Raw genomic sequence first — 57,135 nt, 5'->3', positions numbered from 1 at the left:
ACAGAGACTCCCGCCGCCCTGCCCTCGGTGGCCTTCATCGGCCTGGGGAACATGGGCGCGCCGATGTCCGCGCGCCTGGTCCGCGCCGGATACTCCGTGACCGCGTTCGACCTGAGCCCGGAGGCCCGTGCCGCGTCGGCCGCCGCCGGAGCCGCCACCGCCGAGACCGCGGCCGACGCGGCGCGGGGCGCCGACCTCGTCGTCCTCATGCTTCCCGGCAGTGCGGTGGTCGAGGCGGTGCTCGCTGATCCGGCGGTGTCGAAGGCGCTGGCCCCGGGCAGCACGGTCGTGGACATGAGTTCCTCCGACCCGCTGTCCACCAGGCGCCTGGCCGCCGCCCTCGGCAGCCGAGGGGTCACCCTCGTCGACGCCCCTGTCTCCGGCGGGGTCAAGGGCGCCGAGAACGGCAAGCTCACGATCATGGTGGGCGGCGCCGAGGGCGACGTCGAACGACTGTCACCGCTGCTGGCGACCATGGGCACCGCCCGCCGCGCCGGACCGGTGGGTGCGGGCCACGCGCTCAAGGCCATCAACAACCTGCTGTCCGCCACCCATCTGCTGGCCACGGCCGAGGGCGTCCTGGCGGGGGAGCGGTTCGGGCTCGACCCGGCCGTCATGGTCGAACTGATCAACTCCTCCAGCGGGCGCAGCGGTTCGACGGACAACAAGTTCCCCAACTTCGTGCTGCCCGGCACCTACGACTCCGGCTTCGGCATGAAGCTGATGGTCAAGGACATGCGCATCGCCGTCGACCTGGCCCACCAGCTCGGCGTCGAGAGCCCCCTCGCCGACCGCGCCGTCGCCCTGTGGGAACGCGCACTCGACGCCCTGCCCGGCACCGCGGACCACACCGAGATCGCCCGCTGGGCGTTCGACGCTTCCACGCACCGAGAGCCGGTGACCGGATGAGCGCGCCGCCCGAGAACGAACTGCGGGACGCCGTCGTCGAGTTGCACGGCGCCTGGGACGAGCAGTGGCAGGCGGTGCTCGAACTCGCGCCCGAACTGCTTGCCGCGTACGTACGGCTGGCCGGTGTGCCCCAGCGCAAGGGGCACCTGGACCCCAAGACCCGCGAACTGATCTACCTGGCCGTCGACGCGGCGGCGACCCACCTGTACGCCCCCGGCGTGCGCCGTCACATCCGCCGGGCTCTCGACCTCGGCGCCACGCCGGGTGAGATCACCGAGGTCATCGAGCTCACGACGACCCTGGGCATCCACGCGATGAACATCGGTGTGCCGCTGCTCGCCGAACTCCTCGAAGAACGCGGCCTGCGCGACGGCCCCGGCGAACTCGACGCGTACCAGAAGGAGCTGAAGCAGCGGTTCACCGAGAACCGGGGCTACTGGCACGAGTTCTGGGACGAGATCCTCGAACTCGACCCGGAGATGTTCGAGGCGTACACCGACTTCTCGTCGGTGTCGTGGCAGCACGGCTCCCTGGAACCGAAGGTGAAGGAGTTCGTCTACACCGCCTTCGACTGTGCCTCCACCCACCTGTACGTCAAGGGGTGGAAGGCGCACATGAACAACGCGCTGAGTCACGGCGCCACCGTCGGCGAACTCCTGGAGGTCATGGAGATCGCCTCGGTCATGGGCATGCAGAGCGCACTTGAGGCCCTGCCGGTGCTGCGCGAGGAACAAGCCCGACTCCTGCGACAGAAGTGAGGCGGAAAGACATGACACTGCGCGGACTGGACGGGAAGGTCGCCGTCGTCACCGGGGCCGCCGGTGGCCTCGGACGTGCCACGGTGGAGCGGCTCGTGGAGGAAGGCGTGAAGGTCGTCGCCGTCGACCTCGACGAGGCGGCCGCCAAGGAGGTAGCCGCGGCTGTCGGCGGCGAGTCCGTCGGCGTCGGTGCGGACGTGACGACCGAGGACGGCGTCGACGCCTACATGCGGGTGGCCGTGGATGCGTTCGGGCGGGTGGACCTGCACCATCTCAACGCCGGTATCGCCGGCTCCCTGGCCGACCTCGTCGACGTGAGCGTCGAGGAGTGGGAGAAGGTGATGGCGGTCAACCTGCGGGGCCCGTTCCTCGGCGTACGGGCCGCGTTCCGCCACTACCTCCAGCGCGGCAGCGTCGGCTCCGTCGTCGTCACCGCCTCGATCGCCGGCCTGCGCGGCAGCAACGACCTGCTGGCCTACACCACGTCCAAGCACGGCACGGTGGGTCTGGTCCACGGCGCCGCCGTCTACGGAGGCCCCATCGGCGTGCGGGTGAACGCCGTCGCTCCCGGAATCGTGCCCACCCCGATCTTCGGCGAGGCCGGGATGGCCGACATGCGCCGACGCGCGGGCACCTCGCCGCTGCGGCGCGCGGGCCGGCCCGAGGAAGTGGCCGCGACGGTGGCGTTCCTGCTCAGCGACGAGTCGAGCTACGTCACCGGCGAGATCTTCTCCGTCGACGGCGGCGCCAGTGTGCAGAACACCAACCGCCGGGGTGGGGGAGCGGGGCTCTGGGACGTGGCGGTGACCGACGAGGCGCTCCTCGCACGGCACGCGGCGGGAGCCGCCGGGACCCAGGAGGCCACCCGATGACGACGATGAGAGCAGCCCTGCTGCGAGGCTTCGAAAAGCCCCTGACTGTCGAGGAGGTCGAGCTGCTCGACCTCGCGCCCACCCGAGTGCTGGTCCGCACCAGGGCGACACCCTTCTGCTCCACCGACGTCACCAGCTTTCACGGCCGCCTCGGCAAGGTCCCGCCGACGATCCTCGGCCACGCCTCGGCCGGCGAGGTCGTCGAGGTCGGCAGCCAGGTCCGCGGCATCGAGGTGGGGCAGCGCGTCGTCGTCCCCGGCACACCCGAGTGCGGCCACTGCTTCTACTGCGGCATCGGCCGCCCCGACCAGTGCTCGGAGCTGTTCGACCTCGGCGGGGTCTATCCGGACGTCGCCCGGACCTCGGATGGTCTGGTGGTGAACGCCGCCGGATGCGTCGGCGGCTACGCCGAGATCATGAACGTCTCGCAGAACCAGGTCTTCCCCGTCGACACGGACCTGCCCTGGGAGGTGCTCTCGCTCCTCGGATGCGGGGTCACCACCGGGGTGGGGGCGGTCCTCAACGTCGCCCGCGTCCGGCCCGACGAGGTGGTCGCCGTCGTCGGAGCGGGACACCTGGGGCTGTGGGCCGTACAAGCGGCGCGGCTGGCCGGGGCCCGCGAGGTCGTCGTGATCGAACCCCGGGAGGAGCGCCGCCGCGTGGCGACCAAGGCAGGAGCCACGGCCGCCGTCGCACCCGAGGACGCGCTGGAGGCCGTACGGGGCGTGACCCGGGGACGAGGGGCCGACAAGGTCATCGAGGCCGCCGGGCCGCCCGCCGCACAGCGCCTGGCGCTGGAGATCTCCCGACGGGCCGGCACCGTCGTGCTCTCCGGCCTGAAGGACGTGGCCGGCGAGGTCACCTTCGGACAGATCCCCCTCGCCGTCCAGAGCCGGCAGGTGCTCAGCACCCAGAACGGCAACGTCCGCATGCGCCGCGACCTCCCCGCGTACATCCGTCTGCTCGAACGTGGCGCGCTCGACCCGTCGCCGGTCATCACCTCGACGTACCGGCTCGACGACATCAACACCGCTCTCGAGCGGTCCGAACGGCTCGAGGACCTCTCGGGCGTGTTCGTCTTCTGACGGGAGCCGAGATGAGAGCAGCGGTGCTGGAGGCGTTCGGCGCCCCCATGCCGGTCCGGGAGCTCACCCTGCGCGACCCGGCCGAGCACGAGGTACTGGTAAGGACGGTCGCCGCGCCGTTCTGCTCCACCGACTGGCTCGGCTGGCGGGCGATGCGCGGCAAGAAACCGCCGGTCGTGCTCGGCCATACCGGGCTGGGCGTGGTCGAGCACTGCGACGGCGGGGCCCATGCCCACGGTCGCGGTTACGGCGTCGGTGACCTCGTGGTGGTCGCCGGGACGCCGCAGTGCGACGCGTGTTTCTACTGCGGCATCGGCCGGCCGGACCAGTGCGCCCGTCTCTTCGAGAGCCCCGAGCCGGTCGTCGCCACCGACCCGGCGGACCGTCCGGTCCGCGCGGCTGGTCGCGTCGGAGCGTACGCCGAGTTCATCCTCGCGGACCGCAGCCAGGTGTGGCCCGTGCACAGTTCGCTGCCCGCCCCGCACCTGAGCCTGCTGGGCTGCGGCATCACCACCGGGCACGGCGCGATCGTGAACGTGGCCGAGGTCCCGCCGGGCGCGTCCGTCGCGGTCGTCGGTCTGGGACACCTGGGGTTGTGGTGCGTGCAGGCCGCCCGGGTCGCCGGCGCCGGCCGGATCATCGGTGTGGACCTGCTGGCGGACCGCCGGGCCACGGCTGCCGGGCTGGGGGCGACCGATGTCGTGGACCCCACGCAGGGCGATCCGGTCGAACAGGTGCGGTCCCTCACCGAGGGGCGGGGCGCGGACGTGGTCGTCGAGGCCGCGGGCCCCGAACAGGCGGTGCAGCAGGCGGTCGCCATGTCACGGCGGGCCGGGACGGTCGTGTTGACGGGCGTGCAGTGGGCGGACGGCCGGATCTCGCTGCCGCAGAACGCCGTCGCGATCCACGGCAGACGGATCCTGTCCTGCCAGAACGGCCAGAGTGTCATGTCCCGCGACCTGCCCCGCTGTGTGGAGCTCCTGGAGAGCGGTGAGTACGACGCCCGGCCGATCGTGACGGCGCGGTACACCCTCGACCGGATCAACGAGGCGCTGTTCGCCTCCGGAGAGCTCCGGGACCTCAGCGGGGTCATCACGTCCTTCCGCCGTCAACCACCTACGCAGGAGTGAGGGATCATGCCCCGGGCCCCGAAGTCCACGACCTCGACCTCGAACTCGACCCCTCTCGCCCCGGCCTGGACCACCAGCCCCGTCGGCCGTGTCGCCGCACCGCTGCGTGAGCAGGTCGTCACGGCTCTGCGCGAGGCGATTCTCGACTTCCGCCTGGAGCCGGGCCGCCGCCTCGTCGAGCGCGAGCTCGTCGAGCAGCTCGACGTCTCCCGCACCACGGTTCGGGAGGCACTGCGGGAGCTGACCTCCGAGGGGCTGATCAAGGTCGTGCCCCAGAAGGGTGCCGTGGTCGCGGTGCCCACCCTGGACGAGGCGCGCGACCTCTACGAGGTCCGGTGCGCGCTGGAGACCCTGCTGGTGCGACGGTTCATCGAGAAGGCGCCGCGTTCCAAGGTGTACGCCCTCGAAGCGGCCGCGGAGCACTTCGCCGAGGTCGCCTCGCGGGACGGCGCCGAGCCGCGTGACGTGCTCGACGCGCGGCGCGACTTCAACGCCGTCCTGCACGACGGTGCCGGCAGCGAGGTGCTGCGGCAGTTGGTGGAGGGCGTCCAGGCCAAGGTGCGCGTCCTGGTGGTCAAGGGCATGTCGACGAACCACGCCGAAGTGATCCAGGAACTGCGCGACATCGTCGCCGCCGTCAGGGAGCGGGACGCGGACACCGCGGTCGAGATCTACACCAAGCACATGCGGCGCGTGGCCGCCAACGTCCTTGAGGGCCTGAAGGGGATCCAGGAGCGGTAGAAACGCTCCTGGATCCCCTTCGCCGTCCCGTTCCCAGGATGCCGGGAAGGCCGGTGCCCGGTCGGCCCCTCGGCCCGCCCCGCCTCAGTCTCCCCGCTCGGAGGTCACCGCCGCGAACGACTGCGCGGTGTGCTGCGTGTCCATGTACTCGCGGACCGCGCTGACCCGGTCGGCGGAGATTTCGTACACGTTCGCGTACCGGTTGTCGTAGCGGCTTCCGTCGCGGAAGAAGCCGCTGCCCACGGCCTCGGCGACGACCCGGGTCCCTTCGCCGACGAGGCGGGTGATCTCGATCTGGGGGCCGGTCGCGTCGAAGAGCGCGAGCATCTGCGAGAGGACTCCGACCAGGGTCTCCCCGGTCATCGGCGTGCCGGCGCCCGGCAAATCGTAGGCCTGGATCGTGTAGGTGAAGTCCGGCGTGATCAGCTCGCCGAGACGGTCCCAGTCCTGGCGGTTGAGCGCGTCCACGAAGGCATGGACGACGTCCTTGGGGTCGATGGCCATGGAGGTTCTCTCTTCGGTGGGGATGGCGACGGAGGTGTCAGAAGGTCAGCGGCTGTCCGAAGTGGAAGCGTGAGACCGATCCGTAGGTGACGTCCCACTTGGCGGCGATGTGCGTCTTGAACATCGCGACGTCCCGGTAGTACTTCTCCATGGGCGACCCGAGCCGCGCCGAGCTGGATCCGGCGGTGGAGAACGCCAGGTCGACAGCCTGGTTCGCCAGCTGGGCGCCCTGCAGGATGACGCCGCGCAGCCGGGCGTCCTCCTCGGGCGTGAACTCCTGGCGGGTGCGTTCCCAGCGCCGTCCCAGCTCGGTGTACTGGCGCATCGCGCCGAGCAGCAGGGTCTCGCCGGCGTCGATCTGGGCGAGCATCTTGCCGTACCAGCGGTGGAACTCGGCGGAGTCGGTGCGCGGCATCATCGGAGGGAAGCTCGTCGGGCGGGTGGCCATGAGCTCGTCGAAGGCGTCGAAGGCCGCCCAGGCGGTGCCGATCTGGGTGGCGACGAGCTCACAGTTGAAGAAGGCCAGGGTGCGGCCCAGGTACATCGGGTTGCGGTGCAGCCGGTAGCCGACGGTGCCCGTGTCGCCCAGCGTGTGGTCCTTGAAGTCGTAGACCACGCTGAGGTGTTCGGGGACCAGCGCGTCCGTGACCTGCAGGGAGTTCGAGCTGGAGGCCCGCATGCCCAGGACGCCGGACCAGTCGTCGAGGATCTCGTAGTCGGATCGCGGGACGATGAACGCGCGCAGCCCGAGCGGCTCGTCCCGCTCGGTGAAGGTGGAGGCGACGAGCATCGCGTGGGTGCTCCACATCGAGCCCGAGCAGTAGTCCCAGGTGCCGGTCAGCCGGTAACCCTGCGCGGTGCGGACCGCCCGGCCACGCGGGATGGTGCGCCCCGGCGCGATGAGGTCTCCCGCGAACAGCTCCTCCTGGGCCTGTTCGGGAAAGAAGGAGGCCACGTGCCAGGCGTGTCCGGCGCCGAGGACGAAGGACCAGCCGACACCCGGGTCGCCGCGTGAGATCTCCACGGCCACCCGGAGGAAGTCCTCCAGCGGCAGTTCGAGGCCCCCGTACCGCTTCGGGTGGAGCATCCGGTAGAAGCCGGCGTCGAGCAGCTGTTTGTGGATCGCCTCCGAGTAACCACCGAGCGCCTCGTGCTCCGCCTGCGCGGCCCGCAGGACCGGGCGGAGCCTCGTCGCCACCTCGAGAAGGTGATCGACCGTGCCCTCCGCCGCAGGCTGAGGGGCGGAGTCCGCGGCATACAGGCTTGCGCTCATCGGGCTGTCCTCTCGACACGTAACTTTGTATGACGATATTATAGGCATGCAGAGAACGGCGCTAGATGGGACCGCCGACCAGTGCATCGAGTCTGGTAGTCGCCCCTCGCCTGCCTCTTTACGTCATTGTGCGATCGTCATACAGTCCCCCGCAGGCCCCATGCCCCCGGTCCGGGACTTCAGAGGAGTTGGTTGTGATGTCCACGCCGTCATCCGTCACCCGGTCCGGCTCCCGTCCGGTCACCGCGGGGGAGTTCCGCGACGTCATCGGACGGTTCGCCACCGGCGTCACCGTCATCACGACGGAGAGCGGCGGCATCCGGTACGGCAGTACCGCGAGCGCGGTCAGTTCGCTCACCGACGATCCCCCGATGCTGCTGATCTGCCTCAACCGGAACTCGGCCACCGCCGCCGCGGTGCGCGACAGCGGCGCCTTCGCCGTGAACGTCCTCGCCGAGGACCACGTGGAGCTGGCGACCCGCTTCGCCTCGCGCGTGCCGGACAAGTACGACGGCGTGCCCACCGAGACCGCGTCGAACGGCTCGCCCCTGCTGGTCGGAGCCATCGCCCACCTGATCTGCCGGGTCGCCGAACAGGTCGAGGCCGGCACCCACTACGTGTTCCTCGCCCATGTCGAGGAGGCGATGTCCTACCCCGGCCATCCGCTCGCCTACTTCCGCGGCCGCTTCGGCCGGATGCAGACGGCACCGGAGGCCGACGTCCTGCGCGAGGTCCGCGCCCGCGTCCTGAACGCCGGCAGCGACGTCGAGGAGGTCATCGACACCGGCCGCTGGGCCGAGCAGTTCGGCGTGGACGCGGGCCGGGTCCACCGCGCCCTGGTCGCCCTCGCCGACGAGGGGCTCATCCGACGCCAGGCGGGGGAGTACCTCATCGCGCCCGTCCCCGACTCGATCATCGACGACGTCTACAAGGCCAAGCTCGCCATCGAGACCGGCGTCGCGGAACTGACCGTCGGCAAGGTGACCGCCGGTCAACTGGCGCGGCTGCGCGAGCTGATGGAGGACACCCTCGGCTTCGTCAAGGACGGCCGGTTCACCGACCCCGAGGGCTGGGTGCGCGCCAACGAGCGCTTCCACGAGTACATGGTCGAACTCGCCGGATCCACGATCCTGCTCGACACCTACCGCCGCCTCTGCCTGCCGGGCCTCAACCTGCGCGCGCTCGACTCGGCGAGCTACGCCTCCAGCTCCCTCCTCGACGACCACCGTCGGCTCGTCGAGGGATACGAGGCCGGCGACCTGGCCCAGGTCTCCGGCGTACTCCGGCAGCACGCGCGGCGTCCGCTGGAGATGCGCCGCGAGGACCGACTGCGCCGCGCCACCGACGCGAGCCCCCTCGCCTGAACCCGGCTCTGCCCCCGCTTAGGAGATTCGATGACCACAGCACACGCCGCCGCACAGCCCGACCTGGCCGTGCCCTCGCCGGAGGAACTCGTCGGGCGGGCCCGGGCGATGCGCGAGGAACTGCTCGCCCGCCAGGAGGAGGCGGAGCGGCTGACCCACCTCCCCGACGACGTCCACGAGCAGTTCGTCGCGAACGGCTTCTACGACATGTTCGTCCCGAAGAAGTACGGCGGCCTGGAGGTCTCGCCCCGGACGTTCTTCGCGGTCTGCAAGGAACTCGCCCGCGGCGACATGGGCAGCGCGTGGTGCTTCGCACTGGCCGCGAACCACGCCCTCCACGTCGCCTCCTGGTACCCCGAGGAGGTCCAGGACCGGGCGTTCGGCAACCACGACTTCAGGGCCGCGTCGGTGTCCGCGCCGACGGTCAGGGCGAAGAAGACCGACGGCGGATACGTCCTCGACGGCGTCGTGGACTACTGCTCCGGCATCCCTCACTCCACCTGGTACCTCGGCCAGTGCATGGTCGAGCAGGAGGACGGCTCCGCCCCGGCGATGGGCATGTTCCTCGCGCCCGAGGAGAGCTTCGAGCGTCTGCACAACTGGGGCGAGTCGACCGGCCTGAAAGCCACCGGCTCGGAGAGCATCCGCTTCACCGACGCCTTCGTCGAGGCCGAACTGGTCATCGAGGACGCCAACATGATCGACATCCCGGTCAAGGACGGCACGGTCGGTTCCCAGCTGCACGGCAACCCCATGTACGCCGGGCGCGGGCTGCTCACCTTCACCGTGTCCCTGGCCAGCCTGGCGGTGGGCGGGCTGTACCACGCCCTCGACGAGTTCGAACGCCTCATGCGCACCCGCAAGACCCCGCTCCCGCCGGTCCAGCTCCGCCTGTACGACGTGGACTACCAGCGGCACTACGGCGCCGCCTGGACGAAGATCAGGACCGCCGAACTGGCGCTGGACGGCGTCATCGCGCAGCACGAGGAGTTCTGCCGCGCCACGGTCGACGGCAGCCGCGAGTACACCTTCGTCGACGACTGGAGCCTGGCCTGCGTGGTCCGGGAGATCATCATCCAGCTCTGGGAGACGCTCGAACACGACCTGCTGCGCGTCGTCGGCTCCGGCTCCATGCGCCAGGGCGAGCGGTTCGACCGGATCTTCCGCGACATGAGCTCGCTCCTCACCCACCGCAACCCGATGCTGCGCGAGCAGGCGTTCCGCAACACCGCCAACCTGCTCCTGGAGATCCCGCCGCCCGACGCCCGCTGAGCCTCGACTCCCTTCCCCCTCCTCCCTGTTGGGCCCTCGAGACAGGACGACCGAGCATGACCGACATCCCACCCCATCTCGACGACCGGGTCGAGCCGATCACCCTCCGCACCGGTTTCTTCTGGATACCGGGCGAGCAGATCCCCACCCCGCATGGCACCCTCCCGCGCGGACCGCTCTACGTCGAGTGGCTGGCCCCCGTGGAGGTCACCCGCCCGCACCCCCTCGTCCTCGTCCACGGTGGCGGCGGCCAGGGCACCGACTGGCTCGGCACCCCGGACGGCCGGCCGGGCTGGGCCTACGACCTCGTACGCGCCGGATACGCGGTGTACGTCGTCGACCGACCCGGCCACGGCCGTTCGCCGCACCACCCGGACGGACTGGGGCCGGTGGCCCCGCCGCTGCCGCTGGAGTTCGCGAGCTTCCTGTTCGCGCCCCCGGAAGCCGCCGGGTCCCACACCCAGTGGCCCTGGGACCGCACCTTCGACGGCCCCGAGTTCCAGCAGCTCACCTCGGCGATGGGCTTCTTCCTGGCCGACTTCGCCGAGGGCCAGCGACTGGACGGGGAGCGTGTCGCCGCCCTGCTGGGCCGGATCGGCCCGGCGGTGCTCATCACCCACTCCGCGGGCAGCCCGGCCGGCTGGCTCGCCGCGAACCGACGTCCCGACCTGGTCGAGGCCATCGTCGCCATCGAACCGATGGGACCGCCGTACGCCGACTTCCCCGGCCTCGGCGAGATCACCTACGGCCTGACGTACGCCGAGCTCACCACCGAGCCGGCCATCGACTCCCCCGACCGGCTGAAGGCCGACCCCGCGGGCCACCGCATCCCCGGCCTCAGCGGCACCCCGATCGCCGTCGTCACCGGCAGCGCGTCCGGCAGCGCCGCCCAGTCCCCGCCCCTGGTCGACTTCCTGCGCACGGTGGGCGCGGACGCCGAACTGCTCCCGCTGGCCGACGCCGGCATCGTCGGCAACGGCCACGGGCTGATCCTGGAGGCCAACTCCGCCGAGACGGTCAAGCCGGTCATCGCCTGGTTGGACGGACTGGAGAGCTCACGATGACGACGACCACGCGGGAGCACACGGACCTGCCGGACGAGGCGGTGCGCCTCCTGACCGAGGCGGTCGGTGCGGACGCCGTCCTGCTGACCGACGCCGAACGCGACACCTACCGCGACCCGTACTGGTTCCAGGGCGACCGCACCTACGACTCCTCCGCCGTCGTCTTCCCCACCTCCACCGACCAGGTGCGCGCGGTCGTACGGATCGCGAACGAGTACCGCATCCCCGTGTGGACCTCCTCCCAGGGCCGCAACAACGGCTACGGCGGCCCGTCGCCCCGCGTCCGGGGCTCCCTCCTGATCAGCTTCCGCCGGATGAACCGGGTCCTGGAGATCAACCGCGAACTGGCGTACGCCGTGGTCGAGCCGGGTGTGCGCTGGTTCGACCTGTACGAAGCACTGGAGGCGTCCGGCAACGGCGACCTGTGGTGCTCGATCCCCGACCTCGGCTGGGGCAGCGTCATCGGCAACTCCCTCGACAACGGCGTCACCTACGGCCCGAACGGCTCCGACTTCCAGAAACTGTGCGGGATGGAGGTGGTCCTCGCGGACGGGGAGGTGCTGCGCACCGGCATGGGAGCCATCCCCGACAACCCCTCCTGGCACGTCTACCAGCGTGGCCTCGGCCCGGTCCTCGACCCGCTGTTCATCCAGTCCAACTACGGCGTCGTCACGCGCGCGGGCGTCTGGCTCCAGCGCCGCCCGGAGGCGTACGCGCCGCTCTACCTCACCGTCCCCCGGGACGACCAGCTCGCCCAGGCCGTCGACATCGTCCGCGAACTCCGCCTCGACGGGGTGATCCGGGGGGTGCCGAACCTGCAGAACACCATCACCATGGCGGCCCAGTTCCCCGAGCTGCTGGGCGAGTTCATGGGCGCCGAGGGACCGGCGGGCGAGGAGGCCCTGGACGGCCTCGCCGCCCGCACCGGCATCGGACGCTGGGGGCTGCGCACCGCGCTGTGGGGCGACGGGCCCGTCGTCGAACATCATCTGCGCCGCATCCGTGAGGCGTGGTCGGCCATCGACGGCTCGCGCGTCGACCACCACCGCACCTATCTGCGCCACGAGTGGGGCGAGCTGAACACCTTCATGGAGAAGGTCCAGGCCGGCATCCCGAGCATGGACCTGATGGAGGTCGTCCCGGAGTTCGTCGGCCACATCGGCTTCTCGCCGGTGGTCCCGCTCACCGGCGGCGAGGTGCGCCGCGTCGTGGACGTGATCCATCGGCTGGTCACCGACCGGGCCCGAACGAACTTCGTCTGCGCGATCTTCCCGATCAACGACCGCAGCGCCATCGTCGTCAGCAGCATCAGCTTCGACACACGCGACGAGAAGCAGGTACGCGCGGCGGTGGACACCGCGAAGACGCTGGTGAGCGAGGTGGGGGCGCTCGGATACGGCGAGTACCGCGCCCACTTGGACTTCATGGACCTGGCGGCCGACCAGTACTCCTTCAACGACCACGCCTACCGGCGCTTCGTCGAGCGGATCAAGGACGCGGTGGACCCGAACGGGATCCTGTCCCCGGGCCGGCACGGCGTCTGGCCCGCCTCCTACCGAAAGGCCGTCGCGTGACCGTGATCGAGGAGGTGAGCGGCCTCGTCGCCGTCGTCACCGGCGGCGCGTCGGGCATCGGCAAGGGCATCGCTCAGCGGCTGGCGGAGCGCGGTGCCCAGGTGGTGATCGCCGACATCGAGGAGGGCCCGCTGGAGGCGGCCGCGAAGGAGATCGGGGCGGTGGGGATACGTACCGATGTCAGCGACGCGGCGAGCGTGCTGGCGCTGGCCGGTCAGGTCGTGGAGCGGTTCGGCAAGGTGCACCTGGTGTTCAACAACGCCGGGGTGGCCCCCGAGTCGCGCATCGCCGACATGACCCTCGGGGACTGGAAGTGGATCCTCGACGTCAACCTCGACGGTGTCATCCACGGCGTCCACGCCTTCCTGCCGCTGCTGAAACGGCACGGAGAGCCGGCGTACATCGTGAACACCTCCTCCATGGGCGGCTTCGTCGCCGACATGCCCGGACTGGGGGCGTACGCCACGACGAAGTTCGCCATCATGGGCCTCACCGAGGCGCTCGCGCACGAACTGGAGCGGGAGGGCTCGAACGTGGGCGCCGCCGTGCTCGCGCCGGGCACCGTCCGCAGCAACATCGCCCGCAGCCTGCGCACCAGGCCCACGAAGGCCCAGGGCGGCAGCAGCTTCGTGCAGAACGACATCTCCGACAACGAGGAGCTGGCCAAGCTGCGCTGGCTCGACCCGACCGAGGTGGGAGACGTCGTACTCGCTGCCCTGGCCCGCGGCGAGACCCACATCGTCACGCATCCCGAGTGGTACCCCATGGTCGCCGAGCGCGCGGCCGCGATCGACGCGGCGTTCCGACGCGGGGCTGCCGCACGGGAGGAGAACCGCTGAAGAGACGGACATGAAGTGGGGCCCCGACTCAGCCGGGGCCCCACGTGCATGTCCGTCTCCGTCTCAGCCGCGATCCGCCAGGTGGCGGAGGTTCTCCGGCCAGATCCCGTGCCGGCCCGGCGACAGGATCCCGTTCGGGTCGACCGCGTCCTTGATCGTCTCGCAGAACCGGCGGTAGGCGTGGTCGTTGAAGGAGTACTGCGCGGACGCCAGGTCCATGAAGTCCAGGTGCGCGCGGTATTCGCCGTACCCGCGCCGCCCCGCCTCCGCCACGAGCACCTTCAGCGCGTCGTAGGCCCGACGGCACTGCTCCGCGTCCCGGTAGTCGTAGTTGAGCCCGGTGACGTACAGCGCCGTCCGCTCATTGATGATCAGCAGCCCGCCGGCCACATTGACCCCGACCTCCTCCCGCACGATCCGGTCGAAGAGGTCGACGACCTCCCGCACATCACTGCCGACCAGCGGAATCGCGGGGGAGAAGCCGATATGGGCGACGCCCTCCGGAATGGCGTCGAGCAGATCGAGCCCGGGCAGACCCCCCTGGCACTTGTCGGGGATCGAACGGATCTCGTCGTACTCCTGCGGCCCGTACGTCCGCTCGAAGAGCATCTGGCCGCCGGGAACCTCGCTCCACGCCGCCCGGATCTTCGCCAACTGGTGCTCCACGACGGGGCCGTCCCCCCACAGTGCCCCGCGCAGCGCCCACCGGCCGAGCCCGGTGGCATCGGCCATCTCGTTCAGGGTCTCCTCGCTGAAGGCACCGTCGGCACCCGCGAAACGGCCCATCACATCGGGGAACTGGGCCGCCAGCGTCACGGTGTTGTACATGCTCGGCACACCGCGCAGCGTGCCGTCGAGGCGGAGCCGGCGGATGATGTCGATGGCCTGCTCCAGGTGCTCGTCCTGCGGCACCGTCAGGAAGAACGGGGCGTACGCCTCCGGGCGCGGCATCAGCCAGTAGCCCATCCGCGTCACGATGCCGAAGTTGGACTGCACGAACAGGCCGTCGAGCACCGGTCCGAGGCCGCGCTTGTAGGTGTGCCAGGACTTGTTGTCCGGGATGGCACCCATGCCCGTGCGCAGCAACTCGCCGTTGGCCAGCACGACTTCCATCCCGCACGGGGCCATGAAGTCGGCGCCGTAGGGCTGGTAGGTGATCCCGCAGTCGAGGGAGTTGCCGATGACGCTGCCCCAGCCGAGGTCGGGGACGGTCACCATCAGATCCTCGTTGCCGGACTCCTTCAGCGCGTCGTACAGGTCGATCCAGCGCACGCCCGGTTCCACCACCGCGTACGCCAGGTCGCGGTTGATCTCCAGGACGCGGTTCATCCGGGTCAGGCTGACCACGACGGTCGCCTTCAGGCGGGGCGAGGAGCCGCCGTAGCCATAGTTGCGGCCCTGGGAGGAGGTCCAGATCGGCACCCCGAACTCGTTCGCGATCCGGACGACCGCCTGTACCTCCTCGGCGCTGCGCGGCAGCAGGACGGCGGCGGGGTCGTAGGTGTCGTCGTCGCGGTGCCAGTACTTGTCGCGGTACTGCTCGTGGAAGCGGCCCTCACCGAGGACGACACCGTCCTCGCCGAGCGCGTCGACGAAGCGCCGCAGTGCCTTGTCGGTGAGGTAGGTGCCGTCGCCGACGGCGTCGGTGTTCGTGTCGGTGCTCATCGCGCGGCCTCCACCACGGTCTCGGTGGCGTCGGCGGGCGGGGCGGCCGGCGGCCAGGTGGCCGCGGCCTCCTCCAGCACCGAGCGTATGGAGCGAGGCGCCCGCCCGGCCAGGATCTGCACGGCGTCGCTGAGGGACGACATGTGTCCGAGGCGGATCGCCCGGCTGAAGGAGACCATGTCGTCGCTGTTCCACGGGATCGGGGAGGCGGCGATCGCCTCCTCGTCGTACTCCCGGGGCACGCCCATGGAGTCGAAGATGGCGTACTGCTCCTCGTCACTGATCGGAACGTAGGCGATGTCGGCGCCGCTGATCTCGGCGATCAGGGCGCACACCTGACGGTAGGACAGTTCCTCCGGGCCGGTGATCTCGTAGGCCCGGTCGTCCTCGCCGCGCCCGAGCAGCGCACCGACGGCCGACGCGGCGCAGTCCTCCCTGGAGACGAACCCGACCGTGCCCTCGCCCCAGGCGCCGACCATGCTGCCCATGGCGACGGCGCCCGGCGCGATGAAGTAGGCCACCGCCTGCGCGTACTGGGCGTCCCGCAGGGCGTTCCAGCGCAGTCCCGACTCGCGGAGTATCTCCTCGGTCGCGCGGTGCTCCAGACAGACGACGGCGTCGTTGTCCACGGTGCCGGCGCCGACGATCGAGGTGTAGGCGAGGTACCGCACCCCGGCGCGCCGGGCCGCGTCGATCGCGTTGCGGTGGAGACCGATTCTCGTACCGACCTGGGCGGTGGACACCAGCAGCATCCGCTCCGCCCCCTCGAAGGCCGCTTCGAGGCCGACCGGATCGGCGAAGTCGGCGTACCGCACGTGGACGCCACGGTCGGCGAAGGACTGGAGCTTGCCGGGCGCCCGCGTCGTCAGGATGACCTGGTCGGCGGGGACCGACTCCAGCAGCAGTTCCGCTGCGGTCTGGGCCAGCCCTCCGCTGGCACCGGTGATGAGGTACACGTGCACTCCTTTGGTGCTCGCCGACCCGGCCCGCCCGGGTGGTGCTCGCCAACCGTACTCTTTGTATGACGAGACGACAATCAGGCTGGGGTCCGGATATTCCTGCGGATCCACCCCGGTCCACACGTCGGGCATCGAGCAAATTCGAGGTGATTCGCCTCTGGACGCCGGTTTCGACGACGCGCTACCGTCTGCCTCGCTCCATACATTGTATGACCAGACGACAATCATTCGATCTGGGATACGTCTGGGTTCCGTCTGGAATCAGTCACCCAAGTCAGGAGGGGTCAGTGCCGACCCACCCGCTCACAGCTGAGCCGGAAGCCGTGCTGGCGGTCGACGGCCTACGGAAGCACTTCGGTCCGACGGTCGCCCTCCAGGACGCCGCACTCCGTCTGTTCCCGGGCGAGGTGCACGCCCTCGTGGGGGAGAACGGCTCGGGGAAGAGCACGCTGGTCAAGATCCTCAGCGGGGTGCACCACCCCGACACCGGCTCCATGACGGTCGGCGGTCGGCCCTTCGCCCCGCGCACCCCGGCTCAGTCACTGCGCGCGGGCATCGACACGGTGTTCCAGGAGGTGCTCGGCGTCGAGAACAGGTCCGTCCTGGACAATCTGTGGCTCGGCGCGGACCGCCTGCTGCGCCCCGTGACCCGTGATGCCGGCCGCCGTGCCAAGGCGGCGGAGGTCCTCGCCGCGCTGCTCGTCACGCCGCCCGAGCTGGACGCCCCCTTCGGCTCGCTCCAGCTCAGCGACCGCCAGGCCTGCGGCATCGCCCGGTCGCTGCTTCGCGACCCCAAGGTGCTGATCCTCGACGAGGCGACCTCCGCCCTCGACCACGACACCCGCACCCGCCTGTTCGCCCTGGTGAGGCAACGGGCGGCGCTGGGCATGAGCATCGTCCTCATCACCCACCGGATGGACGAGATCCGGGAGATCGGCGACCGCGTCACCGTGCTCCGGTCGGGCCGCACGGTGGGCACCCTCGGCGCGGACTGGGAGCACGACGAGATGATCCGGCTGATGACGGGTGGCGCGCACCTGGTGCAGGACACGGCCCGCACGGTCCCCGACGCCACCGCCACCGATTCGGCCACCGCCACCGGTTCCGCCACCGAGGCACGCCCGGTCGTCCTGAAGGTCACCGGCTCACGCCTGCGGCCCGGCGGCGAGCCGTGCCGGGCGCAGTTGCGCCGGGGCGAGATCATCGGGCTGGCCGGCCTGGAGGGCCACGGCCAGGACGACTTCCTCCGCCTCCTCGTCGGGCACGGCGACACCGACGGAGTCGTACGGATCGAGGGAGACCGGGAACACCGGGTGACCGACACCCGCAAGGCGCGGGACCTGGGCATCGCGTACGTGGCGCGGGACCGGCGCGGAGAGTCGATCCTGCCGTGGATGTCCATCCTGGACAACTTCGCCATCGCCACCGCCGAACAGGACGTCAGGAAAGGGCTGCTGTCCGAGCGCGCCGCCGAGACGCGGTTTCGCCACTACGTGGATCGGCTCGGCATCAGGTTCGGCCGTACGTCGGACGCGATCACCACGCTGAGCGGCGGCAACCAGCAGAAGGTCGTCATCGCCCGCTGGCTGGCCGCCGACCCCGATGTCCTGCTGCTCAACGACCCGACGAGAGGAATCGACGTGGGAGCCAAACGCGACCTCTACCGGCTGCTGCGCGAGTTGGCCGGACAGGGGCTGACCGTCGTCATGCTGTCCTCGGAGGTCGACGAGCACGTCGAGCTGATGGACCGCGTCCTGGTGTTCCGGGAGGGCTCCCTCGCCACGGAACTCATCCGGGAGGAGCTGAACAGGGAACGGCTCGTCGACGCCTTCTTCGGCGGAGCGGCGGTGGCCGCGTGAGCACCGTCGACCACGCCTCCCGCACCTCCGCCCACAAGCCCGGCCGGCCCGCCCGGCACACGGCCCCCGCGCCCCGGCGCACGCTCAGATCCCTGTTCGGACGCCACACCTACCTCTTCGCGGTCCTCCTGGCGGCCACGCTCCTCATCGCCAACCTCGCCCTGCAACCCCGCTTCGGCGCCACCTCCCAACTGGCCGCCCTGGCCCCGCTCGGTATCGCCGCCATGGCGAGCGTGCCCTCGATCATGAGCGGACGTGGCGGCATCGACCTGTCGGTCAGCCCGCTGATGACGCTGAGCGGTCTCCTCTACGCGACCCAGCTTCAGCCGGCCGGCCTCGGCGGGTACGTCGCCCTGCCCCTCCTCATGGCGGCGGGCGCGCTGGTCGGAACCCTCACCGGTCTGCTCATCGTCGTGGGCCGACTTCAGCCGATCGTCGTCACCCTCGCCATGTTCTTCGTCCTCACCGGCGTCGACCTCAAACTGTCGCCCAGCCCCACCACGATCTCCGGCTCCTGGATGGCGGGCTTCGCGGGGTCGATGGGACCGGTCCCGGGCGGCCTCGTCGCGCTGGCCGTCCCCGCCGCCCTCTGGCTGCTGGTCACCAGGCTGACGACGTACGGCAGCCTGCTGCGCTCCGTGGGCGGCAACGACGTCACGGCGTTCACCAGCGGAGTGCCCGTCGGCGCGGTGCGGGTCCTCGCCTACTCCCTGGGCGGCGCCATGGCGGCGGTGGGAGGCCTGGTCCTCATCGGGCTGGCGTCCACGGCCGAGGCCGGCACCAGCACCTCCTACACGCTCATCGCGATCGCCGCCGTCTCCCTCGGCGGCATCCCCCTGCAGGGCGGGGGCGGCGGAATCGCCAACGCGCTCGCCGGCGCCGCCGCCATCTACCTGCTGCAGAGCCTGCTCGGAGTGCTCCAGGTGCCGCAGACATGGCTCCAGGTGATCTACGGCGTCCTGCTCATCGGAGCGGTGCTCTTCGGGGCCGTCGCGGCACGAGAACTGAAGGAAAGGCGATGATGACCACGCAGCAAGGCTCGCTCGACAGGGCCCCCCTCGCCCCCGTCGGCGACATCCCGGCACCGGTGGCCGCCCACGGTCCCTCGGCCGGACAGCGACTCCTCTCCCTCCAGCGACGGTTCCCGCTCGTCCAGCTCCTGCTCACCATGGCCGTTCTCGCGTGGGGCGCGGCCGTCATGCCGGGGTTCCTTGAACCGACGAGCATGCGCTCGGTCCTGGTGCTCTGCGCACTCACCGGCCTCGCCTCGATCGGACAGACCCTCGTCGTACTGATCAGGGGGATCGACCTGTCCCTCGCCGGGTTCATCGTCGCCGGCGCGGTGACCGTCACCCAGTTCGGCGCGATCCCGGGAGTGCCGCTGCCCGTCATGCTTGCCGTCGCCGTCGCATGCGGCGCCGCCATGGGCGGTCTCGTCGGCTATCTGTGCCACCGCTTCGGCATCCACCCGATCATCGTCACCCTCGCGGCGGGCTCGATCGCCGTCGGCGTGACCTCCGTCCTCAGCGGCGGCGGCACCGGAGCGGGCGCCCCCGACTGGGTGAGCCGACTGAGCGCCCCCACGGCGTCGACCTTCGGAATCCCCGTGCCCCCCGTGGTGGTCGTCTGGGCACTCGCGATCGCCGTCGTCTCCGTGGTGCTGCACCGCACCCGCCCCGGTCGGCGACTGCTGGCCACCGGCGCGAGTCCGGTGGCCGCGGACCTCGCCCACATCAGCACCCGGAAGGTCTGGGTCACGGTGTACGCCGTCGCGGCGGCCCTCGCGATCCTCGCCGGCGTCGTCCTGGCGGGCTTCGCGGGGAACGTCGACAACCGGCTCGGGAACCCCTACCTGTTCCAGAGCATCGCCGCGGTCGTCCTCGGCGGTACGGCGTTCGGCGGACCCGGGAGCTACACCCGCACCACCGTCGGCGTCCTGCTGCTCACCGCGGTCTCCACCGTGCTCGTCGGGCTGGGCTTTCAGGAAGCCGACCAGCAGATCCTCAACGGCGTCGTGATCCTCGCCGCGATGGCGGTCTACGGCCGCGAGCGCAGGCTCCGCGACCAGGTCTGACGTCTCCCCTCCTTCTCCCTCTCTCCTCTTCTCCCTCCTTCTCCTCTGTTTCGGAAAGGCTCACCATGAACAGATCCAGCTACCGGCTCGCCCGCAGGAGCGTCGTGGCGTCGTCCACCGGGATCGTCCTCACGGCCCTGCTCGCCGGCTGTGGCGGGGCGGGCGGCACGGTCGCCTCCGACGCGACCGACACCCAGGGGAAGGCGTCCGCCGCCTGCGGCGAGGTGCCGACCATCGCGCCCAAGGACCCCGACGGCGCCATCGAGGCCCTGCCCGCGGAGCTTCAGAAGGCCTACAACGCCTACGGCGAGGACGTGTTCGCGAGCGCCTGGCGGGACAAGAAGAAGCTGAACCGCGCCGCGAAGGTCGGCTTCTCGTATCTGCCGGTCTCGAACGCGTTCGCCGCGTCCGTCGTCAAGCAGATGGACGCGAGCTTCGCCGCCGCCAAGGCCAAGGGCCTGGTCCAGGGCAAACTCGTCAAGCGCATCATGACCGATCCGGCAACCATGACCCCGGCCGAGCAGATCCGCGGCTACAACGAACTGGTCGACTCCGGTGTCGACATCATCTTCATCACGGCCCTCTCCGGCGACGCGATGGTCTCCGCGGTCGACGCGGCCGGCAAGAAGGGCGTGGTCACGGTCACGCTCTCCTCCACCATCCGTTCCAAGTACGCCGTGAACGTGGCGGAGAACTCCTACCTGAACGTCGCCCGGCCGGCCGCCCTCGTCGCGAAGCAACTCGACGGCAAGGGCAATGTCGTCGTCGTCCGCGGCTTCCAGGGACTGTCGACGGAGAAGATCGGCTACCAGGCCGTCAAGGACGTGCTGGCCGCATGCCCCGACATGAAGGTGCTCGGCGAGGTCAACGGCGCCTTCGTGCCGCCCGTGGCCAAGGCCGAGCTGCTGAAGTTCCTCTCCAGCCACCCGCAGAAGATCGACATGGTGGCGCAGCTCGGCGTCATGGGCTCCGGCGTCTACGCGGCCTTCGACTCGACCGGACGGAAGGTCCCCAAAGTGGTGGACGCCGGTGCGTCCGCCTCGTCGCTCGCCTCCTGGAAGAAGCTGGAGGCGGCCGACGGTTATGAGACCGCCGGTACGGGCGGCAACGGCACGCAGGAGACGAAGGCCTTGTTCTCCGTCGGGATGATGGTGATGGGAGGAGAGGGCCCGAAGGTCGGCACGATCACCCGCGAGCCGTCGTTGATCACCAAGGCGAACCTGGCCGACTACCTGCCCAAGGGCGCGAAGCCGAGCGATCTCGGAGAGGTCGCGGACGGCGAGGCGTGGATGCCGCAGGCGTACCTCGACAAGTTCTTCGACCACCCCGCCGGCCCCGCGACGAGCTGAGGACCGGGGCGTATGGGAGCGTCATCGAGTGGGAGCCGTCGGCCACCGGCCGGCGGCCGGCTCGCCGGCAGGACCGCCCTGGTCACCGGCGCCGCATCGGGCATCGGGCTGGCCACGGTGAGCCGTTTCGCCGACGAGGGGGCGCGGGTCCTGGCCGTGGACCTGGACGCCGAAGGGACGGCCCGGGCGGTGGCCGGGATCGCGGGGGCGATCCCGGTCGGTGCCGACGTACGGGACAGCGGTCAGGTGGACGCCGCGTACGAACGCGCTCTCACCGAGTTCGGACGGCTCGACATCGCGGTGAACGCGGCAGGCGTCTCCGGCGCCCAGGCCGACATCTGCGAGCTCACCGACGAGGACTTCGCGGAGGTCATAGCCGTCAACCTGACCGGTACGTTCTACTCCGTGCGAGCCGCCGTGCGGCTCATGCGTCGCAACTCCCCGTCGGGCGGGTCCGTCGTCAACGTCTCCAGCGTGGGAGCCCTCGCCAACTTCCCCCTGCCTGCCATGTACCCCGCGTCCAAGGCCGGCGTGCTGGGGCTGACCCGTGCGGTGGCCGCGCTCGTGGCGGACGACGGGATCCGGGTCAACGCGGTGGCGCCCGGGGCGACGGACACACCGATGCTGCCGACGGACCGGGAGATCCGCCGTGCCGTCGTCGGCCTGGGGGTGCTGCGCCGGGCCGCCTCCGCGGAGGAGATCGCGCATACGATCCTGTTCCTCGCCGGCGACGAATCGGCGTTCTACACGGGCCAGACGCTGTCACCGAACGGCGGATACGTCATGCACTGAACGGCAAGCGCGTGTTACCGCAAGCGCGTGTTCCGGACTGCGCGCCCTGGCTCCCGGCGGTGCGGCTCAGGCGGTGCGGCTCAGAGCGAGGCGGAGCTGAACGGCAGCCCGCTGGTGGCGGACAGCCCCTCCAGTCCCGCCCGCTTCGCCTGCTCGATGTGGTGGTTGCACGCACGCACGGCAGCCTCGGGATTGCGCGCCTCGATCGCCTCGACCATGGCGCGCAGCTCCTGCACACTGCGTGCGGTGCGCCCTGGCTGGGCCAGCGAGGTGGCCCGCAACAGGCTGAGGCGGGCCTGGACACCGCCGAGCGTGGAGTGGACCGAGCGGTTGCCGCAGCCGCGCAGCAGGACGTCGTAGAACTGGCCCTTCGCCTGGAGGATCCGCAGGGTGGCACCGTCGCCGTTCGCCACTTCGGCCAGTTGTTCGAACGCGGCGCGCAGCTCCGCCACCTGGTCGTCCGACGCGACCTCGGTGAACCGGCGCACGGCGAGTGCCTCCAGGGCGGCGCGCAGTTCGTAGAGCTCCAGCGCCTCCTGGAGTGAGGGCACCACGACGACGGCGCCCTTCTGCGGGATGGTCTTGACGAGGCCCTCGGCCGCCAGCTCGCGCAGAGCCTCGCGGATGGTGGTGCGCGAGACGCCGATCTCCTCGATCAGCTCGCGCTCGACCAGTCGCTGACCAGGCGCGTAGTGGAAACTGAGGATGGCCTGACGCAGCACATCGAGCACCTGCTGACGCAGAGGTGCGGCGACCCGGCCGACCTGGGCGGCTAGATCGACGGATTCTCCGGGGCTACGGGGCGCTGAGTTGCCTGATACGGTCACGGGATCAGGATACGGTACGGCGATCGTACAACCCAAGCGGCAGTGAGCTTCCGCGCGCGAATTTCGCGGACCGACTCAGGAAGTTCAACCGCGTGACACATGGGCTGATCGGCGGGCCTCCACACATTGTGTCGATGTCCGGACGCTCCGTGAGGCAGTCGGTAAGATTGTATGACAGGCTGGCCCGGGCGAGGAAGAGCCAGGAAGGGAAAGACGACCGTCAGCGCGCCCGCCGACATCACTGCCGTGGGGAGGCGACGTGCGAGCGTGGCCCTGGGAGTCTCTTCATGCCTTCCCGCAGGCTTCCGACCATCGCGCGACAACGCGACTGTCCCAGCAGTCGCCCGCTGTTCCGTCGTACGTCTCGGGGCGTACCGGTCCATCTCGGTGACGTCGTCACCGGGTTCCTCCAGCAGCTTGCTCATGCCGCCCGGCCCCGCTCCAGGTCTTGCATCAGATGTCCGCGCACCGCTGCTGCGGATTCTCCCGGGCGCGCGTCCACTCCGCGGGGCAGGTCCAGCCGCATCCGGCATCCAAGCCGTCGCCCGCCCTGCCATGTGTAGCGCCGTCCGTCGGCGTCGCCGCACCGGGGAGGTCATAGGACTGAATGGTGTAGTTGGAATCCGGGGTCATCAGTCGGCCGGCACGGTGCCAGTCGTGGCGGTTGAGCGCGGCGATGGACTCCCGGACGACATCCTTCGCATCAGGGCCCATCAGAGATCTCCTCGGTGGTGTCGTCGGTGGTCTCGCTTGTGGGCGGGTGCGGGTACCGCAGACTTCCTCAGTAGCGCCTGCCGGTAGGAGCGGGCAGGGCGTCGAGTTCGCAGGTCGGCCGAGCGGAGCTCGAGAGTCGCTGCGGCGGCGTTGTTGAGCGGATACCGGGGGTCTTGGTGCCGGGGATCGGGCGGACGTACTCGCTGCGGGCCGGCAGCCAGGCGAGCGCGACCTGAGACGGTGGGGCGCTGTCCGCTCGGCGATCCGGCGCACCGTGCCGGCGATGGCGACGTCGGCGCGCAGCGCATCCTGCTGGAATGGCGGCGACCGGCGGCGGAAGTCGTCGGCGGGCGGGTCGTCGCCGATCGGGCATCGCTCACGTCCTGGCCGTCCGGGCGGATGTCCGTACGACCGTCCACCGCTGTCCAAGCAGATCCTGTCGGGCGAGTGGACAGCCCGGCAGCTGCCGCTGCGCCCCTACGCCGACCTCGACTCGTGCAGGTTCGTACGGCGCGTGACCCGGATGCCCTCGGCCGGCCCGAGACCCACCCGGCGGACACCACCGGGGGCGAGTGTGGTCAGCAGGAGGTCGTCGTCGACGGTGACCTCCACAGGGCCGGCCAACGATGCCTGGGCGGTGGCGTTGGAGAGCACCACCGTCGCGTACACGGTCTGCTCCACGGACGGCACACAGAGGTACTCGGTGCACAGGCCGACCGGGATCTCGCCGACGGTGACGGCGTGCCAGGTACCGTCCGACGGACCGGTGCGTCGGCGGCCCGTCGGTTCGCCTACGCCTATGTCGACAGGCGTGGCACTGTGCGGCCGGCCGGCCCCGCGTCCTAGCTCGACTGTGCCGAGGCGTCCAACGGCGCGGCGGTCGACATCGTGTGCGGTCTTCCCCGGCTCGCGGACGCCGGGGCCAAGGCGACCAGCTGGATCACCGCCGACCGGCTTCCCGCGTACCTGGCGGAGGTTCAGCCCTGTCGTCTGGCGGAGTTGGTCAAGACCCGGGAACTGGTGACCAAGCGCCTGACCTCGGAGAGCGAGCGGCAGCTCCTCGACGCTGCGGTGGCCTCCAAGAAGGAACGGAGGGGCGAGAAGCCCAAGGCGTCCTCCGCGAGCTTCCACCGCAAGGCTGCCGAGCTCGATGTACGGCTTCGAAAGCGTCTCGCACCGCTCGACCAGCAGCAGCTGATGTCGACGAAGCCGCCGCAGATCCTCACCGCGGCGTTTGTGCTGAGCCTGGAGACCTCTGGCTATGCTGCGGGTTGTCTTTGCGGAGGTTGGTGGACACCAACATCTCCAATGTCAACCGTCAGGTTCGTCTGAGCTTCCTGGGCTGAGCAAGATCATCCTGGGTGTGGCCGCCAAGTCTCCGTACCTTGCGTGTTCGGAACGGAGAAGTCTTGCGCGGTACGGACCTGAACATGATCGAACGCCCTTACGGCGGATGCGGAAAGTGCCTGTTAGGAGTGCGGCGGCTGTCGCGGATCAAGCCAGCTATGTCGTCTCCGGAACGGCAGCGCGAGGACGTGCTTACCACCGCGGCCTCCGTCGAGGGCCACGCGAAGGTCCGGGCACTGGTCGAACAAGCCATCGCCACCCTCAAGTCCTGGCGGCTCCAACGCAAGCTCCGCTGCTCGACGACCCGAATCACCAGCCTTGTCCAAGCCGTCCTCACCCTCCATCTGACCAGCTCAGACTGAGGACGGAAAAGGCTCAGTGGCCAGCGAGTTGGGATGCTTCGGGCGCTTCCGAAAGTATCGTCCGGCGGGTCTCCCTGCTGGCGGGAATGGGCGCAGGTCATTCCGTCCGTTGGATCATGCGTGATGCTCTTCGGGGGCCCTGGAGGCGGTCATCCAGTTGGCTAGGTAGACGTCGATCTCGGTCATCAGCCGGCGTTTGGCCAGGGGGTCCATGAACGACGTCTCCACCGAGGTCTTGGCCAGATCGGCCACCTGAGGCTCGCTCAGGCCGAGAAGTCGGGCTACGACCGCGTATTCACGGTTGAGGTCCGTGCCGAACATGAGCGGGTCATCGGTGTTGACCGTGATAGACACCCCGGCCCTCACCAGCTGTCGGATGGGGTGCTGCTCGGCGTCCGCGACGACCCGTGTGGCCACGTTGGAGGTGAGGCAGACCTCCAACGGAATCCGGTGTTCGGCCAGGTGACGGAGGAGCGCCTCGTCGGTCACCGCGGTCGTCCCGTGGCCGATGCGTTCGGCGCCCAGGACCCGCAGGGCCTCCCAGACGCTCTCCGATCCGGAGGTTTCCCCTGCGTGGGGGACGCTGTGCAGTCCGGCCGCACGGGCCCGGTCGAAGTACGGCTTGAACTGGGCACGCGACACCCCGGCCTCCCGGCCCGCGAGCCCGAGGCTCACCAGCCCGTCGGCACCCACGTCCAGGGCCAGCCGGGTCGTCTCCTCCGCGGCTGCGAGCCCCGCGTCACCGGGAATATCGAAGCACCAGCGCAGGACGACCCCCAGTTCGGCCTCGGCGGCGATCCGCGCCTCCTCGATCGCCGCCATGAATTCGGCTTCTGGGATTCCTCTGCGAACCGAACTGTAGGGAGTGACGGTCAGTTCGGCGTAGCGAACGTTCTGCCGGGCCAGATCCTTGGCGATTCCGATCGTCAGGAGTTTGACGTCATCCGCCGTACGAATGAGGTCGACGACGGAGACATAGGCTTCGATGAAATGTGAGAAGTCCCGGAAGGCGAAGTAATCCGCCAATTCTTGTGCTTCTTTCGGGACCTTGGAAGCAGGATGGCGCGAAGCAAGTTCTATGACGGTCTCGGCGGGAGCAGATCCCACGTGGTGTACGTGCAGTTCGGCTTTCGGCAATCCCGCGATGAATGATTCCATGGCTCGGATGGTACACGCGGGCTGAGTTCACGCAGGCCGACAAGGGGTCGACAAGACGCGGGTGGGAGACTGTTTTTAAAATCAGCATGCTTTGCAGACGAACACTCTTAGCAGAGGTGTCAGGTGAACGACCGAATCTCAACGCGAGAGCAATGCGGCGGCTCCTTGGGTGCACATGTCGAGGAGTTCTTCACAAACGGCTACACCGTGGTCCCGGGCGTCTTCACCGAGGACGAAGTCGCCACGCTTCGGGCAGCCAACGAGCGCATCGTTCAGAAGGTCCGGTCCGCCCCGGAGCGATTCGTCGGGTCCCGCTACACCGCTCGGCAGGACGGTCAGGTCGACACTTGGGGGGTCAACAACATCTTCATGCCGGATCTCTATGAACCCGAACTGGCCAGGATATTCGGCCACCACGGGTTCATGGAGCCGGTCCACGCGATACTGGGGCCGCAGCTGCGTTTCTGGTCGGCGCATTCCCTGTGGTCCCCTGACCACGTGGACTACGAACTCAACTGGCACAAGGACAACCATGAGCACGAGCATTATGATCCGGACGGAAAACCCCGGCATGTGCAATTCAATGTGTGCCTCTCCGAGGATAGTTCTTTCCACGCGATCCCGGGATCCCATCGCCGACCCCTGACGGACCGTGAGCGTGAGGAGATCGAGGTTTTTGGAACGGGCCGGATGCCGGGTGAAGTAGTCGTCGACTGCCGCCCCGGGGACGTCATCTACATGAACTACCACATGGTGCACCGCGGTTCGTGCCGTGCGGGAGTGTTCCGCCGCACCCTGCACATGAACGTTCAATCCCAGGAGGAGCCGACCGGCGGGCAGACCTCACTGACCTGGATGCGTGACCCGGAATACCTGGACGGCGTCGAACCGGCGCTGGCCGCGCTGATGCGCAACGCCATCGCGTGGGACGACAGCCATCCGATCAGCCGTGCCGAGGCCCGGCGGCGGATGCGGGTCCGGCAGGACGTACGACGCCATGTCGCGGGGTCGACCGGGCAATGAGGTTCATCCGCGTTGTCGCTCCGGGGTGAGGACAGCCGCGACGCCGCGTTCAACCGGTGCCCGGGCTATGGCAAGGGCCCGGTTGACGGTCCTCTCGGAGCATCGTGCCCCGCTTCACGGCACAGGGGCCAGGCGGCGCGGACCGGGCGGTCAGAGAATGCCGAGCTTCTCCAGCCTGGCGAACATCGCCTCGAACTGCGCGCTCGACATCCGCCTGGCGGCGACCTCCGGGGGCGTTTCCATGGTGCGGCCGAGACTGAACCGGAACTTCCCCGTCCCGGGGTCGGCGGTCAGTGCGCGCCGTTTCTCCACCGGCCCACGAATGAGCAGGGACACCGTGTCGACGGTCGTCTCCGTTCGGTGCACGGTGTCGTGGTGGAGCGTGTACCCGGCGCCGGCGGACTCAAGTGTCCGGTAGCGCGTGATGAGTTCCACGCCGTCGGCGTCGTTCCTGGAAGACGAGTCGAAGCCGCTCGGCGACTCGTAGAGGGTGTGGTGGTATCCCCCACTCAGCAACCTGGTCGAGAAGGACCAGCGGTGATTATGGGGATAGCCCGTCTCGAAGTCGTTCCAGAGGTGGAGGCGGAGCCTGAAGCCGCGGTCCAGGGCATCGTGCAGAACTATCCTGCTAAGCTGCCTCGTCTGTTCGCACATGTCGCGCAAGGTGGGATATTCCCAGGCCTCGGTCGCCATTTTCCGCAAGGACTGCTTGTCGAGAGCCAGCTCCTTGAGGAGTTCGGCATTGCGGGTGGACGCTTCTGCCAGATCGGTCCAGCCGACGCTGTATTTCTCGATTTCCGAGATCATTCACCGGTCCCTCTGCTGTCGACTTGGCTGTTCGACTCAGAGAGTAGTGCGGGAAATCTTGTCCCGATCTTGTCGGCAGACGCGTCATCGACAGGGTCTGCCCGGCGTCAGCCGTCCACCAGCACCGGTTCGCTGGGCGGGCCGTCGGTCAGAAGGGCCTTGAGCAACGCGGGGAGCCCGGCCGGGCGGAGCAGATCGGAGGTCTTCTCCAGCTCTTCCACGCTCCACCAGCGGTAGCCGGTGATCGCGGCCTTCTCCACGTCCTGGAAGGCCGAGGTGTCCACTGCGAAGGTCGGAACCCGGGCCAGGAAGTAGCGTTGCGTGACTTCGTAAGTGACGCCTTCTCTGACCGTCCTCCAAGGCCGCCCCTGCCAGATCTGCGGGCCCAGGTCGACATCGACGAGGCCGGTTTCCTCCCGCAATTCTCGAAGCGCCGCCTGTTCATAACTCTCACCGGACTCCAGGCCACCGCCGGCGGTGAACCAGCGCATGGAGTCGCCCTTGTGATCGCGCGCGGAGAACAATAGCAGCCGACCGTTTTCGTCCAACAGCACGACGCGCGCACTCGGGCGATGCGCGACTGTTTCCTCTGGCGTTGGTGTAGGCACCAAGTCAGCTTACATCGGCCGCCGTTGTCCACGACGTGCCTGTCGGCACGCCCCCGCGATCAGCTGCTGGGGAAAAGCTTCTCCAGCAGCAGATCGACGACGCTCTTGATGGTCGCGAATCTTTCGAAAGCGATGTCCTCGTCCTCGAAGACGATCCCGAAGGTGTCCTCCAGATCGATGGTGAACTGAACGCTGGCCAGTGAATCCAGCCCGTGATCGGCGAGGAGATCCGTGTCCGGAAAGTCAGCTGAGATCCTGAGCTGCGCCGCCAGATTGGCCCGTACCTGTTTGTCGATCTCTTGTCTGTCCATCATTCCTCCCCCTGCCGCGCGGGACGAGTTGCGGTCATGGCGTGGGAGCCGGGACGCGCCCGGCACGTTCCAGGTCGCGAAGAACGCCTGCCTGCTGTGTGACCTTCTCGAAGGCCTCACCGACGGCGTCCAACTCGGCGCGCATGTCTCGGGAGAAGACCGGCAGCCGCAGTGCGGTGGCCACGTAGGTCTCGCTGTTCGGCAACTGCCTGTCGCGGTAACGGCGGTAGCTGTTCGCGGGCCCTGGGTGATAGGTGTCCAGCTTCCACTCCGGATCCTGGAACGCCGGTTCCTGATGCAGTGGCGGGGACTTGGGACGCGAGACGGGGACCCCCTCGGCGGCCAGTGCCCTGACGAACGTACCGATGGACAGGTCGCCCAACTCCTCTTGCCGGTAAAGGGGTTGGTGGCTGTAGTGGGCGACCCTCGTCATGTGCGGCCGGCGCACCGGAGGGTGCACGCCGTCGATGCGCGAGAGCATGGCGTCCAGGTGCGCGCAGTTGGCCTCGCGGACCTTCAGCAGGTCGTCCAGTCGGGCCAGCGACCGGTCGGCGAGCACCGCGGCCACCGGGTGCATACGGAGATTGAGGCCGAGGCCGGTGCTCGCGAAGCGACGGTACTCGTCACTGACGACGGCCTCCACGGAGCGGTTGAGGGAATGGCCGAACAGCACGGCTCGTTCGTGGACGCGGTCGTCGTTCGTGGTCAGGATGCCGCCCGCGCCGGCCGTGACCTGCTTGCGCGACTGCATGCTGAAGGCCGCGACGTCGCCCAGGCCACCGACCCGCCGGCCGTCGCACTCGGCGCCGTGGGCCTGCGAGCAGTCCTCGATCACCCACAGTCCGTGCTTGCGGGCGACGGCGAGGATCGTCGCCATGTCGACCGGGTATCCGTTGAGATGGGTGGCGACGATGGCCTTCGTGCGCGCGGTGATGTGCGCTTCCAGGAGCGTGGGGTCGATGTTGCCGGTGTCGGCTTCGGCGTCCACCAGGACGGGTACGGCGTTGCAGGCGAAGACCGGCATGACCGTCGCGTGGAACGTGTAGGTGGGGGCGAGGACTTCGTCACCGGAATGCAGGCCGATGGCGAAGAAGGCCGAGTGCAGGGCGGACGTACCGGAGTTCACCGCGAGCGCGTATCGCGTTCCCACGTAGTCACGGAAGTGCTCCTCCAGGTCCCGCACCGTCCCTTCCCTGCCGTTGTAGGAGATCTCGCCGCGCCGGACCAGCTCGGCGGCGGCCTCGACATCCGACTCGTGGAACGCCGGCCATCGTTCCTCCAGCGGGCTTTTGATCACGGGGGTGCCGCCGAGCAGCGCCAGATTCTGGGTCACGTTCTCTCCTGCCTAGCGTCATGGGGTGCGTTGGTCGGGCCGCTCTGGCCTGCCAGCAGCGTGTCCAGGTCCGCCGCCGTCCGTATCCGCCGGCAGCGCACCCCCCGCAGGGCGAGTCGCTGGAGCAGTGCCCGGTTGCGGCGTCTGGACTGCCGGTGGGTGCGGGCCGCCCAGACGAGGAATCCCACCGCCTTGGGCAGCCGCTCCCGATTGCCGTTCCAGAGGGTCTCCTTGTGGACGAGCCGGTGGACCGTACGGCGCAGTACGCGCGGGAACGACACGGGGAACGGGATGTCGAGCCAGATAAGCGTGTCCGCCGCCTCGGCCAGCAAGGGGGATGCCGAACCGTACTGACCGTCCACGATCCAGCAGTCCGTCGCGGCGATGTGTGAGACCGCCGCCAGGAACTCCCTCTTGTCGGTCTTGCGCCAGCCCTCCTGCCAGAACAGGTGGTCCAGCTCGTGCAGAGGCAACGACAGCCGATCACGCAACTGGTGGGAGAGGGTCGTCTTGCCCGCTCCTGGCGGTCCCGTGATCCAGATCCGCCTGCCGAGCCCGGCGTCGGTCATGTGCGTGCCCTCGTCCGGGTATCGGGCTGTTCGAGGACGCGCAGTGCCAGGTCGGCCGCGTCGTCCGCCGGCATGTCCTCCGTGATGTCGAACAGGGGGCCGCGCAAGCCGGCCACGGCGACCTCCGGGTTGGTCCGCAGGGCGTCGAGCCGGTCGGGATCGGCGCCGCCTGCCAGCAGCTGGGCGCCGAGCACGGTGTCGGCGAGGGCCAGCGACTGTGTCTCTCCACCGAAGTACCGCTGTACGCAGAACATCCCCTCGATCGTGCCGGGAGAGACATGGATCGCGTTGAGGCTGGTGCACACATTCCAGTGCCCGCTCCATCGGGGGCGTCGTTCCAGCAGTTCCCGCCTGATCGAACCGGGTTCGGCCCTGGCCGGATCGGTGGCCCCGACGGCACGCGCCCGGATCTCGCGCAGCGGTTCCTCGCTGGTGCACTCCACGAGGACCACGCAGCTGCCGGGGGCGGAGAAGTGGTCGGCCTGGAAGGGGTGAAAGGCGTTGAGGACAGTCCACAAGACACCGTCCGTCATCAGCTCGGTGGCGTAGGTTCCCGCCCCGAACTTCGTCACCGGAAGGTTCTGCGCCAGCACGTCCAGAGACCTCGCGGTGAACTCGGGGAAGCACTCCAGGAACTGATGCCCACCCAGCACGCGGTCTCGGGCAGTCTCAGGGCGGTGCCGCAGCAGTCGCTCCCCGGCCGTCGCCGACACGCGGTCCATGCCGTGCCGGGAGATCGCGTTGAGCATCTCGTAGTGCGACTCCACCCAGTGGTGGCGCCGTATGCGCGTGCCCGACAGCACCCGGGCGGCTCCGAACTCCGTCCCGTGCTCCTTGAGTACGGAGAACACCCAGCTCAGCAGCTCCGCGCCGTCTGCCGCCAAGGCGGCCCGGGTCAGTTCGGGCTTGAGCATCAGCAGGAACTGATGTGACCGCTCGGTCACTTGAGGAGTGCGGTACGGCCGCACGGTCTTGCCGACGGCCTCCGCGGGGTGTCCCGAGCAGTGGGCGATTGCGTCCAGCATTGCGCCGATCATGGTCACGAGTCACCTCACCACAGCGTGATACCGGAATGGATGAGTTCTTCTGTCAGCCCGTAGGTCGAGTCGAGTCCCGCGGTGACGATCTCGCCCACCCGCGCGCGCGTGGATGCGTCCTCCTGCCAGGAGCGGATCTTCACGACGACCTCCTCGGGCCGGTGCAGCGGCGCCTCCTTGGAGGTGAAGATGTGCGTTTCCACCGGCCGCCCGCACAGGTCGCTGATCTGCGCGGCGAGGCGATGAGCGAGGACGTTGTACAGCTTGCCGGTGTGGTCCATCGGGTTCTTGCCCGCCGGAGCCTCGATGCTCATCGGCCGCATAGGGGTGATCAGTCCGTTGACGCGATTGCCCCGGCCCACGGCTCCCACGTCCCCCGTGTCGGCCACCGAGCCGAGAACGGTCAGATACGGGCGCACACCCCGGTCGGCCGGATTCAGCAGAACCTCGCAGCGCTCCTCCAGAACGCGCTCCAGCAGCTCCTGGACGGCCTTACGGCACTGACCCACCCGGTGCTGATAGTGGGCGAAGGACTCGATGTCGGCCGCTATGAACGGCATGTTGACGACGAGGCGGAAATCGTCCTGCCGCCGGCTGCCGAACACCTTGACGTCCCAGCCGGTGTCAGGATTCGCGGCCTTGAACTCCTCACCGGTGATCATCTGCTCGACGCCCAGGACGGCCCGTTCGAGCCGACTCAGCGGCGCGTATCCATGCAGCAGGTTGCAGTCGTTGGAGGTGAGCGCCGGATCGCCGGGAGCGACCAGGTCCGCCGGGCCGAGCGGCCGATAACGGGTGCTGCCGCGCCCGGGACCCTGATGGTCGACGACCCGGTTCTCGACTCGCAGGTGTCTGTCCGATACGAACCCGGTGGTCACCTGGGTGAGCACGTCCACGGCGGCGGAGTGCAGGATGTCGTCGAGCGGGATCTCCTCGCTTCCGCAGCGCAGGGCGGCCTTGCCCGCGAACAACACCGTGTAGGGGTGGACGAGTTCGCCCCTGCCGAAGTCGAAATCGGCCTCCCCGCCGAAGATGAGGACCTTGTCGAACCAGTGGTGTGCGACGCGGCCGAAGCGGCTGAGGCAGTGGGTGGCGTAGTAGCGGGAGGCGCGTTCGGCGATCGCGTCCGCCATGGTGTCCGGATGCCCGACACCCTTGCGTTCGACCAACTCGTACGGCAGCGCGTCGACCTCGGGCCGGAAGTCGGGTTGGACGCTGATGAACTCCAGGGCTGTGCTTGAGGAAGTCAACCGATGCTCCTGCTCGGGATCGTCGTGGCGGGGTCGGACAGCAGGCCGCGGATCATGTCCGCGCTCTCTCGCAGCGCGGAGAACCGTTGCACCAACAGGTAGGCCGGGATCTCGTCGGCGACCCGGGAGCACAGCGCCGCAGTACTCGGTTCAGGCGGGAAGCAGGGTGCCAGGAATCTCTCGTTCCGCAGCAGGACGGGCACGGTGTTCTCGGTCAATCCACGCAGGGCGGCGGCGGTCTCCAGCGGGACCAACCGCACTTTCTCGGACGGGGACGCGGCGAACACCGGAAAGACCAGGGCCCTGACCAGTGCCCGCGCGCGGGGAGGCCGTCGGTTCGTCAGGCCGGTCAGCTCGCTCGGGTGGAGTATGGCTTCCGCACCGGCGTCGCGGATGGCCACCCGGTGGGCGGGATGGGACAGGACCTGGCTGTCCAGGTCGATATCGAGTGCCGCGAGGGTCTCCTGTCGGACGGAGACGGCGCGTGGCCATCCTCGGCCGGCCCAGCCGTCCTCCGTGCCGACCAGGCTGACGTCGTCATTGGCCACGAAGTCCAGGCCCGCGGTCAGACATGCCACGATCGACGAGGTCTTTCCCGCGCCCTTTCCTCCGAGTATCACGACACCCTGGTCGTCGCCGCTGACCATGCCGCCGTGCAGGAAAAGTTCCTCGCCCCGGCTGTGCCCCACGCGCAGCAGGACACGGACGTAACGGACGAGGTACTGCACGACGAGCGGCCCCGGCAGGCCGTCGTCCACGACCAGTTCGCGGCGTCCAGGGTGTGACCACAGCCGCATGGGCGGCTCCCCGGTTCCGCGGACGGTGGTCAGCTGGTGCTCGTCGAGGCCGTCGTCCATCGGGGTCGTGGTCCGCACCTGCCACCAGCGGGCCTGGTCGGCCGTCACCGTCTCCACCCGCACATAGGGTTCCAGGAGGGCCCGGGCAGCCTCGTGCAGTGTGGCGGGCAGCACCAGATGCACCGCGTACGGCAGATCTCCGCAGCGCAGCCTGACGAGGTCCCCTCGCCCGGTGCCGCTCACCGTCCGATCCGCGAAGCCGCCGTGGCGACGGCGGGGGCCAGCGTGGTCCGCACCATGGACGCGCCCTCGGCCGCCCAGCCCAGGTACCACTGGAGCGTGTCCGGGCTGTGGCACGCGAGTTGCGCGACGTACTGGGGGGTGGGAACGCAGTAGAGCTCCAGGACCGGGATGACCGCGGCCAGCTCCCGTGGCTCGGCGGCCCTGGGAGCTGTGCCGCGCACCAGCAGTTCGGCGGCGAGTTCCGGGTGGACCATGAAGCTTCCCCGTCCCTTGCGGGCCAGGAAGAGTGCCGCCCTGGCCAGGTCGTACACCCGTGGTCTGATGTCGACGGCGTCCCAGTCCAGGACGGAGGAGATGTGTCCGGCCCCGTCGAAGACCAGGTTCGAGCCGGCGATCTCGCCGTGGGTGAGGGTTTGGGGCAGGCTGCGGTACAGCGGGTCGTCGAGTTCCGCGCGGGCGCGTCGGAAGGCGTCCAGATACGCGGGGCGGACGGCCTCCCAGAGTTCGCCGGATGACGAGGCGAGGACGGCATCGGCGAGCTCTTCCATCCCCGTCTCGTCGGCTGTCAGCCAGTGCTCCACGTCCTGCGTGGGGTTGTGTCCCCCGGGCGGCAGGCCCTCGCACCGCGTGGTGTGCAGCAGGGCCGCGCACTCCGCGGCCCTGGCCAGATCCTCGGCGTGTCCGTCGATGTACCCGCGGCCGGCCACGTAGGGCCGCAGCTGCCATTGACTGTCCTGGTACTCGACCGTCGTGGCGTGATCGACCGCTTCGACCAGCGGTTGCACCGGTACTCCATGGGCGGCGGCCCGAGCGGTGGCGGCCTGTTGGAACTCCAGCCAGTCCGGGACGGCGTGGCGCCCGAAGCGCTTGAGGGCGAAGACGCCTTCCGGCGTGTGCAGCCGCCAGACCGCGTTGACGCCACGGCGCACCAGCCGTTCCTGTGTCTCCACACGGAGGCCGTAGCCCGTGTGGGCCACCTCGCGGGCGGTGCGATCCGTGGAGACTTTCCAGTAGACCTCTCCGCTCATGACCGGGCTGCCCCGGTGTACGCGGTCGCCGGACGGGCGGACTTCTCCACGAAGTGCTGGAAGCTGCGCAGTGCCTCGGACTCCGGCAGTCCTGCGGGAGGGCTCTTGAAGAGAAAGGGGCAGACCGGATCCACGACGCCCACCAGCCCCTGGTCGGCGGCGGTCCGAGCGATCCGGACCGCGTTCGCCACGACGGAGGCCGCGTTGGGGCTGTCCTCCACCTCCAGCCGGATCTCCATCGACAGGGGGGTGCCGAGAATTCCCTCGGCCTCGATGCGCAGGAAGCACACCTTGCGGTCGCCGAGGTACTTCACATAGCCGTTGGGGCCCGCCGCCACGTCGTCGGAGTCGATGCCGGCGCTGGTCAGAGCGCGCCGTTTCGAGATCTGTTTGCTTCGTGAGCGCGTCGGGTCCGCGAGGTTGTAGAAGTCCATGTTGCCGCCCACATTGAGCTGGTAGGTGTTGGCCACATGCATTCCGCGCGACTGGAGGAGTTCCAGGAGGGCGGTGTGCAGAGTCGTGGCGCCGAGGTGGCTCCGCAGGTCGTCGCCGAGCAGCGGTACCCCGCGGGAGACGAACAGTTCGACGAGTTCCGCGCGGTTGGCGACCGGCTCGGGGGTGGCGTTGACGAATGCCACCCCGGCCTCGGCACTGGCGCGGGCGTACGCCTGTACCGCGGCCGTGGACCCGGTCGGCAAGAAGCAGACCAGCACCTGGGCGCGTGACTGCCTCAGGGAGGCTGTCACGTCGGCCTCGGTGAGGGACGCGCAGTCCGGGTGCGGGCGGACCATCTCCGACAGGTTCCCGTCCAGCCCGTCGAGCAGCGGGCCGGGGCGAACGCGGACCCCGGTGAGCGGGACGGGAACGTGGTTCAGAGCGGCGGTCGGTGCGACGGCGATCGCCTCCGCGAGATCCTGGCCGACCTTGTTGCCGTCCACGTCGAAGGCGGCGACGAACTCTACGTCGCCGAGTCGGTATCCGCCGATGTGCTCGTGCATGACCCCGGCCATCCGGGGTCCCGAGTCGCGGGAGAGAACGGTGGCCTGAACGAAGCTCGACGCACACGAGCCGACGCCGGCCAGAGCGACACGAATGAATCGATCGGTCATGAGAAACCTTGTCCTGAGAATTTTCGGGGATACAACGCAGGTGTCGCGGACCGACCGCTTCCGGCCCGTGGCACTAGAGGGGAAGACTCCTTCTTTCACGCCCTTCGAACACGTACCACTCGCGGTATCCGATTTCTCGGAGACGCTTGCGGACCAGTTCGTGGTCCTCGGCGATTCTTTCCGGGACGTGGGCGTCGGAGCCGAATGTGATCTTCACTCCGAAATGGGCTGCTCTTTCGAGGACGTCCGGTTGCGGATACCATCCTCCGCACGCCTTAGTTCCGCCCGACGTGTTGACCTCCACGACCGTGTCGGTCTCCGCGATGACACGCAGCATCCGATCGACCGCGGCGGTCTTGATCGAGCCGATTTCCGGGCAGTTGCCGCGAAGTGCGTCGATATGGCCGAGGATGTCGAACATACCCGACCTCGCCGAGGCGGCGATCAGGTCGCAATACTTTTCCTTCTCCTCCAGAAGGAATTCAGGGGACGCGTTCTCCCACCGCTTGAGATCAAAAATATCCGTCCCGCCCATCACATGGACGGACCCGATGACATAGTCGAGGGAGATTCCTTCGTAGATGCGCCGATACAGTCCGGCATGCTCGGGAAAGAAGTCGGACTCCACGCCGATGAGGATTCGGATCCGGCCGCGGTACTCCTCGCGTAGTGCCGCGGCCTCGGCGAGGTAGCCGGGGAAATCGCTCTTGGCCATCGCCACCCCCGGTTTGTGGTGATCGGCCGCCTCCGCGAAGAACGGAGAGTGATCGGAGAACCCGAGGATGTCGAGCCCGGCGGAGATCGCTGCCTCGACGTAGTCACGCAGTTCGCCGCGGGCGTGCCCGCACCGGGCATGATGGGTGTGCAGGTCGAATTTCACGCCGCTCCTCCCGCTCACATAGCCGTGTAGCCGGCGTCCACCATGAGGTTCGTGCCGGTGATGTAGCTCGCCTCCGCGGACAGCAGGAAGACCACTGATGCCGCGATCTCCTCCGGATCGGCCGTCCTGCCCAGCAGATGTCGGCCTCCGATCTCCGGGGCCCGGTCCGCTTGCTCCCGGGTCATTCCCAGCACTTCTCGGTGGAAGCGTTCGTTGTTCTCGTTCCACACCGTGCCGGGGTTGACGGCGTTTACCCTGATGTTGTCGGAGGCGAGTTCCAAGGCCATACATCGGGTCATGTTCACGACCGCGCCCTTGGTCGTGCTGTAGGTCATGAGACCGGCCTGCGCGATGTGCCCCGAAATCGAGGCGATGTTGACGATCGATCCGCCACCCGCCGCTTTCATGAAAGGTGCCGAGTGCTTCACGCACAGCGCCTGGCCCATGATGTTGACGTCCATCACGCGCCGCCATTCGTCGACCGTCGCCTCGACACCGCGCATGATGAAAGCGGCGGCGCAGTTGATCAGGAAGCGCACGCTCCCGAAGGACTCGACGGCGGCTGCGACCGCGCGCTCCACCGATTCCTCGTCCGACACGTCGGTCCGTACGAAGCGGGTGACGGGTGAGCCGACCCGACTGTTTATCTCTTCGGCCGCCGCCTTCCCGTACTCCTCGTTCACATCGGCGATCAGCACATGAGCGCCTTCTTCGACGAGTCTGTCCACCACGGCTCTGCCGATTCCCTGGGCGCCACCCGTGACGATCGCGGACTGACCTGAGAGCCCTCGCATTCATGCTCCTCTACGTGGTGTCCCCGGCGAGAAATGATCAGCGGTTAGGGACGGTTGCCACGGATATTCGTCTTTGAAATTCGTAAAGCGCTCCGCCGATTCAACAGCGAATCTCTTGCCGACCGCTTGTCGGATGCTTGCCGCTCTCATGCCGGCGCGTTCGGGCGCGGCGCCGGTGGGCAGCCGAACGGTCACGGGACGACTCGACTCACATGGGCAGCCCCGATCCGGACTGTGCAATTGAGGAAACTTCGCAGTTGCACAACCCTTGAGCGCACCCCTGCGAACCCAGCCGGCGCACGGACGGCTTCCGGATCCAGTGGCGTTCCGGCGTCCTTCAGGGGCACGACCCGTCGGCTGGTGCAGGCGGTCGTCGGCGTGGGCCGGTCGGTTGTTCCGGCGTCGGCGGGCCATGCGGTCCGCCGCAGCCACTGCGGCGGACCGCCACGAACGTGATGCCTCGTACGGGCGGACAGGGGGCTAATTCCGTAGCTTCCGGTGCCCCCGTCGGCTCCTGGCGGAGACCATGCCCTCAGTCCGCCCCACCACAGCCGGGTCAACCGCTGACGAGGGCGACCAGCGACTCCCGGTCCGTCTTGCCGTTCGAGGTCGTGGGCAGCGCGTCGAGCACGTGCAGTTCCGAGGGGATCATGTAGCTCGGCAGCGCCTGCGCGCAGTGGGCCCGTAGCTCGGCCGGGCCGACGTCCGTGGACCGGGCGGACGCGACGACGAACGCGCCGAGACGGCGATCGCCACCGGCGGGGCCGAGGACGAGCACTTCCGCCGCCATGACGCCGGGGAACTCCAGCAGTCGGTGCCTGACCTCGTCGAGTTCCACGCGGTTGCCCCGGATCTGGACCTGGGAGTCGGCCCTCCCGCAGAAGTACATCTCCCCTCCCTGTCCCATGTGCCCCAGGTCGCCGGTGCGGAGAACCACCTGACTGGAGCGGGGGGAAACGGGGTCCGGAAGCAGTGCCGCCTCAGTGGCGTCCGGGTCGTCCCAGTACCCCGTGAAGAGGGCGGGACTGCGCAAGACGATCTCTCCGACAAGACCAGGACGCTCGATCAGCCGCCCCGCCTCATCGACAAGGAGCATCTCGGCCCCCTTGTGCGCGAACCCTATCGAGAGCCGCTTCGCGTCGGCGGGCAGTGGGTTGGGGACCTCCTCGAACGAACAGGCCATGGACTCCGTGCTGCCGTAGCAGTTGGTCACGCGGACCCTCGGGAGCAGCTCGCGGAGGTGACGCAGCTCCGGGAGCGGGAAGTCCTCCCCGCAGAAGAGGATCCCGCGCAGCCGGTCCAGGTCGGCCAGGCCCCGCTGCTCATGCCGCAGGACCGGCCGCCAGATGGATGGGACGCCGTTCACCTGGGTCGCTCCGGTTTCCTTCAGCACCCGTACGAAGCGCCGCGGCCACCGCAGCGATTCCGGTGGAACCGCCACCAGGGCGGCACCGCTGCCCAGTGCCAGGCCGAGGTTTATCAAGGAGAAGTCGAACTGGAGCGGTGAGGTGTTGGCGACGCGGTCATCAGGGGTCACCAGACGCTGATCCGCCATCCCGTGGTAGAAGGACGTGACGGCCCGGTGGCTCATCACCACCCCCTTGGGACGTCCCGTCGTCCCCGAGGTGAATATGACGTACGCCGGGTCGGTCACCGTCGGCTCCCGTCGACGGTGTGCCCGGTCGACGGGAGCCCGCTCGATCGTGAGCGAGGACCCTTCGAGGTGTCCCAGTCCTACGCCGAACGGGACGTCCGCGTCACCGGATCCCCGGCACCGCAGGTAGAACGCGGGTTCGGTGGTCCTCATGATGGACGCCAGCCGCTGTTCCGGCGGCCTCTTACCCACCGGAACGAACGTCAGGCCCAGTGCCGAGCAGGCCAGCAGAGCCGCGATGGAAGCGGCCGAGAGATCCGCCTCCAGAATGACCCGGTCACCGATCTCAAGGCCCAGCCCGTCGAGGGCGGCCATATGGTCGCGGACGAGGAGCTCGAGTTCACGATAGGTGGTGACGGCGTACCGCTCGGAGCCGACGGGTTCGATGACCGCAGGGCGGTCAGGAAGAGTGCCGGCCATCCTGAGTAGGAATTCGTGAAGAAATTCCTCCCGGCCGGTGTTCAAAATCCCAGGAAGTATCGTGCGATCGCTCATGGTTCCTCCGCGCGGTCGTCGGTCCTCGTGGAGCGGTATCGATGCACATCGGCGTGCGAAATAGTCCGCGTGCGGCCGACAGCAGCCGCCAGGCTACTTCTTCGTACCCGCGTCGGCGAGTGCCGTGCCGTCGGCCGAAGTCGGCAACCGGTACGGCGATTGACAGGCCGAAGACTCGAAGAGATTCTGATGGCAATTCAAGCGGGGGATGTCGTTCGGAATTCATTTTCGCGATCGCTTGCCTGCGCGCCGTACAGGAGCAGCTCGTTGTGTGCCCAGCCGATTTTCCAGGTTCCGCATGCGTCGAGTTCTAGTCGTTCCGTCATGTATCGCGAGAGGATCTGCCCTTGCGGGAACCGGAAAACGATCAGCTGGAATTCAGCCTGCTGGGGCCGCTGGAGGTGCGCAGCGGCGGCACGCCGCTGGATGCCGGACCGCCCAAGCGAAGAGTGCTGCTCATCCGTCTGCTCGTGGAGGGCGGCCGGACAGTGAGCACTGATCGACTGCGCAAGGATCTGTGGGGCTGGCACGACTCGCCTGGCACGGTGTCCTCGCTGCATGCCCATATCAGCAGACTCCGCGCGCTGCTGGAACCGTCACGTGCGCATCGACGGCAGGGCAGCGTGCTGGTGACCGAGCCGACGGGCTACGCCCTGCGGGTCCGCCCCCGAACGCTGGACACCGTGCGTTTCCAGGAGGGCGCGGACGACGCCCAGCAGCTCATGGAGGCCGGCGACATCGACGCGGCGTACGACCGGGCCGAGGAAGCACTCGGTCGCTGGCGTGGAACCCCGTACGCCGAAGCGGCGGACTACCGCTTCGCGGAGCGGGAGATCCTCCACCTTGAGGAGACCCGGCTGAGGGTCAGCCAGGTGCGGACATCGGCGTTGCTGTCGTTGCGCCGCTTCGACCGGGCCTTGTCCGGGGCGCGGGAGCTGACCACGGCGCATCCTATGGACGAGACGGCGTGGGTCCTCATGATGAGGGCCCTGTACCTGTCCGGCCGGCCGGCAGAGGCGCTGGATGGCTACCAGACCATACGGGCCCGGCTCAATGAGGAGGGTCTGGAGCCCGGTCCCGCTCTGCGCGCGACCCAGCTCGCGATCCTCCGGCACGACATCGACCGGATCGCTCCCGCGCCCCGGCAGCAGGTTGTCCTGTCGGCCCCTGCGCCCCGGGAGACGGCGGCCGGGTGCCGCCCGCGGCTGCCGTGCAGATCGGCGGAGCTGTCCCAGCTCGCGCGGGTGCTGGACGTCGCCCGGTCCGGCCGGGCGGCATGGGCGCTGGTCTCCGGTGAGTTGGGGGTCGGGAAGACCGGCCTGGTCGAGGAACTGGCCGCCCACGCCGATGCGCTCGGGATGCGCACGGTCTGGACTCGCGGCTCCGCGGAGTCCGACGCGGGTCAGGAGGCGGATCCGTTCCGCACCGCCGCGGAGATGCTGCGACAACTGCTCCCGGAGCGGCCCCTGTCACCGGACTCCCTGCCGCCTTCGACGACGGGTGGCCCCGGAGGTCACACGCTCGGCCACTTCAGGGCGTTCGACCGGATCGCCCGTGACCTCCTGCATGCGCTGGCCGACCGTCCCACCCTGTGTGTGATCGACGACATGCAACACGTGGACGCGGACTCCCGGACGCTGCTGACGTTCCTGGCGGTTCACCTTCGGACGGCTCCCCTCGCCGTCATCTGTGTCTCCAGGGATTTCGGTCAGGCCGGTCTCGACGGGTTCTCCCTGACGGTGATGCGCGAGGGCGGCTGCCATCTTCGTCTCGTGCCGTTCACCGCCCAGGAGTCACGCGAAGTGGTGCGCCGATGGTGCGCGTCGTCCCCCACCTCGCGGGTAGCGGCGGCGGACGACATCGACCTGATGGCGCGTGCACTGCATTGGCGCAGCGCCGGCAATCCCCTGTGGCTGACCGAACTGCTGCGCGCGGCCGACAACAACGGCGACTGGGCCGGTGAACGGATCCCGCGCGTGGCTCATCACATCCTCATGTCGATCGCACGAGGCCTCAGACAGTCCCTCCGGTCCTTCCTGGAGACCGCGGCGGTCATCGGGGAACCGGTGGACATCCTCCTGTCCGCCAGTGTTCTCGGTTGCTCGGCGGAGGCGGTGCTGGACCTGATCGAGGAGGCTCTGACCGCGGGCCTGCTCGTCTGGAGGGACGGTCAGGATTACGGCGAAGCGGGGTACCGCTTCACCTGGCCGTTGTTCAAGGAGGTGGTGCTCGCCGAGATGTCCCCGCTCCAAAAACAGCGGCTGCGGACCGCTTCGGCCGCCCGGCGCCTCGCCGACCCGCCCGGCGGACGGGCGAGAGCGCCGAAGCGCCGGGCACCCCGCTCCGTCCCCGAGGCCACGGTGCGCCTTACGCCTGCCCCAGCAATGGGGGAGCAGCGATGAGCGTCCACGATCAGGTCGTCGACCTGGCGCGGGGGGCCGAGCCCGTCGCCCTCGAATGGTTCGGCACCTCGCTGCGGGTCCACGTCCCTGTGCCAGAGACACTCCAGTACGTCGCCGACCATCACCGAGTGGGTCCGGCGACGGTCAAGGCACCGCCATACCGGTCAGCCGCCCTGTTCGCCGTCGCCGCCCCGAACATCCTGGATGAGCTCAGAGATCAGGCGGCACGCAGAACCGTCAGCCGACGCGAGTCCTTCAAGGGGGTGTGGTACGCCTACTGGGAGACGGCGGACGGTGCGACGATGGTGGTCGACGAGACGCACGCCTACCAGCACGCGCTGCTCACCCGTGACTTCACGTCGTGGGCGGTCGTCGGCGAGCGTCCCGAAGACCTCGGGTTGGTCGTCGCCCGGACGATCCGCGAACTCGTCCGTGAGGACCTGCTCGCCATGGGGGCCGTCACCTTCCACGCCTCCGCCGCTGAACTGCCGGACGGTACAGGCGTACTCCTCACCGGCGGCTCCGGGGCGGGCAAGACCACCACCGCTGTCCGGATCGGCTGCTCCGGCGGTCGCGTCATCGGCACGGACCGCTCCTTCCTGCTCCGGCACGCCGGCGAGTGGCTCGTCGTCGGGCTGCCGGAGACCACGAGGCTCGGGCTCGGCGGTGCCAGGACACTCGGCCTGCTCGGTCTCGTCGAGGGACGCGTCCTGTCGAGGGAGCAGACCCTGCTCGCCCGCGCGGGTGCGTCCGGAAAGGAGGCCAAGCTGACGTTGAGCAACGGTGAGATGACCGAGTTGCTGAACTGTGGGTACACCCCTGCGGCGACTGCCGACTCGATCGTCGTGCTCAGCGGATCGCCGCTGACCTCGGCAACGCGGATGGAGGACCTGGCCCCCGCGGAGGCGCACCGGGCGCTGAGAGAGCATCTACTGGCTCCCGACCCCGACTACCGCGTCCGCTGGCTTTCCCCCGACCCCGCCCAGGAGGACGCCGGTTCCGCGACGGCCGAGCTGTCCGCTCTGCTGACACGACAGCCGGCCAGACGACTCACCTGGAATCCGCAACTGCACTGTGACGAACGGGTCGTACCGCTTCTGACAGCGAGGACGGACATGGCTCCGTCCGCTGCCGCCCACCGCCCCGACCGCAACTCCGGCAAGGAGGTCATCCGATGACGACCGGGCCCGACACTGTCCCCGACGTACGCGGACCGAACGACGCCGTATGGGACCTGCTGGTGTTGGTGGCGCTGCACCAGGGCCTCGACGAGGAGCCGGACGAGCGCGTCGAAGTGCTGCGGCGGCCCGACTTCGACCACGGCAGACTCGTCGAACAGGCGATGCGTCACGGGCTGCTGGCCGCTCTCGCCCACTTTCTTCACCAGCACGGCCTGCGCCGGACCCTGCCGGCGCGGCTGCGCAACCCGGTCCTGTCCCAGCTGCTGCTCAACCGGCACCGGGCCCGGCTGCTGACCGCCGAGGCGCTACGGGTCTCGGCGGGCTTCGAGGCAGCCGGGATCCGTGCGGCCTGGACGAAGGGGGTCGTGGTGCAGTCCACCCTCTACGAGGGGACGGGCGTACGCTTGTACAACGATATCGACGTGATGATCGCACCGGCGGACCGGTCCGGTGCTCTCAAGGCACTGACCGAGCTGGGCTACGCGCCCTCGACCCGCTTCGATCCGGTCACCCAGGAGCTGGAGAAGATCTCGCGGGCGGCGGAGCGCGTCTACCAGATGTCGCCGGACCACCTCCCGCACGCGCACCGGCTCACCGAGGACACCTGTGTGCCCGTCGTCTGTGTCGACGTGGCCAACAGCTTCACGTGGCACGGCTGTCCGTGGCAGGTCCCGGTCGACAAGGTGCTGGCACGGATCGAGTCGACCCCGGTGGAACCCGGCACGACGCTGCCCGCGCTCTCCCCCGCGGACATGTTCCTCTTCCTGTGCCTGCATCTCTTCCGTGAGGGGTGGGTGGAGCGCACGATTCGGACCAAGGACGTGTCCCTGGCGCAGTTCGCCGACATCGCGCGCCAGTGGAGGCGCGCCTCGCCCGTGACCCGGGAACGCGTCGCGGAGGAGACACGGGAGTTCGGGCTGTCCGCTCCGATCGCCTGGGTGTGCGCCCACGCGGATCAGCTCTTCGCCACCTCGATGGTCGACGAGCTGGGCCTGCGGGCGACCGCGACCCGCGCATGGCTGGCGAGCGCGCAGGGAAGCTCGGGACTTGAGTTGCGCTGGCCCGGGGACATGGAGCGGCGCCTGCGGTCGGGAGAGGCCCCCGTGCTGTCCCCGCCGTGACGCAGGAGCGTCGGGTGGCCCTCTGGGGCACTTGCGGCGTCACACCAGCGTGACCGCGCGGTCGAGCATCGACAGTGCGCCGTTGGCGGTCAGCAGCCGGTCGTTCGCGTAGTTCAGGGCCGCTGACCGCAGGTCGCGGAAGACCCGTTCGAGAGGGATGGGTGAGTCGCCTGAGTACCCGGTGGACAGCCCGGCCAACTGCACCATGCGGTCGGCGGCCTGGAAGGTCAGCTCGGACGCCGCGAGCTTCAGGGTGTTGAGGTGAATCTGCACGGAGGGTGCGTCCAGCCGCTGACCGCCCTCGCGCAGCGTGCTCACCTCCTCCCGCACCTTGGAGAGGTAGGCGCTGACCAGTTCGAGATCGAGCCTGATACGGGCCACACGCTCCTGGACCAGGGGTGAGGAGAGGTCCGTTCCGCCCTTGTGGGCGGAGGCTGCGAGCTTGCGCACAAGGCGAGTGAAGGCGCCCTGTGCCGCGCCCAGCCAGCAGGCGCTCCACCCGAGGTGCCCGATCGGCACCATGCTGTCCGCGGCGACCTCACGGAAGCGTCCGGATTCGCCGACGACGTGGTGCGCGGGCACCTGGCCGCTGAGGCGCAACCCCACGCTGTGGGTCCCGCGCATGCCGAGAGTCCGCCACTCATGGGTCTGCTGGACCGACAGGTCCTGCCGGTTCGCGTACACGAGCGTGACCTCGTGCTCCCGCGCCTCCTGATGCGCTCGCATGGTGATGAGGAATCCGTCCGCGTGGACACCTCCAGTGACCACCGGTGCGTCCCGCTGGAGCGTCAGGAGCTCGCCGCGGTGCGCCAACGAGTCCTGGGCCGCCAGCAGATGGCCGCCCTTGTTCGCGTCGGTGGTGACCGACGCGAGATACACCTCGCCCGCCGCGACACGGGGAAGCAGTTCCGCGCACAGGCCGGCGTCGGCGTGCCGCACCAGCACATCGGTCTGTTGGCAGTGCATCGCCCAGATCATGGCGGTGGACAGGCATCCGGTGGCGAGTGAACGGGCGACCTTCACCATGTCGTCGAGGCCGCCCCCCATTCCTCCGTAGTCCGTCGGTACCAGCAGGCCCAGATATCCGCTCTCTCGCAGCGCATTCAGATTCTCCACCGGGAACTCTGCCTCGGCGTCCACCTTGGCCGCGTTCGCGGCCAGCAGGCTCACCAGGGCGTCGGCATTCTCCATCGGGGTTCCTCCCCTGTTCGGCGTGTTCACAGGTGTGGGCACCGGAGCGCACGGCCGTCGCGGTCGACACCCGCCGCCGTGATCGCCCGGTCGGCGACGAACCGGGCCAAGTACTCACCCAGGGGTCCGCTCAGCCGCTCATCGCTGTGCCGTGCGGCGACTTGGTCCGCACCCGGGACCGCCACGCCGAGGGCGGCCGAACCCAACAGGCACGCGTCGTTGCGCGCGTCCCCGAAGGCCACGGTGGCCGAGAGCCCGTGGCTCTCGCCGTACCTTCGCCGCACATGCTCGTGCACAGCCGCCGCCTTGCATGTGCGTTCGGGCCTCACCACAAGCGCGCCGAACGCGGAGATACGGTCGAGGTCATGGGGCAGACCGGTCAGCTGCTCGGTCAGGTCCGCCTCGGCCCCGAACACGGTGACGGCGACGGCGTCCTCCGCGCGGTGGTCGGCCGCGAGGGCCCCGGTCACGATGTCCTTGCGGCGGACGCCGTAGGCTCGCGCGTACGCCAAGGCGGCGCGACGCGAGACGGCGATCAGTCCGCTCGCCGTCTCCGTCACCGTGTGCGCGACGTCCGCGCACGCGAGGCGGGCCGTGATCTCGGCGGGCAGCGCGCGGGACACCGTCACCGAGTCGGCGCCGCGGTCCCACAAGACGTTTCCGTTGCTGAGCAGGAGCGGGTCGTCGAACATCCGCAGTTCTGGCGTGGACGGGTCCAGGGAGCGAAAGGACCTGACCGATCGACCGGTGACCAGCAGCGGGCGGAGACCTTGGGCACGCAGCCGGTGCAGGCCCTCGGCGACACCGGGCAGGAAGCGCTGCGATGGACCGAGGATCGTGCCGTCGAGGTCGAACACCGCGTACCGGAGGCGTCGGCTTTCCGAGGCAGCCGACGGGGATTCGGGTTCACTTTTCATCTCTTTCGGCAGCCCTTCTCCTGGCCGAGCCGCAATACGGACGACAGCACGTTGCGTGATACGGCGACAGCGCATTCCGCGAGCAATCAAATATCTCTGTTCTTGTCGTCCTCTTGCCGATCGATCGCGGCAAGAGGACGAGTCGGCGCAACGGAGATTTCTTGACTGCCGGTGCCCGTCGTGTTCCAATCCGTGTGCCCTGTCCGGCTGCAATGCACGAACTGGGAGACAACGTGAGCACGAAATCCACCAGAGTCGCGGTTCCGGAAAGCCATAGGGACCTGCTTGAACGTCCGCTCTTCGCTCATCTGGCCACGATCCGCCCCGACGGCACGCCTCAGGTGAACGTGATGTGGTTCGACTGGGACGGAAGCCATCTCTATTTCACCAGCACGACCGCGCGCTATAAACACCGCAACATCGTCCGCAATCCTGCCGTCTCCGTCTCCTTTCACGACCCGGACAACCCGTACCGGCACCTAGAGGTACGTGGAACCGTGGAGCGCATCGACCCGGACAGCGAGGGCGGGTTCTGGCTCGGCCTCGCGGCCCGGTACGGGGACCTCGTCGACGGCCCGCCTGCCGACGTCCTCAACCGGGTCGTCTATGTCGTGCGTCCCACGGTGGTCACCTCGTTCGTCCGCAGACACCCGGGCTCTGTGCGCTGAGCGGGACCGAGGGGGCGGCGCGGCCATGGCCCACCGCCCGCGAACCCTACTTCCGCGTCCCCACCTCGAGACGTTGCGCGAACGTGTGCCAGGTATCGGCGCATTGCCGGGCAAGTTGTGCAACATCAGATATACGGTGCGCGGGAATGGAGTTGCTCAGCCGCTCCCAGGTCTCCGGGCCCAGCGACTGCATGCTCAGTCCACGCAGCAGAAGGCGGCCGGCCTCCGTCGACCGCAAGGACGGGTCCCGGCTGAGCAGTGCCCAGGAAACGCAGAGTGGCAGCTGATCCGAGCCCGCCCGCGGTGAGGGCAGGCCGGCGACACTGTCCGTCTGTCGCACCTGCGGAGCCGGAGCGTCGGTCACGGCAGCCGGGCCGGTCTCGTCGCCGGGTTTCGTGTCCTGGGCGCTCTGGATCGTCTTCCGCATTCTGCGCACCGTGTTCGGCGAGACTCCCGCCGCCTCGGCCAGTTGCCGCAGCGACGCGCCAGGGTCGGAGGCGATCGCCATGCGGATGCGCTCGCGGCCCAACGCGCTGTTCAGGGGGCGGACCCGGCCGTCCCTGCCGACCCGGCGCCCGTTGGAGGGAACATCCCCGGCTCCCATGGAGCGGATCGTGCCGACCGTCTTCGGGGACACCCCCACCATCTCGGCTATGGCCCGGTCCGACCACTGCGGGTAGAGCGCGGAAACGCGTGCGACCGCAGCCCGTCGGTCGGCGCGCGACAGAGGCAGGCCGTGCCGGGTGTTGATCTTGACACTCAGTACGTACGCTTCAGCATCGCTGCCGTCAAAGAAGATGGCGGGGACGGTGTCGCAGCCCTTTATCCGTGCCGCTTGCACACGATGCATTCCGTCGATGATTCGCATCGTAGGCCGGTGGACCATGATGGGCGGAAGCGATGAGTCGCTTTCCGCGAGGGCCAGCGCGTGCTCCTCGTCTATGCCGCGGAGACGGGGCGAGTCGGCTGCCTCTAGGAAGCTGACCGGGAGTTCGACTACTGCGATCTCGGTGAGTTCAGGAAACCAGTCGGCCGTCATGAGATCTTTCACCACTACTCCGGTTGGGGCCCGATACGCCGCTCAAAGTGTCAGGGTTCGGAATTAAGCCTCAGAAAAGTCTCGGGGAAGTCAGGCAGTTTCTCGCGAATCGCAGGGGGGAATCGAGCGGCTCCGGGTCCTCCACAGCCACTCCGACCAGAAGAGCCTCGATCGCCAGCAAAATACGCTGAACAGGGATCTCCGGGAAGTACGAGTCGTGAACAGCAATCGAGAGCACCTCATTGCTGTCGCCGCGCAGGGCGAACGACAGAAAACGAGTCCCACCTTGATACACATGATCACGCGGTTCGATTTTGGTCTCTTTCACGAGATCCCGAATCCGACTTACTGCCCCGCCGTACGACTCTCCTTGCGTGGAGTTCCGCATGTCGTTGAATGAGAAGTCGAAATCTCTTTTGTACTCGCTGCCTTCGTCGAGTTCAACGAGCATCTGCTGAAGAGCCTGCTCGTCGTAGCGACTGAATCGGTAACCCTTGGTGCTTGCCTTCCAGGCGTCGTCGACGATGGCCTCAAAAGGCAGGTCGAGCGATTCGAGTATCCCAGGGGCAAATTGAACCAGCTCACCGACGAAGGAGCGCTCTTCCTGAGTCAAGCGATTGGAGGCCGGCAACGTGAACGAGGACTTGTCTCGCCCGATGAGCGCGCCGGCCACCACTGAAACAGCAGCCAGGTAGACCACGGACGCACTCTTGGCGTGCTTATTCGAGATGACCGAGACGGCACCCCTCAGCGCGCGAGAATCCATGACCGCCGACCGGCCCTCGTCCTGCGGCAACCTTTCCAGAACCGACTTCCAGTATTCGAGGGAGCGCGCGCTCTTCTCCTGCCACTTCGGTGATTGTTCCAGCTGCGCCCGGTCGATCGGCTGAGTCGAAGGCGCCGACGGACCGTCATGCTCCCCGGAAATGTGGTTGCCGAGCGCCACCCTCAGCGCTTGGCAACCATGACCGTCAACCCCGAGATGGGAAACCAGACAAATAAGGCGCATGGGGACGTCGGCGCAGGTCATTACGACGAACAGGGCCCCGAACTCGGCGGTGACATCGAAGCGCTCACCCTTGAAGCGGCGTATCACACTCCGAATATCGGCCTCTACCGTGGATTCCTCGGTTGGCATGACGAGGATCTCCGCCGATCCGGTCTTCTCGACCTTCTGGAAAGGTTCACCATCGGCACCCACTGGAAACGTCGTTCGCAGCGACTCAAACTCCTCGAGCGCCCATTTGACGGTCTCACTGACGTCATCGAGGCTTTTCCCGGACGGGACAGGATGAACGCACACGAATGGCCGGTGCTTGAAGTGAGACCCCCGCCAGGTCCTTCGTTGCGCCCACGTAAGAGGTGCGATCGCGCCACGCTTGCCCTCGAAGTGAACCGATATTTTTTCCATTTCGGATCCTCATGAACCGGAGACGTCTCTGAAGCAACCTTTCAAATGCCGAGTTGGTGGCATGTTACATCTAATCCGAACGGAAAGCGCTTGTCAATACCGTATTCACTTCAAGATCTTTCAAATTTTTACTAAAGTCTGGCCGTCGTGGGTTTGCCGTACGCCGCGTGAACTCATGCACCGCAAATCCGACATCGGTACCTCTCTGTACCTTTTGGACAGCTCTCCTTCTCTGCTGTGGGGGCGATCTTGGAAAGGCCCTCGCCACTGTGTAAGATCCCCATTCCCGTGCACCTGCCGAATCCCTGGGTCCCGGTGGGGGCATCGTCGAGTGATGGACAATCCTTCGACGGTAGATGGGAGGAAAAGCCGGTATGGCGGATACCTCGGCGGAGGTGTTCCTGCGTACCGGATTCCACCAGGTGCCGGTTCTCTTGAAAAACACGGCCGACCTCGGCTACCCGGCCCTGCTCCGGATGCCGGTCACGGAGCACGCCCTACCAGAACCGAGCGCCTGAGCCGCGTCATCCACTCGAACGGCGATGACCGGCGCTCAGTTGCGTACGCCTCCCAGCTTTCTGCCATGCCCGCCTCATAAAGCCCGCCAGCTATCCGACAGACAGGAGTACCAGTGGAGAAGACTGTGCTTACGGGGCGTCAGGCTGGACGCGGCGGTGGACGACCGTCCCGCCGAGCGCCGCGTCGCCAGGCGGAGCGCGAGTCGACGTCCGCTGAACCATCGGCCGGTCCTGGATGGGGCCGACGCCTGTGGGGATGCATGCTCCGGCGCCGCAAGGCACTGGCGCTCACCCTGCTGGGCGCGGTACTCGGCAGCGCCTCCATGATCGCCATGCCCATGGTCGTGCGGCAGATCATCGACGGCGCCATCCTTACCGGTGGGTCCGCACTGTGGCTGTGGCTGACCCTGCTCCTCGTGCTCGGGGCCGCCACGGCAGGCTTCGAATTCCTCCGCCGTCTGTCGGGAGCCCGCCTCGCTCTCGAAGTCGAGTTCGATCTGCGCAGCGCCATGCACAGCCGTCTTCAGTCCATGGACGCCGAGAACCTCGACCGCATGCCGACGGGGCAACTCGTCGGCAGAGCCAATGCGGACACATCCCTGGTCCAGGGACTGCTCAACTACTTCCCGTTCCTGGGCAGCGACGCGCTGCGGGTGGCCCTGGCGATCGGGGTGATGCTCGTCCTGAGCCCGTCTCTGGCCGTTGTCAGTATCGTCGTCGTGCCCATGGTGCTCGCTGTCTCCTACCGAATGCGCCGGAAGATGTTTCCCGCGACATGGGACGCCCAGCAGCGGGTGGGAGAGGTCGTCCAGACCGTCGACGAGGTCCTCAACGGGGTGCGGGTCGTCAAGGCCTTCGGCCAGGAGCAGCGGGAAGTCGAGCGAGTGGCCGAGGCATCGCAGGCGGTCTTCGGTTCCCAGATGCGCCTGGTGCGACTGCAGGCCCGCTACCAGCCGGTCCTGCAGGCCATTCCCGTCTTCGGGCAGGTGGCCATCCTGGCCTACGGCGGCTGGCTGGCGCTGCGCCACGAGATCACTCTGGGCACGTTCCTGGCCTTCTCCAGCTACGTCGCCCAACTCGTGCCCCCCGCCGGCCGGTTGGCACGCCTCCCCGTCATCGCGCAGCAGGCCAGGGCCGGTCTGGAGCGCATCTTCCAGCTCATCGACCTGCGTCCCGCCATCGCCGACGCACCCGGCGCGACGGAACTGCCCGCTCTCCGCGGCGACATCAGTTTCTCCGGGGTGCACTTCTCCTACCGGGAGGGAGCCGAGGTCCTGCGCGGCCTCGACCTGCACATACCGGCCGGGTCCCGCGTCGCCCTCGTCGGCCCGAGCGGGAGCGGCAAGTCGACCGCGGTGGCGCTGGTGTCGCGCATCCACGACCCGCAGCACGGTGCCGTGCTCGTCGATGGCCACGACCTGCGCAACGTCACTCTGCGCTCTCTGCGCAGTCAGGTCGGCGTGGCGTTCGAGGAGAGCTTCTTGTTCTCCGCGTCGGTTCGGGACAACATCGCCTACGGGTGCCCGCGCGCCGGTGACGCCGACATCGAACAGGCGGCACGCGCCGCGGGTGCGCACGACTTCATCATGGGCCTGCCCCATGGCTACGACACCGTGGTGGGCGAGCGGGGCCAGCGCCTGTCGGGCGGGCAGCGGCAGCGGGTGGCCCTGGCCCGGGCGCTGCTGTACGACCCCCGGATTCTGATCCTCGACGACGCGACCAGCGCGGTGGACGCCGCCACCGAGGAGGTCATCCACGACGCGCTGCGCGAGGCGACGGCCGGGCGGACCACCGTCCTGGTCGCGCACCGCCGCTCGACCCTGCGTCTGGCGGACCGGATCGTGGTCATGGACCAGGGCCGGGTCGTCGACGTCGGCACCCACGACGAGCTGGTGGAGCGCGACGCGCTGTACCGGACGCTGCTCGGGGAGCTCGACGGGGACGCCGCCGACGGCGGGACCGAGGCACCGGCCTCGCCGTCCGGCACGGACGCGGAGGCCACGGAGCGGGACGAGAGGCATCGGCCCGGCCAGGGCGACCACGGCCTCGGCCGCCGCAGCACGGTGGAAGTACCTCCCGAACTGCTGGACCGCGTGGCCGCACTCGACCCCGTGCGCGACATCGCGGCGGTGAACCTGGAGACGGAGGCACGCCGGGACCCCTCGTTCAGCCTGGTCGGGCTCCTATCGGAGTTCCGGCACCTGCTCCTGCTGGGCCTGCTCCTGGTCGTCCTCGACGCCCTGGCTTCAGTGATCGGCCCCTACCTGGTCAAGCACGGCATCAACAGCGGCGTGACGGCCGGATCCGAGGCCGCCCTGTTCACCGCGTCGGGCGTGTACCTGGTGGTGGCCCTGGCCGGTCTGATCGATGAGATCGCCGGCACGTTCGTGACCGGTAAGACCGCCCAGCGCGTCATGCTGTCCCTGCGGATCCGGATCTGGGCCCAGTTGCAGCGGCTGTCCCTCGACTTCTACGAGGGGGAGATGGCCGGGCGGATCATGACCCGGATGACTACCGACGTCAATCAGTTCGAGTCGCTGATCGAGAACGGCGTACTGTCCGCGATCGTCTCGCTCGTCACGTTCGTCGGCGTGGGGACGACGCTGCTCTTCCTCAATCCCGAACTGGAAGCCGTCATGCTCCCCGTCTTCGTCCCGCTGGCCCTCGCGACGGTGCTGTACCGGCGGCGGGGCCGCATACGCTACGACCGAGCCAGGGAACGGATCGCCGCCGTCAACGCGGACTTCCAGGAGAGCCTGTCCGGGGTACGTGAATCCCAGGCTTTCGTCCACGAGGAGATCGCCGAGGCCCGGTACCGGCGGCTCGGCCACGACTACGTCGCCGCCCGTCTCTCGGCCCAACGGCTGATGCTCGTCTATTTCCTGTTCGTGGAGTTCCTCTCGGACGCCACGCGCGTCATCGTCCTGGGCGTGGGCGCCGGAATGGTCGTGTCCGGGCAGCTGACCGCGGGCGCCCTGATCGCCTTCATCCTCTACATCGACCTGTTCTTCTCTCCCGTCCAACAGCTGTCGCAGGTCTTCGACTCGTGGCAGCAGACCCGGATCTCGGTGAACCGCATCGCCGAGCTCATGAAGGTCGACAGCCTCACCCCCAGCCCGGAGAACCTCGAGGAGACGGGCCCGCTGATTGGTGAGGTGGTCTTCGACGACGTGCACTTCTCCTATCCGACCAAGGCGCCCGTCTCGCCGGCCGGGCCACCCGAGGCGCTGCGTGGCATCAGCCTGCGTATCGCGGCCGGCGAGACGGTCGCCCTGGTGGGCGAGACCGGCGCGGGCAAGTCGACCCTCATGAAGCTGCTTGCACGGTTCTACGATCCGAGCGAGGGTGCCGTACGCGTCGACGGCCACGATCTGCGCGCGCTCGACCTGTCCTCGTACCGGCGGCGTCTCGGCTATGTGCCACAAGAGGCGTTCCTGTTCACCGGATCGGTCCGCGACAACATCGCTTACGGTCGTCCCGGGGCCACCGACGCCGAGGTCGAGGCGGCGACGCGGGCGGTCGGCGCCCACGACTTCGTCTCCGGGCTGCCCGGCGGCTATGAGTGCGAGATGGCGGAACGCGGCCGGTCCCTGTCGGCGGGACAGCGCCAGCTCATCGCCCTGGCCAGGGCCGAGTTGGTCGACCCCGTCCTGCTCCTGCTGGACGAGGCCACGGCCAACCTCGACCTCGGCACCGAAGCCCGGGTCACCGCCGCGATGCGGCGCGTCTCGCGCGGCCGGACCACGATCCTGATCGCGCACCGCCTGCAGACGGCGCGGACCGCGGACCGCATCGTTGTCCTCGACGGCGGCCGGATCATCGAGACCGGGCCGCACGAGGAGTTGCTCGCCAGGGGCGGGAAGTACGCCTCGATGTGGCAGGCCTTCGAAACAGCTGGCCACGCCGGGGGGAACACCGCGCTCGAAATGCGCGCTTTGCGTTCGCCGAGCGGATAAGAGGTCGTCTCAACTGGCTTGATCATCTTCGCACGACAACGGTGCCGATGTCGTCGGCCGTCTGCCGGATGGCTGGACGTCTGTTCTCCAGTGCAAGCGGTACGTGCCCAGCAGCACCATCGCCAGCCGTGAGCTGCGTGATCTGCTGGGTGCCAAGGTCCACTTCCAGGCCGACGTGGCGGTGTTTGTGACGACCACCAAGTTCAGCCGTCCCTCCGAGAGGTTTGCCGTCGAGCACGGTATTCTCGCTGTGCACCGCGATCACCTCGGCCTGTGGAACAACGGAGCGTCCCTGCTGGCGCTGAGCCGTGTGAACGGTCGCGGCCAAGGGGACTCCCGTCACCGGTCGCGCTGGAAGCAGGCCTACGGGAAGTGGCCGGCGCCCCAAAGCCGTTCACCGGTCACCGGGTGCTCGTGTCGTACAGTCGCTACGCCGGGTACCGCAGGGCGTGACCGCTCTCTTCGCCGTTGTCCACGAGCCGACGGCGGTGCAGCATCAAGCGTATGTGGCGTGCTTCGTCAGCGCCTTCGTCCGGCCCGCGGTCGAGCAGGACGGCCTGTGGACGGGCAGCGTCCTGGGTTCGTACCAGGACATCGACAGGGTGGCCGTGGACGCTCTCGCCGAGCGCTGCTGTCGTTCCCGGCTCTGTGGACATGACCTGATAGAGGCGCTGCAGCAGGTCGTCTCCCGCATGGTCTTCGAAGCGAGGCCCGGTCATGGTGGCGGCGTTCAGGAGCTCGGTGGCGACACCGCCCCACCTGCGCCACAGGTTCATGTCGCCGACCACGATGAGGTGGCTGCGGGCGTGGGTGATGGCGACGTTCCAGAGATTGAGCCGGCGGTGGACCCAGCCGATCGCGCTGTCGTGCATGCCTTCACCGGCGACAAGGGAGAAGACCATGACATCGCGCTCACCGCCCTGGAAGGTGTGCACGGTGCCGACGCGCACTCGTTGCCGGCCGTATTGCCTCAGCCGCGCGCGGAGTTCGTCGGCCTGGGGCGTGAACGGGGCGACCACGCCGATCGTGGCCTCCTCAGGCAGTGCCTCCAGCAGAGCACGTACGAAACCCGTCCACTTGGCGGATCTCGTCGTGGTTCACCCAGGAGCCGCCGTACGGGGGGTGCCTCTATGTCCTTCGCCAAGGCACCCTTGCCGGGTTTGGGGTGATTCGGTCTTGCTGGGGTCATGCGGCGAGCTCGACGTCCGCGGGTGTGCGGGGTTCGTAGAAGGTGCCGTCGCGGAGTATGGCGAACAGGACGCTGATGCGTTGGCGGGCGAGGCGGAGGAGTGCCTGGGTGTGGGTCTTGCCGCGGGCGCGTTGCTTGTCGTAGTAGGCGCGGGAGGCCGGGTCGGCGTTCATGCAGGCGAAGGCGGACAGGAACATCGCCCGCTTGAGCTGGCGGTTTCCGCCCCGTGGCGCGTGTTCGCCGTGGATCGAGGTGCCGGACGACTTCGTTGTCGGGGCGAGGCCGGCGTAGGAGGCGAGGCGGGCGGCGGTGGGGAAGCCGGTGCCGTCGCCGACGGTGACCAGCAGGACGGCGGCGGTCCTGACGCCGACGCCGGGCATCGACGTCAGGACCGGGGAAAGAGGGTGGGCTTCCAGCAGGGCGTTGATCTGGGCTTCCATTGCCCGGCGGTGGGTGTGGACGGCGGCCAGGGATGCGGCCAGGGAGGGGATGACGATGTCGAGGGTGCCGGTGCCGGTGCCGGGGACGACGACGGACTGTTCGTCGAGTGCCTCGAAGACGTCGTCGATCAGCCGCTGGGCCATGCGTGGGGCTTTCGGGCGGATCAGCTCAACGAGTCTGCGGCGACCGGCCCTGCGCAGGGCGGACGGGGAGCCGTAGCGCTCCAGCAGCCAGGTGACGGCCTGGTGGTCGAGGCGGGGGCCGAGGACGCGTTCGAGGCTGGGGTGGAACTGGGTGAGCAGGCCGCGTATCCGGTTGGAGGTGCGGGTGGCCTTGGCCGCGAGGTCCTGGTCGAAGCCGACCAGGACCGGGAGTTCGGCGGTGATCTCGTCGGTCAGTTCCAGCGAGCGCAGGGGGTGTGCGGCATGGTGCGGGCCGCGTCCGCGATCACCGCGGCGACCGTCGCGTCGGTCTTCGCCTCGCCGGGGTAGAGGTCGGCGATCCGGCGCATGGCCAGTCCGGGCAGGTCAGCACGGGCCGTAGCCCAAGCGGCTGGGAGCCAAGGGTACGGAGGGGGTCTGACATTGATGCTGATACTCAGGTTCCGGTGGTCGTGGCTCGGGGTCTGACTGACGCCCTGCTGGGCTGTCTTCCGGTTGTGCTGTCCGGCCG

The 57,135-nt window shown here is 68.7% G+C and carries 49 protein-coding genes and 4 pseudogenes (1 of these 53 only partly in view); 26 read left to right on the top strand and 27 right to left on the bottom strand.

Going from position 1 to position 57,135, the window contains the following annotated elements:
* The 6 genes in view from HW837_RS48220 to HW837_RS41740 are tightly spaced (at most 11 nt apart) and all read left to right on the top strand, a layout consistent with a single transcriptional unit that may run on beyond the window.
* A protein-coding gene (locus HW837_RS48220) for an NAD(P)-dependent oxidoreductase (RefSeq protein ID WP_045560331.1) crosses the window boundary here: on the top strand, positions 1-909 show its 3' portion. The gene continues 12 nt to the left of window position 1, outside the view; the window shows 909 of its 921 coding nt (coding positions 13-921); its start codon lies off the left edge, out of view; the stop codon is at positions 907-909.
* Positions 906-1,667, top strand: coding sequence for a carboxymuconolactone decarboxylase family protein (locus tag HW837_RS48215; protein WP_045560332.1), 762 nt, complete (start codon positions 906-908; stop codon positions 1,665-1,667). Before HW837_RS48220 ends, HW837_RS48215 begins: the two co-directional genes overlap by 4 nt.
* An 11-nt stretch (positions 1,668-1,678) precedes the next feature.
* Positions 1,679-2,539, top strand: a complete 861-nt coding sequence (locus HW837_RS41755) for an SDR family NAD(P)-dependent oxidoreductase (RefSeq protein WP_093789968.1) — start codon at positions 1,679-1,681, stop codon at positions 2,537-2,539.
* Positions 2,536-3,624, top strand: coding sequence for a zinc-binding dehydrogenase (locus HW837_RS41750; protein ID WP_196790108.1), 1,089 nt, complete (start codon positions 2,536-2,538; stop codon positions 3,622-3,624). The genes HW837_RS41755 and HW837_RS41750 overlap by 4 nt, the downstream gene beginning before the upstream one ends.
* 11 nt (positions 3,625-3,635) lie before the next feature.
* The gene (locus HW837_RS41745; protein ID WP_045560334.1) at positions 3,636-4,754 is read left to right on the top strand and encodes a zinc-binding dehydrogenase; all 1,119 of its coding nucleotides are present in this window, start codon (positions 3,636-3,638) and stop codon (positions 4,752-4,754) included.
* Between the two features lie 6 nt (positions 4,755-4,760).
* A complete protein-coding gene (locus tag HW837_RS41740; RefSeq protein ID WP_052683009.1) occupies positions 4,761-5,495 on the top strand; it encodes a GntR family transcriptional regulator in 735 nt (244 codons plus the stop codon).
* An 84-nt stretch (positions 5,496-5,579) separates the two neighbouring features.
* On the opposite strand, the gene HW837_RS41735 is transcribed toward HW837_RS41740, so the two are convergent.
* Complete coding sequence (locus tag HW837_RS41735) at positions 5,580-5,999, bottom strand: nuclear transport factor 2 family protein (RefSeq protein ID WP_093789966.1); 420 nt, start codon at positions 5,997-5,999, stop codon at positions 5,580-5,582.
* A 37-nt stretch (positions 6,000-6,036) separates the two neighbouring features.
* A complete protein-coding gene (locus HW837_RS41730) occupies positions 6,037-7,272 on the bottom strand; it encodes an acyl-CoA dehydrogenase family protein (protein ID WP_078853704.1) in 1,236 nt (411 codons plus the stop codon).
* Positions 7,273-7,469: 197 nt separating this feature from the next.
* Here HW837_RS41730 and HW837_RS41725 point away from each other — a divergent pair, with 197 nt between their 5' ends.
* From HW837_RS41725 to HW837_RS41705, 5 genes are read left to right on the top strand one after another with little or no spacing between them, the layout of a single operon-like run.
* Positions 7,470-8,636, top strand: a complete 1,167-nt coding sequence (locus HW837_RS41725) for a flavin reductase (protein WP_064744293.1) — start codon at positions 7,470-7,472, stop codon at positions 8,634-8,636.
* A 30-nt stretch (positions 8,637-8,666) separates the two neighbouring features.
* Complete coding sequence (locus HW837_RS41720; RefSeq protein ID WP_193381812.1) at positions 8,667-9,908, top strand: acyl-CoA dehydrogenase family protein; 1,242 nt, start codon at positions 8,667-8,669, stop codon at positions 9,906-9,908.
* 56 nt (positions 9,909-9,964) lie between these two features.
* Positions 9,965-10,972 (top strand): alpha/beta fold hydrolase, encoded by a 1,008-nt coding sequence (locus HW837_RS41715; protein WP_193381811.1) that lies wholly within the window; start codon positions 9,965-9,967, stop codon positions 10,970-10,972.
* The gene (locus HW837_RS41710) at positions 10,969-12,546 is read left to right on the top strand and encodes an FAD-binding oxidoreductase (protein WP_193381810.1); all 1,578 of its coding nucleotides are present in this window, start codon (positions 10,969-10,971) and stop codon (positions 12,544-12,546) included. Before HW837_RS41715 ends, HW837_RS41710 begins: the two co-directional genes overlap by 4 nt.
* Positions 12,543-13,385, top strand: coding sequence for an SDR family NAD(P)-dependent oxidoreductase (locus tag HW837_RS41705; protein WP_196790109.1), 843 nt, complete (start codon positions 12,543-12,545; stop codon positions 13,383-13,385). Before HW837_RS41710 ends, HW837_RS41705 begins: the two co-directional genes overlap by 4 nt.
* Before the next feature lie 63 nt (positions 13,386-13,448).
* Here HW837_RS41705 and HW837_RS41700 read toward each other — a convergent pair whose 3' ends face one another.
* Together HW837_RS41700 and HW837_RS41695 are read right to left on the bottom strand one after the other, a co-directional pair.
* On the bottom strand, positions 13,449-15,050 hold the full coding sequence (locus HW837_RS41700; RefSeq protein WP_193381809.1) for an FAD-binding oxidoreductase: 1,602 nt from the start codon (positions 15,048-15,050) through the stop codon (positions 13,449-13,451).
* Entirely contained in the window at positions 15,047-16,006 is a 960-nt protein-coding gene (locus HW837_RS41695) for an NAD(P)H-binding protein (RefSeq protein WP_196790110.1), read from the bottom strand. Before HW837_RS41695 ends, HW837_RS41700 begins: the two co-directional genes overlap by 4 nt.
* A 290-nt stretch (positions 16,007-16,296) precedes the next feature.
* Here HW837_RS41695 and HW837_RS41690 point away from each other — a divergent pair, with 290 nt between their 5' ends.
* From HW837_RS41690 to HW837_RS41670, 5 genes are all read left to right on the top strand, one after another.
* Entirely contained in the window at positions 16,297-17,868 is a 1,572-nt protein-coding gene (locus tag HW837_RS41690; RefSeq protein WP_193381808.1) for a sugar ABC transporter ATP-binding protein, read from the top strand.
* A complete protein-coding gene (locus tag HW837_RS41685) occupies positions 17,865-18,890 on the top strand; it encodes an ABC transporter permease (RefSeq protein ID WP_093789962.1) in 1,026 nt (341 codons plus the stop codon). The genes HW837_RS41690 and HW837_RS41685 overlap by 4 nt, the downstream gene beginning before the upstream one ends.
* Positions 18,890-19,942 carry an ABC transporter permease gene (locus HW837_RS41680; protein ID WP_052683018.1) on the top strand — a complete coding sequence of 351 codons (1,053 nt, stop codon included), beginning with the start codon at positions 18,890-18,892 and terminating at the stop codon, positions 19,940-19,942. Before HW837_RS41685 ends, HW837_RS41680 begins: the two co-directional genes overlap by 1 nt.
* Positions 19,943-20,007: 65 nt before the next feature.
* Positions 20,008-21,291, top strand: coding sequence for a substrate-binding domain-containing protein (locus HW837_RS41675; RefSeq protein WP_078853707.1), 1,284 nt, complete (start codon positions 20,008-20,010; stop codon positions 21,289-21,291).
* 12 nt (positions 21,292-21,303) lie between these two features.
* Entirely contained in the window at positions 21,304-22,083 is a 780-nt protein-coding gene (locus HW837_RS41670) for an SDR family NAD(P)-dependent oxidoreductase (protein ID WP_045560341.1), read from the top strand.
* 80 nt (positions 22,084-22,163) lie between these two features.
* Here HW837_RS41670 and HW837_RS41665 read toward each other — a convergent pair whose 3' ends face one another.
* From HW837_RS41665 to HW837_RS41655, 3 genes and pseudogenes are all read right to left on the bottom strand, one after another.
* Entirely contained in the window at positions 22,164-22,910 is a 747-nt protein-coding gene (locus HW837_RS41665; protein ID WP_193382720.1) for a GntR family transcriptional regulator, read from the bottom strand.
* Between the two features lie 453 nt (positions 22,911-23,363).
* Positions 23,364-23,624, bottom strand: a complete 261-nt coding sequence (locus HW837_RS41660) for a hypothetical protein (RefSeq protein WP_193381806.1) — start codon at positions 23,622-23,624, stop codon at positions 23,364-23,366.
* 489 nt (positions 23,625-24,113) lie between these two features.
* Positions 24,114-24,386, bottom strand: a pseudogene (locus tag HW837_RS41655) (DUF4139 domain-containing protein); the annotation flags it as partial.
* Between the two features lie 126 nt (positions 24,387-24,512).
* Between HW837_RS41655 and HW837_RS41650 the strand changes: the two are divergent.
* Together HW837_RS41650 and HW837_RS41640 are read left to right on the top strand one after the other, a co-directional pair.
* The gene (locus HW837_RS41650; RefSeq protein WP_193381824.1) at positions 24,513-24,956 is read left to right on the top strand and encodes a hypothetical protein; all 444 of its coding nucleotides are present in this window, start codon (positions 24,513-24,515) and stop codon (positions 24,954-24,956) included.
* A 233-nt stretch (positions 24,957-25,189) separates the two neighbouring features.
* Positions 25,190-25,333 (top strand): annotated as a pseudogene (locus HW837_RS41640) (IS5/IS1182 family transposase); the annotation flags it as partial.
* 114 nt (positions 25,334-25,447) lie between these two features.
* Here HW837_RS41640 and HW837_RS41635 read toward each other — a convergent pair.
* Positions 25,448-26,491 carry an adenosine deaminase gene (locus tag HW837_RS41635; protein WP_045560346.1) on the bottom strand — a complete coding sequence of 348 codons (1,044 nt, stop codon included), beginning with the start codon at positions 26,489-26,491 and terminating at the stop codon, positions 25,448-25,450.
* 123 nt (positions 26,492-26,614) lie between these two features.
* On the opposite strand from HW837_RS41635, the gene HW837_RS41630 reads away from it, so the two are divergent.
* Entirely contained in the window at positions 26,615-27,514 is a 900-nt protein-coding gene (locus HW837_RS41630; protein ID WP_078853708.1) for a phytanoyl-CoA dioxygenase family protein, read from the top strand.
* Between the two features lie 150 nt (positions 27,515-27,664).
* Here HW837_RS41630 and HW837_RS41625 read toward each other — a convergent pair whose 3' ends face one another.
* From HW837_RS41625 to HW837_RS41565, 13 genes are all read right to left on the bottom strand, one after another.
* Positions 27,665-28,321, bottom strand: coding sequence for a hypothetical protein (locus HW837_RS41625; protein WP_045560348.1), 657 nt, complete (start codon positions 28,319-28,321; stop codon positions 27,665-27,667).
* A gap of 107 nt (positions 28,322-28,428) precedes the next feature.
* Positions 28,429-28,929, bottom strand: coding sequence for an NUDIX hydrolase (locus tag HW837_RS41620; protein WP_045560349.1), 501 nt, complete (start codon positions 28,927-28,929; stop codon positions 28,429-28,431).
* A 59-nt stretch (positions 28,930-28,988) separates the two neighbouring features.
* Positions 28,989-29,240: an acyl carrier protein gene (locus HW837_RS41615; RefSeq protein ID WP_045560350.1), complete on the bottom strand. Its 252-nt coding sequence runs from the start codon at positions 29,238-29,240 to the stop codon at positions 28,989-28,991.
* A 34-nt stretch (positions 29,241-29,274) separates the two neighbouring features.
* Positions 29,275-30,573 (bottom strand): DegT/DnrJ/EryC1/StrS family aminotransferase, encoded by a 1,299-nt coding sequence (locus HW837_RS41610; RefSeq protein ID WP_045560351.1) that lies wholly within the window; start codon positions 30,571-30,573, stop codon positions 29,275-29,277.
* Complete coding sequence (locus HW837_RS41605; protein WP_045560352.1) at positions 30,570-31,142, bottom strand: P-loop NTPase family protein; 573 nt, start codon at positions 31,140-31,142, stop codon at positions 30,570-30,572. The genes HW837_RS41610 and HW837_RS41605 overlap by 4 nt, the downstream gene beginning before the upstream one ends.
* Entirely contained in the window at positions 31,139-32,167 is a 1,029-nt protein-coding gene (locus HW837_RS41600; protein ID WP_045560353.1) for a hypothetical protein, read from the bottom strand. Before HW837_RS41600 ends, HW837_RS41605 begins: the two co-directional genes overlap by 4 nt.
* Positions 32,168-32,193: 26 nt before the next feature.
* Positions 32,194-33,429 (bottom strand): methionine adenosyltransferase, encoded by a 1,236-nt coding sequence (locus HW837_RS41595; RefSeq protein ID WP_196790111.1) that lies wholly within the window; start codon positions 33,427-33,429, stop codon positions 32,194-32,196.
* Complete coding sequence (locus tag HW837_RS41590; protein WP_045560354.1) at positions 33,426-34,469, bottom strand: hypothetical protein; 1,044 nt, start codon at positions 34,467-34,469, stop codon at positions 33,426-33,428. The genes HW837_RS41595 and HW837_RS41590 overlap by 4 nt, the downstream gene beginning before the upstream one ends.
* Positions 34,466-35,497 (bottom strand): phosphotransferase enzyme family protein, encoded by a 1,032-nt coding sequence (locus tag HW837_RS41585; protein ID WP_045560355.1) that lies wholly within the window; start codon positions 35,495-35,497, stop codon positions 34,466-34,468. The genes HW837_RS41590 and HW837_RS41585 overlap by 4 nt, the downstream gene beginning before the upstream one ends.
* Entirely contained in the window at positions 35,494-36,606 is a 1,113-nt protein-coding gene (locus HW837_RS41580) for an inositol-3-phosphate synthase (protein ID WP_045560356.1), read from the bottom strand. The genes HW837_RS41585 and HW837_RS41580 overlap by 4 nt, the downstream gene beginning before the upstream one ends.
* A gap of 73 nt (positions 36,607-36,679) precedes the next feature.
* On the bottom strand, positions 36,680-37,486 hold the full coding sequence (locus HW837_RS41575; RefSeq protein WP_045560357.1) for a histidinol-phosphatase: 807 nt from the start codon (positions 37,484-37,486) through the stop codon (positions 36,680-36,682).
* Positions 37,487-37,500: 14 nt separating this feature from the next.
* Entirely contained in the window at positions 37,501-38,280 is a 780-nt protein-coding gene (locus tag HW837_RS41570; protein ID WP_045560358.1) for an SDR family NAD(P)-dependent oxidoreductase, read from the bottom strand.
* A gap of 556 nt (positions 38,281-38,836) precedes the next feature.
* Complete coding sequence (locus tag HW837_RS41565) at positions 38,837-40,354, bottom strand: AMP-binding protein (protein WP_237270606.1); 1,518 nt, start codon at positions 40,352-40,354, stop codon at positions 38,837-38,839.
* 422 nt (positions 40,355-40,776) lie between these two features.
* On the opposite strand from HW837_RS41565, the gene HW837_RS41560 reads away from it, so the two are divergent.
* From HW837_RS41560 to HW837_RS41550, 3 genes are read left to right on the top strand one after another with little or no spacing between them, the layout of a single operon-like run.
* Positions 40,777-42,831: an ATP-binding protein gene (locus HW837_RS41560; RefSeq protein ID WP_093789958.1), complete on the top strand. Its 2,055-nt coding sequence runs from the start codon at positions 40,777-40,779 to the stop codon at positions 42,829-42,831.
* Positions 42,828-44,009 (top strand): hypothetical protein, encoded by a 1,182-nt coding sequence (locus tag HW837_RS41555; protein ID WP_093789957.1) that lies wholly within the window; start codon positions 42,828-42,830, stop codon positions 44,007-44,009. The genes HW837_RS41560 and HW837_RS41555 overlap by 4 nt, the downstream gene beginning before the upstream one ends.
* Positions 44,006-45,133 carry a nucleotidyltransferase family protein gene (locus HW837_RS41550; protein WP_045560362.1) on the top strand — a complete coding sequence of 376 codons (1,128 nt, stop codon included), beginning with the start codon at positions 44,006-44,008 and terminating at the stop codon, positions 45,131-45,133. The genes HW837_RS41555 and HW837_RS41550 overlap by 4 nt, the downstream gene beginning before the upstream one ends.
* 39 nt (positions 45,134-45,172) lie before the next feature.
* On the opposite strand, the gene HW837_RS41545 is transcribed toward HW837_RS41550, so the two are convergent.
* Positions 45,173-46,324, bottom strand: a complete 1,152-nt coding sequence (locus HW837_RS41545; protein WP_045560363.1) for an acyl-CoA dehydrogenase family protein — start codon at positions 46,322-46,324, stop codon at positions 45,173-45,175.
* Between the two features lie 26 nt (positions 46,325-46,350).
* Positions 46,351-47,241 (bottom strand): HAD family hydrolase, encoded by an 891-nt coding sequence (locus HW837_RS41540; RefSeq protein ID WP_159040934.1) that lies wholly within the window; start codon positions 47,239-47,241, stop codon positions 46,351-46,353.
* Positions 47,242-47,453: 212 nt separating this feature from the next.
* Between HW837_RS41540 and HW837_RS41535 the strand changes: the two genes are divergently transcribed.
* Positions 47,454-47,909 carry a PPOX class F420-dependent oxidoreductase gene (locus HW837_RS41535; protein WP_045560365.1) on the top strand — a complete coding sequence of 152 codons (456 nt, stop codon included), beginning with the start codon at positions 47,454-47,456 and terminating at the stop codon, positions 47,907-47,909.
* 46 nt (positions 47,910-47,955) lie between these two features.
* On the opposite strand, the gene HW837_RS41530 is transcribed toward HW837_RS41535, so the two are convergent.
* Positions 47,956-48,960, bottom strand: coding sequence for a ParB/RepB/Spo0J family partition protein (locus tag HW837_RS41530; RefSeq protein WP_052683021.1), 1,005 nt, complete (start codon positions 48,958-48,960; stop codon positions 47,956-47,958).
* Between the two features lie 58 nt (positions 48,961-49,018).
* Positions 49,019-50,359 (bottom strand): condensation domain-containing protein, encoded by a 1,341-nt coding sequence (locus HW837_RS41525; RefSeq protein ID WP_078853713.1) that lies wholly within the window; start codon positions 50,357-50,359, stop codon positions 49,019-49,021.
* Between the two features lie 374 nt (positions 50,360-50,733).
* Between HW837_RS41525 and HW837_RS41520 the strand changes: the two genes are divergently transcribed.
* The 3 genes and pseudogenes from HW837_RS41520 to HW837_RS50155 all read left to right on the top strand — a co-directional run.
* Positions 50,734-50,877 (top strand): hypothetical protein, encoded by a 144-nt coding sequence (locus HW837_RS41520; protein ID WP_193381804.1) that lies wholly within the window; start codon positions 50,734-50,736, stop codon positions 50,875-50,877.
* A gap of 260 nt (positions 50,878-51,137) precedes the next feature.
* Positions 51,138-54,833 (top strand): ABC transporter ATP-binding protein, encoded by a 3,696-nt coding sequence (locus HW837_RS49800; RefSeq protein WP_064744297.1) that lies wholly within the window; start codon positions 51,138-51,140, stop codon positions 54,831-54,833.
* A 61-nt stretch (positions 54,834-54,894) separates the two neighbouring features.
* Positions 54,895-55,041, top strand: a pseudogene (locus HW837_RS50155) (restriction endonuclease); the annotation flags it as partial.
* A gap of 220 nt (positions 55,042-55,261) precedes the next feature.
* Here HW837_RS50155 and HW837_RS50150 read toward each other — a convergent pair.
* Positions 55,262-55,852 (bottom strand): AAA domain-containing protein, encoded by a 591-nt coding sequence (locus tag HW837_RS50150; RefSeq protein WP_313895660.1) that lies wholly within the window; start codon positions 55,850-55,852, stop codon positions 55,262-55,264.
* 166 nt (positions 55,853-56,018) lie between these two features.
* Positions 56,019-56,995, bottom strand: a pseudogene (locus HW837_RS41500) (IS110 family RNA-guided transposase); the annotation flags it as partial.
* Positions 56,996-57,135 lie beyond the last annotated feature (140 nt).

Source organism: Streptomyces caniscabiei (assembly GCF_014930365.1).
GTDB classification, from domain to species: domain Bacteria; phylum Actinomycetota; class Actinomycetes; order Streptomycetales; family Streptomycetaceae; genus Streptomyces; species Streptomyces caniscabiei.
Note: the sequence above shows the minus strand (reverse complement) of the source record. Positions and strands in the feature narration are given on the sequence as shown.

What these genes read in the sequence shown, in the direction of transcription:
- HW837_RS48215 (WP_045560332.1), top strand. Translation starts at nt 906, where the DNA reads ATGAGCGCGCCGCCCGAGAACGAACTGCGGGACGCCGTCGTCGAGTTG.
- HW837_RS41755 (WP_093789968.1), top strand. Translation starts at nt 1,679, where the DNA reads ATGACACTGCGCGGACTGGACGGGAAGGTCGCCGTCGTCACCGGGGCC.
- HW837_RS41750 (WP_196790108.1), top strand. Translation starts at nt 2,536, where the DNA reads ATGACGACGATGAGAGCAGCCCTGCTGCGAGGCTTCGAAAAGCCCCTG.
- HW837_RS41745 (WP_045560334.1), top strand. Translation starts at nt 3,636, where the DNA reads ATGAGAGCAGCGGTGCTGGAGGCGTTCGGCGCCCCCATGCCGGTCCGG.
- HW837_RS41740 (WP_052683009.1), top strand. Translation starts at nt 4,761, where the DNA reads ATGCCCCGGGCCCCGAAGTCCACGACCTCGACCTCGAACTCGACCCCT.
- HW837_RS41735 (WP_093789966.1), bottom strand. Translation starts at nt 5,999, where the DNA reads ATGGCCATCGACCCCAAGGACGTCGTCCATGCCTTCGTGGACGCGCTC.
- HW837_RS41730 (WP_078853704.1), bottom strand. Translation starts at nt 7,272, where the DNA reads ATGAGCGCAAGCCTGTATGCCGCGGACTCCGCCCCTCAGCCTGCGGCG.
- HW837_RS41725 (WP_064744293.1), top strand. Translation starts at nt 7,470, where the DNA reads ATGTCCACGCCGTCATCCGTCACCCGGTCCGGCTCCCGTCCGGTCACC.
- HW837_RS41720 (WP_193381812.1), top strand. Translation starts at nt 8,667, where the DNA reads ATGACCACAGCACACGCCGCCGCACAGCCCGACCTGGCCGTGCCCTCG.
- HW837_RS41715 (WP_193381811.1), top strand. Translation starts at nt 9,965, where the DNA reads ATGACCGACATCCCACCCCATCTCGACGACCGGGTCGAGCCGATCACC.
- HW837_RS41710 (WP_193381810.1), top strand. Translation starts at nt 10,969, where the DNA reads ATGACGACGACCACGCGGGAGCACACGGACCTGCCGGACGAGGCGGTG.
- HW837_RS41700 (WP_193381809.1), bottom strand. Translation starts at nt 15,050, where the DNA reads ATGAGCACCGACACGAACACCGACGCCGTCGGCGACGGCACCTACCTC.
- HW837_RS41680 (WP_052683018.1), top strand. Translation starts at nt 18,890, where the DNA reads ATGACCACGCAGCAAGGCTCGCTCGACAGGGCCCCCCTCGCCCCCGTC.
- HW837_RS41675 (WP_078853707.1), top strand. Translation starts at nt 20,008, where the DNA reads ATGAACAGATCCAGCTACCGGCTCGCCCGCAGGAGCGTCGTGGCGTCG.
- HW837_RS41670 (WP_045560341.1), top strand. Translation starts at nt 21,304, where the DNA reads ATGGGAGCGTCATCGAGTGGGAGCCGTCGGCCACCGGCCGGCGGCCGG.
- HW837_RS41660 (WP_193381806.1), bottom strand. Translation starts at nt 23,624, where the DNA reads ATGGGCCCTGATGCGAAGGATGTCGTCCGGGAGTCCATCGCCGCGCTC.
- HW837_RS41635 (WP_045560346.1), bottom strand. Translation starts at nt 26,491, where the DNA reads ATGGAATCATTCATCGCGGGATTGCCGAAAGCCGAACTGCACGTACAC.
- HW837_RS41625 (WP_045560348.1), bottom strand. Translation starts at nt 28,321, where the DNA reads ATGATCTCGGAAATCGAGAAATACAGCGTCGGCTGGACCGATCTGGCA.
- HW837_RS41615 (WP_045560350.1), bottom strand. Translation starts at nt 29,240, where the DNA reads ATGGACAGACAAGAGATCGACAAACAGGTACGGGCCAATCTGGCGGCG.
- HW837_RS41605 (WP_045560352.1), bottom strand. Translation starts at nt 31,142, where the DNA reads ATGACCGACGCCGGGCTCGGCAGGCGGATCTGGATCACGGGACCGCCA.
- HW837_RS41600 (WP_045560353.1), bottom strand. Translation starts at nt 32,167, where the DNA reads ATGCTGGACGCAATCGCCCACTGCTCGGGACACCCCGCGGAGGCCGTC.
- HW837_RS41585 (WP_045560355.1), bottom strand. Translation starts at nt 35,497, where the DNA reads ATGAGCGGAGAGGTCTACTGGAAAGTCTCCACGGATCGCACCGCCCGC.
- HW837_RS41580 (WP_045560356.1), bottom strand. Translation starts at nt 36,606, where the DNA reads ATGACCGATCGATTCATTCGTGTCGCTCTGGCCGGCGTCGGCTCGTGT.
- HW837_RS41570 (WP_045560358.1), bottom strand. Translation starts at nt 38,280, where the DNA reads ATGCGAGGGCTCTCAGGTCAGTCCGCGATCGTCACGGGTGGCGCCCAG.
- HW837_RS41565 (WP_237270606.1), bottom strand. Translation starts at nt 40,354, where the DNA reads ATGGCCGGCACTCTTCCTGACCGCCCTGCGGTCATCGAACCCGTCGGC.
- HW837_RS41555 (WP_093789957.1), top strand. Translation starts at nt 42,828, where the DNA reads ATGAGCGTCCACGATCAGGTCGTCGACCTGGCGCGGGGGGCCGAGCCC.
- HW837_RS41550 (WP_045560362.1), top strand. Translation starts at nt 44,006, where the DNA reads ATGACGACCGGGCCCGACACTGTCCCCGACGTACGCGGACCGAACGAC.
- HW837_RS41545 (WP_045560363.1), bottom strand. Translation starts at nt 46,324, where the DNA reads ATGGAGAATGCCGACGCCCTGGTGAGCCTGCTGGCCGCGAACGCGGCC.
- HW837_RS41540 (WP_159040934.1), bottom strand. Translation starts at nt 47,241, where the DNA reads ATGAAAAGTGAACCCGAATCCCCGTCGGCTGCCTCGGAAAGCCGACGC.
- HW837_RS41535 (WP_045560365.1), top strand. Translation starts at nt 47,454, where the DNA reads ATGCACGAACTGGGAGACAACGTGAGCACGAAATCCACCAGAGTCGCG.
- HW837_RS41525 (WP_078853713.1), bottom strand. Translation starts at nt 50,359, where the DNA reads ATGGAAAAAATATCGGTTCACTTCGAGGGCAAGCGTGGCGCGATCGCA.
- HW837_RS41520 (WP_193381804.1), top strand. Translation starts at nt 50,734, where the DNA reads ATGGCGGATACCTCGGCGGAGGTGTTCCTGCGTACCGGATTCCACCAG.
- HW837_RS49800 (WP_064744297.1), top strand. Translation starts at nt 51,138, where the DNA reads ATGCTCCGGCGCCGCAAGGCACTGGCGCTCACCCTGCTGGGCGCGGTA.